The 57,058-nt window shown below is 67.8% G+C and carries 52 protein-coding genes (2 of these 52 cut by a window edge); 17 read left to right on the top strand and 35 right to left on the bottom strand.

The window, feature by feature from the left end; all coding sequences use genetic code 11:
* The 6 genes from hybB to DFQ59_RS12460 form a co-directional block, all read left to right on the top strand.
* Positions 1 to 46, top strand: partial view of a Ni/Fe-hydrogenase cytochrome b subunit gene (gene hybB / locus DFQ59_RS12435; RefSeq protein ID WP_114280041.1) — the 3' end only. 1,094 nt of this gene lie to the left of the window's left edge; 46 of the gene's 1,140 nt are visible here — the last part of the coding sequence; its start codon lies off the left edge, out of view; it ends in the stop codon at positions 44 to 46.
* Positions 47 to 74: 28 nt separating this feature from the next.
* On the top strand, positions 75 to 1,778 hold the full coding sequence (locus tag DFQ59_RS12440) for a nickel-dependent hydrogenase large subunit (protein ID WP_114280042.1): 1,704 nt from the start codon (positions 75 to 77) through the stop codon (positions 1,776 to 1,778).
* Positions 1,775 to 2,302 (top strand): HyaD/HybD family hydrogenase maturation endopeptidase, encoded by a 528-nt coding sequence (locus DFQ59_RS12445; RefSeq protein ID WP_211314927.1) that lies wholly within the window; start codon positions 1,775 to 1,777, stop codon positions 2,300 to 2,302. The genes DFQ59_RS12440 and DFQ59_RS12445 overlap by 4 nt, the downstream gene beginning before the upstream one ends.
* A 93-nt stretch (positions 2,303 to 2,395) precedes the next feature.
* Positions 2,396 to 2,935 carry a [NiFe]-hydrogenase assembly chaperone HybE gene (gene hybE / locus DFQ59_RS12450; protein ID WP_114280043.1) on the top strand — a complete coding sequence of 180 codons (540 nt, stop codon included), beginning with the start codon at positions 2,396 to 2,398 and terminating at the stop codon, positions 2,933 to 2,935.
* Between the two features lie 223 nt (positions 2,936 to 3,158).
* A complete protein-coding gene (locus DFQ59_RS12455) occupies positions 3,159 to 4,613 on the top strand; it encodes a sigma-54-dependent transcriptional regulator (protein WP_114280044.1) in 1,455 nt (484 codons plus the stop codon).
* Between the two features lie 33 nt (positions 4,614 to 4,646).
* Positions 4,647 to 5,993: a sensor histidine kinase gene (locus DFQ59_RS12460; protein WP_114280045.1), complete on the top strand. Its 1,347-nt coding sequence runs from the start codon at positions 4,647 to 4,649 to the stop codon at positions 5,991 to 5,993.
* A gap of 369 nt (positions 5,994 to 6,362) precedes the next feature.
* Here the strand turns inward: DFQ59_RS12460 and purL are convergent, their stop codons facing one another.
* The 4 genes from purL to guaB all read right to left on the bottom strand — a co-directional run bounded on the left by purL (position 6,363) and on the right by guaB (position 14,235).
* The gene (gene purL / locus DFQ59_RS12465; RefSeq protein ID WP_114280046.1) at positions 6,363 to 10,256 is read right to left on the bottom strand and encodes a phosphoribosylformylglycinamidine synthase; all 3,894 of its coding nucleotides are present in this window, start codon (positions 10,254 to 10,256) and stop codon (positions 6,363 to 6,365) included.
* Between the two features lie 176 nt (positions 10,257 to 10,432).
* A complete protein-coding gene (tadA, locus tag DFQ59_RS12470; RefSeq protein ID WP_114280047.1) occupies positions 10,433 to 10,888 on the bottom strand; it encodes a tRNA adenosine(34) deaminase TadA in 456 nt (151 codons plus the stop codon).
* A gap of 283 nt (positions 10,889 to 11,171) precedes the next feature.
* On the bottom strand, positions 11,172 to 12,749 hold the full coding sequence (guaA, locus tag DFQ59_RS12475) for a glutamine-hydrolyzing GMP synthase (protein WP_114280048.1): 1,578 nt from the start codon (positions 12,747 to 12,749) through the stop codon (positions 11,172 to 11,174).
* A 19-nt stretch (positions 12,750 to 12,768) separates the two neighbouring features.
* Positions 12,769 to 14,235, bottom strand: coding sequence for an IMP dehydrogenase (gene guaB / locus DFQ59_RS12480; protein ID WP_114280049.1), 1,467 nt, complete (start codon positions 14,233 to 14,235; stop codon positions 12,769 to 12,771).
* Between the two features lie 262 nt (positions 14,236 to 14,497).
* Here guaB and DFQ59_RS12485 point away from each other — a divergent pair, with 262 nt between their 5' ends.
* On the top strand, positions 14,498 to 15,103 hold the full coding sequence (locus DFQ59_RS12485) for a hypothetical protein (RefSeq protein ID WP_114280050.1): 606 nt from the start codon (positions 14,498 to 14,500) through the stop codon (positions 15,101 to 15,103).
* 173 nt (positions 15,104 to 15,276) lie between these two features.
* Entirely contained in the window at positions 15,277 to 16,644 is a 1,368-nt protein-coding gene (xseA, locus tag DFQ59_RS12490) for an exodeoxyribonuclease VII large subunit (protein WP_114280051.1), read from the top strand.
* Positions 16,645 to 16,873: 229 nt separating this feature from the next.
* Here xseA and ispH read toward each other — a convergent pair whose 3' ends face one another.
* From ispH to murJ, 6 genes are all read right to left on the bottom strand, one after another.
* Positions 16,874 to 17,800, bottom strand: coding sequence for a 4-hydroxy-3-methylbut-2-enyl diphosphate reductase (ispH, locus tag DFQ59_RS12495; RefSeq protein WP_114280052.1), 927 nt, complete (start codon positions 17,798 to 17,800; stop codon positions 16,874 to 16,876).
* A 211-nt stretch (positions 17,801 to 18,011) separates the two neighbouring features.
* Positions 18,012 to 18,461 (bottom strand): FKBP-type peptidyl-prolyl cis-trans isomerase, encoded by a 450-nt coding sequence (locus DFQ59_RS12500; protein WP_114280053.1) that lies wholly within the window; start codon positions 18,459 to 18,461, stop codon positions 18,012 to 18,014.
* Between the two features lie 227 nt (positions 18,462 to 18,688).
* Positions 18,689 to 19,180, bottom strand: a complete 492-nt coding sequence (lspA, locus tag DFQ59_RS12505; RefSeq protein ID WP_114280054.1) for a signal peptidase II — start codon at positions 19,178 to 19,180, stop codon at positions 18,689 to 18,691.
* Positions 19,181 to 19,189: 9 nt separating this feature from the next.
* Positions 19,190 to 22,021 (bottom strand): isoleucine--tRNA ligase, encoded by a 2,832-nt coding sequence (gene ileS / locus DFQ59_RS12510; RefSeq protein ID WP_114280055.1) that lies wholly within the window; start codon positions 22,019 to 22,021, stop codon positions 19,190 to 19,192.
* Positions 22,022 to 22,075: 54 nt separating this feature from the next.
* Complete coding sequence (ribF, locus tag DFQ59_RS12515) at positions 22,076 to 23,014, bottom strand: bifunctional riboflavin kinase/FAD synthetase (RefSeq protein ID WP_114280194.1); 939 nt, start codon at positions 23,012 to 23,014, stop codon at positions 22,076 to 22,078.
* A 197-nt stretch (positions 23,015 to 23,211) separates the two neighbouring features.
* On the bottom strand, positions 23,212 to 24,747 hold the full coding sequence (murJ, locus tag DFQ59_RS12520) for a murein biosynthesis integral membrane protein MurJ (RefSeq protein ID WP_245937270.1): 1,536 nt from the start codon (positions 24,745 to 24,747) through the stop codon (positions 23,212 to 23,214).
* A gap of 314 nt (positions 24,748 to 25,061) precedes the next feature.
* Between murJ and rpsT the strand changes: the two genes are divergently transcribed.
* A complete protein-coding gene (rpsT, locus tag DFQ59_RS12525) occupies positions 25,062 to 25,322 on the top strand; it encodes a 30S ribosomal protein S20 (RefSeq protein WP_114280057.1) in 261 nt (86 codons plus the stop codon).
* Between the two features lie 89 nt (positions 25,323 to 25,411).
* On the opposite strand, the gene proB is transcribed toward rpsT, so the two are convergent.
* From proB to DFQ59_RS12550, 5 genes are all read right to left on the bottom strand, one after another.
* The gene (proB, locus tag DFQ59_RS12530; protein WP_114280058.1) at positions 25,412 to 26,536 is read right to left on the bottom strand and encodes a glutamate 5-kinase; all 1,125 of its coding nucleotides are present in this window, start codon (positions 26,534 to 26,536) and stop codon (positions 25,412 to 25,414) included.
* 4 nt (positions 26,537 to 26,540) lie between these two features.
* The gene (gene cgtA, locus DFQ59_RS12535) at positions 26,541 to 27,623 is read right to left on the bottom strand and encodes an Obg family GTPase CgtA (RefSeq protein WP_114280059.1); all 1,083 of its coding nucleotides are present in this window, start codon (positions 27,621 to 27,623) and stop codon (positions 26,541 to 26,543) included.
* A gap of 205 nt (positions 27,624 to 27,828) precedes the next feature.
* Positions 27,829 to 28,086 carry a 50S ribosomal protein L27 gene (rpmA, locus tag DFQ59_RS12540; protein ID WP_114280060.1) on the bottom strand — a complete coding sequence of 86 codons (258 nt, stop codon included), beginning with the start codon at positions 28,084 to 28,086 and terminating at the stop codon, positions 27,829 to 27,831.
* Positions 28,087 to 28,109: 23 nt separating this feature from the next.
* Positions 28,110 to 28,424, bottom strand: a complete 315-nt coding sequence (gene rplU, locus DFQ59_RS12545) for a 50S ribosomal protein L21 (RefSeq protein ID WP_114280061.1) — start codon at positions 28,422 to 28,424, stop codon at positions 28,110 to 28,112.
* Positions 28,425 to 28,589: 165 nt separating this feature from the next.
* Positions 28,590 to 29,183 (bottom strand): OmpA family protein, encoded by a 594-nt coding sequence (locus DFQ59_RS12550; RefSeq protein WP_114280062.1) that lies wholly within the window; start codon positions 29,181 to 29,183, stop codon positions 28,590 to 28,592.
* Between the two features lie 342 nt (positions 29,184 to 29,525).
* Between DFQ59_RS12550 and DFQ59_RS12555 the strand changes: the two genes are divergently transcribed.
* Complete coding sequence (locus DFQ59_RS12555) at positions 29,526 to 30,230, top strand: response regulator transcription factor (protein ID WP_114280063.1); 705 nt, start codon at positions 29,526 to 29,528, stop codon at positions 30,228 to 30,230.
* A gap of 159 nt (positions 30,231 to 30,389) precedes the next feature.
* Here DFQ59_RS12555 and DFQ59_RS12560 read toward each other — a convergent pair whose 3' ends face one another.
* From DFQ59_RS12560 to DFQ59_RS12600, 9 genes are all read right to left on the bottom strand, one after another.
* Positions 30,390 to 31,118, bottom strand: coding sequence for a tRNA threonylcarbamoyladenosine dehydratase (locus DFQ59_RS12560; protein WP_114280064.1), 729 nt, complete (start codon positions 31,116 to 31,118; stop codon positions 30,390 to 30,392).
* A gap of 244 nt (positions 31,119 to 31,362) precedes the next feature.
* Complete coding sequence (locus tag DFQ59_RS12565; protein ID WP_114280065.1) at positions 31,363 to 32,127, bottom strand: TatD family hydrolase; 765 nt, start codon at positions 32,125 to 32,127, stop codon at positions 31,363 to 31,365.
* A gap of 34 nt (positions 32,128 to 32,161) precedes the next feature.
* Positions 32,162 to 32,635, bottom strand: coding sequence for a ribosomal protein S18-alanine N-acetyltransferase (gene rimI, locus DFQ59_RS12570; protein WP_114280066.1), 474 nt, complete (start codon positions 32,633 to 32,635; stop codon positions 32,162 to 32,164).
* Complete coding sequence (locus tag DFQ59_RS12575) at positions 32,632 to 33,492, bottom strand: uracil-DNA glycosylase (protein ID WP_245937277.1); 861 nt, start codon at positions 33,490 to 33,492, stop codon at positions 32,632 to 32,634. Before DFQ59_RS12575 ends, rimI begins: the two co-directional genes overlap by 4 nt.
* 30 nt (positions 33,493 to 33,522) lie before the next feature.
* Positions 33,523 to 35,073, bottom strand: a complete 1,551-nt coding sequence (locus DFQ59_RS12580; protein WP_114280068.1) for a 2-isopropylmalate synthase — start codon at positions 35,071 to 35,073, stop codon at positions 33,523 to 33,525.
* Between the two features lie 282 nt (positions 35,074 to 35,355).
* Positions 35,356 to 36,129, bottom strand: a complete 774-nt coding sequence (gene pssA / locus DFQ59_RS12585; RefSeq protein WP_114280069.1) for a CDP-diacylglycerol--serine O-phosphatidyltransferase — start codon at positions 36,127 to 36,129, stop codon at positions 35,356 to 35,358.
* Positions 36,130 to 36,266: 137 nt separating this feature from the next.
* Complete coding sequence (gene ilvC / locus DFQ59_RS12590) at positions 36,267 to 37,283, bottom strand: ketol-acid reductoisomerase (RefSeq protein ID WP_114280070.1); 1,017 nt, start codon at positions 37,281 to 37,283, stop codon at positions 36,267 to 36,269.
* 84 nt (positions 37,284 to 37,367) lie between these two features.
* Positions 37,368 to 37,859 (bottom strand): acetolactate synthase small subunit, encoded by a 492-nt coding sequence (gene ilvN / locus DFQ59_RS12595; protein WP_114280071.1) that lies wholly within the window; start codon positions 37,857 to 37,859, stop codon positions 37,368 to 37,370.
* Positions 37,860 to 37,895: 36 nt separating this feature from the next.
* Positions 37,896 to 39,590, bottom strand: coding sequence for an acetolactate synthase 3 large subunit (locus DFQ59_RS12600; protein ID WP_245937271.1), 1,695 nt, complete (start codon positions 39,588 to 39,590; stop codon positions 37,896 to 37,898).
* Between the two features lie 388 nt (positions 39,591 to 39,978).
* Here DFQ59_RS12600 and DFQ59_RS12605 point away from each other — a divergent pair, with 388 nt between their 5' ends.
* On the top strand, positions 39,979 to 40,263 hold the full coding sequence (locus tag DFQ59_RS12605) for a DUF3579 domain-containing protein (RefSeq protein WP_114280073.1): 285 nt from the start codon (positions 39,979 to 39,981) through the stop codon (positions 40,261 to 40,263).
* Between the two features lie 183 nt (positions 40,264 to 40,446).
* Positions 40,447 to 40,917 (top strand): DUF4124 domain-containing protein, encoded by a 471-nt coding sequence (locus tag DFQ59_RS12610; protein ID WP_114280074.1) that lies wholly within the window; start codon positions 40,447 to 40,449, stop codon positions 40,915 to 40,917.
* A 325-nt stretch (positions 40,918 to 41,242) separates the two neighbouring features.
* Here the strand turns inward: DFQ59_RS12610 and DFQ59_RS12615 are convergent, their stop codons facing one another.
* The 9 genes from DFQ59_RS12615 to rluD all read right to left on the bottom strand — a co-directional run bounded on the left by DFQ59_RS12615 (position 41,243) and on the right by rluD (position 50,587).
* Positions 41,243 to 42,022 (bottom strand): dienelactone hydrolase family protein, encoded by a 780-nt coding sequence (locus tag DFQ59_RS12615; protein WP_114280075.1) that lies wholly within the window; start codon positions 42,020 to 42,022, stop codon positions 41,243 to 41,245.
* A 107-nt stretch (positions 42,023 to 42,129) separates the two neighbouring features.
* The gene (locus DFQ59_RS12620) at positions 42,130 to 42,372 is read right to left on the bottom strand and encodes a hypothetical protein (protein ID WP_114280076.1); all 243 of its coding nucleotides are present in this window, start codon (positions 42,370 to 42,372) and stop codon (positions 42,130 to 42,132) included.
* 457 nt (positions 42,373 to 42,829) lie between these two features.
* On the bottom strand, positions 42,830 to 45,424 hold the full coding sequence (gene clpB / locus DFQ59_RS12625) for an ATP-dependent chaperone ClpB (RefSeq protein ID WP_114280077.1): 2,595 nt from the start codon (positions 45,422 to 45,424) through the stop codon (positions 42,830 to 42,832).
* Positions 45,425 to 45,458: 34 nt separating this feature from the next.
* A complete protein-coding gene (locus tag DFQ59_RS12630; RefSeq protein WP_114280078.1) occupies positions 45,459 to 46,172 on the bottom strand; it encodes a lysophospholipid acyltransferase family protein in 714 nt (237 codons plus the stop codon).
* On the bottom strand, positions 46,169 to 47,539 hold the full coding sequence (locus tag DFQ59_RS12635; RefSeq protein WP_211314928.1) for an MFS transporter: 1,371 nt from the start codon (positions 47,537 to 47,539) through the stop codon (positions 46,169 to 46,171). Before DFQ59_RS12635 ends, DFQ59_RS12630 begins: the two co-directional genes overlap by 4 nt.
* A complete protein-coding gene (gene def, locus DFQ59_RS12640) occupies positions 47,536 to 48,036 on the bottom strand; it encodes a peptide deformylase (RefSeq protein WP_114280079.1) in 501 nt (166 codons plus the stop codon). Before def ends, DFQ59_RS12635 begins: the two co-directional genes overlap by 4 nt.
* A 4-nt stretch (positions 48,037 to 48,040) precedes the next feature.
* Complete coding sequence (locus DFQ59_RS12645; RefSeq protein ID WP_114280080.1) at positions 48,041 to 48,565, bottom strand: glycine cleavage system transcriptional repressor; 525 nt, start codon at positions 48,563 to 48,565, stop codon at positions 48,041 to 48,043.
* Positions 48,566 to 48,722: 157 nt separating this feature from the next.
* The gene (gene pgeF, locus DFQ59_RS12650) at positions 48,723 to 49,463 is read right to left on the bottom strand and encodes a peptidoglycan editing factor PgeF (RefSeq protein WP_114280081.1); all 741 of its coding nucleotides are present in this window, start codon (positions 49,461 to 49,463) and stop codon (positions 48,723 to 48,725) included.
* A 146-nt stretch (positions 49,464 to 49,609) separates the two neighbouring features.
* Complete coding sequence (rluD, locus tag DFQ59_RS12655; RefSeq protein ID WP_114280082.1) at positions 49,610 to 50,587, bottom strand: 23S rRNA pseudouridine(1911/1915/1917) synthase RluD; 978 nt, start codon at positions 50,585 to 50,587, stop codon at positions 49,610 to 49,612.
* A gap of 87 nt (positions 50,588 to 50,674) precedes the next feature.
* Between rluD and DFQ59_RS12660 the strand changes: the two genes are divergently transcribed.
* Positions 50,675 to 51,442, top strand: a complete 768-nt coding sequence (locus DFQ59_RS12660; RefSeq protein ID WP_114280083.1) for an outer membrane protein assembly factor BamD — start codon at positions 50,675 to 50,677, stop codon at positions 51,440 to 51,442.
* 202 nt (positions 51,443 to 51,644) lie between these two features.
* Positions 51,645 to 52,169, top strand: coding sequence for a nitroreductase family protein (locus DFQ59_RS12665; protein ID WP_114280084.1), 525 nt, complete (start codon positions 51,645 to 51,647; stop codon positions 52,167 to 52,169).
* A 425-nt stretch (positions 52,170 to 52,594) separates the two neighbouring features.
* On the opposite strand, the gene DFQ59_RS12670 is transcribed toward DFQ59_RS12665, so the two are convergent.
* Together DFQ59_RS12670 and DFQ59_RS12675 are read right to left on the bottom strand one after the other, a co-directional pair.
* Positions 52,595 to 52,933, bottom strand: a complete 339-nt coding sequence (locus tag DFQ59_RS12670; RefSeq protein ID WP_170142152.1) for a P-II family nitrogen regulator — start codon at positions 52,931 to 52,933, stop codon at positions 52,595 to 52,597.
* A gap of 108 nt (positions 52,934 to 53,041) precedes the next feature.
* Positions 53,042 to 54,670 (bottom strand): NAD+ synthase, encoded by a 1,629-nt coding sequence (locus tag DFQ59_RS12675; protein WP_114280086.1) that lies wholly within the window; start codon positions 54,668 to 54,670, stop codon positions 53,042 to 53,044.
* A gap of 334 nt (positions 54,671 to 55,004) precedes the next feature.
* Here DFQ59_RS12675 and DFQ59_RS12680 point away from each other — a divergent pair, with 334 nt between their 5' ends.
* The 3 genes in view from DFQ59_RS12680 to DFQ59_RS12690 are tightly spaced (at most 31 nt apart) and all read left to right on the top strand, a layout consistent with a single transcriptional unit that may run on beyond the window.
* Positions 55,005 to 55,250 carry a PP0621 family protein gene (locus DFQ59_RS12680; protein ID WP_147275250.1) on the top strand — a complete coding sequence of 82 codons (246 nt, stop codon included), beginning with the start codon at positions 55,005 to 55,007 and terminating at the stop codon, positions 55,248 to 55,250.
* 31 nt (positions 55,251 to 55,281) lie between these two features.
* The gene (locus DFQ59_RS12685; RefSeq protein WP_114280088.1) at positions 55,282 to 56,916 is read left to right on the top strand and encodes a sensor histidine kinase; all 1,635 of its coding nucleotides are present in this window, start codon (positions 55,282 to 55,284) and stop codon (positions 56,914 to 56,916) included.
* Positions 56,917 to 56,927: 11 nt separating this feature from the next.
* Positions 56,928 to 57,058, top strand: partial view of a sigma-54-dependent transcriptional regulator gene (locus tag DFQ59_RS12690; RefSeq protein ID WP_114280089.1) — the start only. Its footprint extends 1,201 nt past the window's final position; only the first 131 of its 1,332 coding nucleotides appear in the window; the start codon lies at positions 56,928 to 56,930; its stop codon lies off the right edge, out of view.

Consider the following 57,058-nt stretch of genomic DNA (forward strand, 5'->3'; position numbering starts at 1 on the left):
CCTGGTATTCGTGAAGAAGCTTCCCGTGCTGGCCAAACACGCGTGATGGCAGCCGACTGAACATTGGGGGAACCATGACCAACCGCATCATCGTCGATCCTGTCACCCGCATCGAAGGCCACCTCCGCATCGACTGCGAGATCAATGAGGGCAAGGTCTCCAAGGCCTGGGCCTCGGGCCAGATGTGGCGCGGCATCGAGCTCATCCTGCAGGGCCGCGACCCGCGCGACGCCTGGGTTTTCGCCCAGCGCATCTGCGGCGTGTGCACCACGGTGCACGCCATCACCTCGGTGCGCGCGGTGGAGAACGCGCTGGACCTGGAGGTGCCGCTCAACGCCCAGTACATCCGCAACATGATCATGGCGGCCCATGCGCTGCATGATCACATCGTCCACTTCTACCACCTCTCGGCGCTGGACTGGGTGGACATCGTCTCGGCGCTGGATGCCGACCCGAAGCAGGCGGCCCAGCTGGCCCAGAGCCTCTCGGACTGGCATCTCAACAGCGAACAGGAGATGCGCGCCGTCCAGGACCGGCTCAAGACCTTCGTCAGCTCCGGCCAGCTCGGCATCTTCGCCAACGGCTACTGGGGCCACCCGGCCATGAAGCTGCCGCCGGAGGTCAACCTGCTGGCCGCGGCCCACTACCTGCAGGCGCTCGAGTACCAGCGCAAGGCCAACAAGATCGTCACCATCCTCGGTTCCAAGACGCCCCACATCCAGAACCTGGCCGTGGGCGGCGTGGCCAACGCCATCAACCTCGACAGCCCCTCCACCCTGGGGATGGAGCGGCTCGCCTACATCAAGACGCTCATCGACGAGATCGGCGCCTTCGTCCGCAACGCCTACCTGGTGGACGTGGCGGCCATCGGCGCCCTCTACGCCGACTGGACCCAGTACGGCGCCGGCATCACCAACTACCTGTCGGTGCCGGACATGCCCCTGGACACCAAGGGCACGAAGTTCGCGCTGCCCGGCGGCTATGTCCACGGCGGCGACCTCGCCAGCTTCAAGGCCATCACCAGCTACACCGACAGCTACTTCGAGCAGGGGGTGAAGGAGAGCGTCAAGCACGCCTGGTACGAGGGCGGGAAAGGCGCCCTGCACCCTTACGACGGCGAGACCATCCCCCAGTACACCGACTTCCAGGACGAGGGCAAGTACTCCTGGGTGAAGGCGCCCACCTTCTACGACGAGCGCGCCCAGGTGGGCCCGCTGGCCAACGTCCTCGCCATGGCGGCCGCCGGGCACGGCTCCACCACGCACTGGCTCGACTACGCGCTGAACCTGGTCGGGACCGTCGCCGGCAGCGAGATCCCCGTTTCGGCGCTGCACTCCACCATCGGCCGCCATGCCGCCCGCGCGGTGCGCGCCGCGGTGCTCTACGACGCCCTCAACGAGCAGTGGCAGCTGCTCATGGACAACATCGCCAGCGGCGACCTGGACACCTTCAACCGCCCGGTCTTCCCCAAGGGCGAGATCCGCGGCTTCGGATTCCACGAGGCGCCGCGCGGCGTGCTCTCCCACTGGGTCGTGATCGAGGACGGCAGGATCAAGAACTACCAGGCCGTGGTGCCCACCACCTGGAACGCCGGCCCCCGGGACGAGAACGACGCCATCGGACCCTACGAGGCCTCCCTCATGGACAACCCGGTTGCCGACCCCGAGAAACCGCTGGAGGTGCTGCGCACCGTGCACTCCTTCGATCCCTGCCTGGCCTGCGCCGTGCACCTGGTGGACACGGAGAACAACGAGCTGATCAAGGTGCGGGCCCTGTGACCGGCATCCCGGACCGCAATCCGGCACCGCGAATCCTGGTGCTGGGACTGGGCAACATCCTGCTCAGTGACGAGGGGGTGGGCGCACGGCTGGCCGCGCGCCTGGCCCGGGATTTCAGCTTCGACGGCAACGTGGAGGTGATCGACGGCGGCACGTCGGGCATGGAGCTGCTGGAGCCCATCGCCGAGTGTGATGTGCTCATCGTGGTGGACGCGGTCAAGACCGGGAAGGCCCCGGGCACCCTGGTGAGGTTGACGGGGAACGCGGTGCCCGCCTTCTTCATGAACAAGGTTTCGCCCCACCAGGTAGCCCTGTCCGACGTGCTCGCCTCGCTGCGCCTGACCGGGGAGTATCCCGGGGAGGTCATCATCCACGGGATCGAGCCCGAATCCCTGGCCACCGGCCTCGAACTCACCCACACCGTGGGCGCGCGCCGCGACGAGCTGCTCGCCAACGTGCTGGAGGACCTCGAGCGCCTGGGCCACCGGCCCCGCCGGTTCACGCCGCACAGCTCGGCGGCGTGAACCGCCTACAGCGCCAGGCGGCCCGGCGTTGAACCGACAGGCCCCGCCGGGCGCGACGCGGCAGGCACCGGGGCGGTAGAATCGGGGGGCGCCATGACGGCGCCCCCCTTCGTTTCCGTGGCCATGAACCAGAACGCACCCTTTGCCAATCCGGAACAGCTGAGCATGGAGCTGGAGGCGCGCTTCCGGCTCATCGGAGAGACGCGCATGCGCGATCTGCCCATCTACCGGCCGGACCTGGCCGTGGAAACCATCGGCTTCCGGGCCTTCGGACCCTGGTGGGCAGGGGTGCTCGTCACCCCCTGGTTCATGAACCTGGTCCTGTTCCCCCGCCTTCCCGGGGCCCCCGCGCTGCCACCCGAGGGTAGCGATCTCCAGATCGATCTGGCCGGCCGCAGCGAACGCTTCCTCAGCTCGCGGGACGAAGAGCTCGGTGCGTACCTCGCCCTGTCGCTGGCCTCTCCCATGTCCGGCTTCCCCGATCAGGAGGCCGCCCGGGCGAGCGCCCGCACCGCCGTGGCCGCCCTGCTCGAAACCCACGCCGGGGCGCCGGGACAGGCAGCGGCGCAATCAGCGGATCCCCGCCCCGCCACCGACCGGCGCGGATTTTTCAGGAAACTGCTCGGCGGGTAGCCCGGCCGCGGCGCGGGGCTGGATCCATCCGGCCGGGAGGAGGGTCCGGCACAAGCGTGCGGATGAGTCCGCACCTGTGCTGCCGGTTGACCCCTGCCAACTCCTTTGACGCAGGTCATGGCGGCCATTTCCGGCCATAGGCATTCTCTGTCCGTGCCATAAAATCCACATATGGCTCTTGGCGTGCGCCAACCCCGTCCGCGTCCAGGAGAGATCAGTACCGATGAAAAGCCGCCCGTGCGTGCTCATCGTCGATGATGAAGTGCGCTCGCAGGAAGCCATCCGCCGTGTTCTCAGGGAGGAGTTCGACACCCTCACCGCCGCCAGTGCCGCCGATGCCGAGGCCCTGCTCAACAACGAGCTGATCCACGTCATCCTGTGCGACCAGCGCATGCCGGGGGAATCCGGGGTGGACTTCCTCAAGCGGGTCCGGGATTGCTGGCCGGATCCCGTCCGGCTGATCATCTCCGGCTACTCCGACTCCGAGAACATCATTGCCGGCGTGAACGAGGCCGGCATCTACCAGTACCTGACCAAGCCCTGGGAACCCGACCGGCTGCTGGAGGTGGTGCGCGGCGCGGCCGAGCTGTTCCGCCTGCAGCAGGACAACCAGAACGTGAGCGTGGAGCTCAAGCGGGCCGCCCCCGCCCTGCAGCAGACCATCGCCGAGAAACGCCGGATCCTGCAGCACCACTACGCCTTCGAGAGCCTCATCCACGCGCCCGACAGCCCGCTGGCGCGCCTGTGCAGCCTGGCGATGCGCATCGCCGAGTACGACATCCCGGTGCTCATCACCGGAGAATCCGGAACCGGCAAGGATCTGCTGGCCCGGGCCATTCACTACAGCAGCCCGCGCCGCGAGGGCTCCTTCGTGGCCGAGAACTGCGGCGCCCTGCCGGATCAACTGCTGGAGAGCGAGCTGTTCGGCTGCAAGAAGGGCGCCTTCACCGGCGCCTACGAGGATCGCATCGGGCTGTTCGAGCAGGCCGACGACGGCAGCATCTTCCTGGACGAGATTGGCGAGACCTCGCTGACCTTCCAGGTCAAGCTGCTGCGGGTTCTGCAGGAGGGGGAGATACGGCCGCTTGGCAATACCCGGCGGCGGCGGGTGGACGTGCGCGTCATCGCGGCCACCAACTGCGACCTGGAGGCCGCTGTCGCCGCCCGGCGTTTCCGTCCCGATCTCTACTACCGCCTTGGCGCCTTTCCCCTGCACCTCCCCCCCCTGCGCAGCCGGCCGATGGACATCCCGCTCCTGGCCGCCCATCTCCTGGAGCGGACCGCGGCTTCCTTCCACAAGCGCATCACCGGCTTCAGCGAGACGGTCCTGGCACGGTTCAAGTCCTACGCCTGGCCCGGCAACGTGCGGGAGATGCAGAACGAGATCCAGCGCATGGTGGCCCTGGCCGACGGTCCGGTACTGGGCCCCGATCTCCTCTCGCCCCGCCTCGGCAGCGCCGGGGTCGCCAACGCCATGGACACTCCGCAGCCGTCGGGCCAGGCGCCCACCGACGGCATGACGCTGAAGGAGCAGGTGGAGAGCTTCGAGGAGCGGATCATCCGCGACACCCTTCGCCGTCACGGCTGGAACATCAGCCGCGCCGCCCGGGCGCTCGGTCTCTCACGGGTCGGACTGCGCGGCAAGCTGCAGCGTTACGGGCTCGAGCGGGTGAACTGAGCCCGCGCACCGGGCACCTCAGGAGGGGTTTGAATGAGCTCCGACCAGGACAGGCGTGAGGCAGTGCTGGCGGCACTGTTCGATCCCGACGCCCCGCCCGTGGATACCGGCTGGCTGCGCGAGATATTCCGGGTGGAGGGGGTCCAGGCGGAGCTCATCGAGCGCGAGATCGAGCTTGAGCGCCAGAATCACAGCCTGCGCGAGGCGCAGCAATTTATCGAGAGCGTACTTGCCTCCATCTCCGAGGTCCTGGTCGTCTGCGCTCCCGACGGCCGGGTACAACAGGTCAACCACGCCTTCACCCGCCTCACGGGACGCACCGGCGCCGAGGTCATCGGGCTGAGCATGACGGAACTCCTGGACCCCGGATCACGCCACCTGACGACCCACTGGCCGGCGCTGCCCGAGCGCCCCTCGGCCTGTGAGAGAGAGGTGCGCCTGCTCGACCACACCGGCCGCGCCAGTGAGCCGGTGGTCCTCAACTGTGCCCTGCGCCGCGATCCCCGCGGCGACGCGGTGGGACTGGTGCTGGTCGGGCGCCCGGTGGGCGAGCTGCGCCGCGCCTACCGGCGACTGAACCGTGCCCACCACGAACTGCAGCAGGCCCAGCAGCGCATCCTGCAATCGGAGAAGATGGCCTCCCTCGGCCGGCTGGTGGCGGGCGTGGCCCACGAGCTGAACAACCCGGTGAGCTTCGTCTACGGCAACGCCCATATCCTGCGCCGCTACACCCACGCCCTGGGGGATTATCTGGGACTCGTCCACCGCGGCGTGGACCCACAGGTACTGGATCGCCAGCGCCGGGCCCTGGACATCGATGACATCCTGGATGACCTTCCCTCGCTGGTGGACGGCATGGTGGAGGGAGCCGCGCGGATTGGCGAGATCATCCGCAGCCTGCGCCATCTCTCACTGCGCGGCGGACAGGAGCCGGAGCCGGTGAACCTGGCCGCGATCGCCACCACCGCCGCGCACTGGGTGGTGAAGGGACTGCAACAGCGGCCGGAGGTGGAGCTGGAGCTGCCCGAGCGGCTGGTGGTGTTCGGCAATGCCGGCCAGCTGCACCAGGTGCTGGTCAACCTGGTGCAGAACGCAGTGGATGCGACCGCGGGGCATCCCCGTCCCGTGATCCGGATCGACGCCACCAGCGGATCAGGCCACGCCTGGCTGCGGGTCCGCGACAATGGCCCGGGCCTGGCCGAGCGCGACCTGCCCCACATCTTCGAGCCCTTCTACACCACCAAGGACCCGGGACAGGGCACCGGGCTCGGGCTCTGGATCTGCTACGAAATCGTGGAACACCACGGCGGCACGCTGGAGGCGACGAACGGCCCCGACGGCGGGGCGCTGTTCACCCTCACCCTGCCGCTGTCGGGGTGACGGGGACAAGGGATAAGGGATAAGGGATAAGGGATAAGGATGGTAGGTGCGGATTCATCCGCACATCCGCACATCCGCACATCCGCACATCCGTGTTCCGTGTTCCGTGTTCCGTGTTCCGTGTTCCGTGTTCCGTGTTCCGTGTTCCGTGTTCCGCCAAGAGCGTCCCCGGAAATCCAGAATCCGCGCAACCCCTTCGCCCTTCACGCACTAACGCACTAACGCACTAACGCATTCACGCACTAACGCATTCACGCATTCACGCATTCACGCATTCACGCATTCAACCACGCGGACCTTCGCCATCCCCCGGCGTCGCCGCGTACGGGCCCGAGACCCATGGCGTTCATCCCCGAGCCGCCGCCCGGCTCAGTCGACCCAGACCCTGGCATTGCGGAACATGCGCAGCCAGGGGCCGTCCTCGCCCCAGTCGTCCGGATGCCAGGAGTTGGTGACGCTGCGGAATACCCGCTCCGGGTGGGGCATCATGATGGTGAAACGGCCGTCGGCGGTGGTCATGCCGGTAACGCCCTCGGGGGAGCCGTTGGGGTTGGCGGGATAGCGCTCCGTCGCCCGGCCCCGGTTGTCCACGTAGCGCAGCGCCACCAGCCCCGATTCCCGGGCCTGCGCCAGGTCGGCGGCGGCGCGGAACTCGGCCCGGCCCTCGCCGTGGGCCACGGCGATGGGGAGTCGTGAACCGGCCATGCCCGCCAGGAACAGGGAGGGGGAATCGATCACCTCCACGAGGCTGGTGCGCGCCTCGAACTGCTCGGAGGCGTTGCGCACGAAGTGGGGCCAGAGCTCCGTGCCGGGTATCAGCTCGTGCAGGTTGGAGAGCATCTGGCAGCCGTTGCACACCCCCAGCGCGAAGGTGTCCGTACGCTGGAAGAAGGCGGCGAATACCTCCCGGGCCCGCGGATTGAAGAGGATGGACTTGGCCCAGCCCTCGCCGGCACCGAGCACGTCGCCGTAGGAGAAGCCGCCGCAGGCGACCGCCCCCTTGAAGGCGGAGAGATCCAGCCGCCCCTCGAGGATATCGCTCATGTGGACGTCGACGGCATCGAAGCCGGCCCGGTCGAAGGCCGCCGCCATCTCCAGCTGCCCGTTGACCCCCTGTTCGCGCAGGATGGCCACCGGGGGGCGCACACCCGTGGCGATGTAGGGGCCGGCCACGTCCAGATCGGGATCGAAGGCGGGTGTCGCGCCGAGACCCGGATCCGCCTCATCGAGCAGGGCATCGTAGGCCTGCAGGGCGCACTCCGGATTGTCGCGCAGCCGCTGCATCCGGTAACTGGTCTCGGACCAGGCCCGGTGCAGGTCCACTCGCCGCTCGGAGATCACTTCCCGGTGGCCGTGGGTGAAGACGACCCGGTCATCCTCGCGCAGGGCGCCGATGACATGGGTGTACTGGGTCAGGCCCGCGCGGCGCAGCCACTCCAGCACCGTGTCCGTATCGCAGTGGCGCACCTGCAGTACCGCGCCCAGTTCCTCGTTGAACAGTGCCGCGGCGAGATCCTCCCCGAGCGGGTCCAGGGCCACCTGCACACCGGTATGGCCGGCGAAGGCCATCTCGCACACGGTGGCGAACAGGCCGCCGTCGCTCCGGTCGTGATAGGCGATCAGCAGCCGCTCGGCGTTCAGCCCCTGGATCGCCTCGAACAAGGCCTTCAGCGCCTGGGGGTGATCCAGGTCGGGCGCGTGGTGCCCCGCCTGGCGGTAGACCTGGGCCAGGGCGGAGCCGCCGAGGCGGTTGGCGCCGCGCCCCAGGTCCACGAGGATGAGGTCGGTGTCGCCGCGATCGGTGCGCAGCTGGGGGGTGAGGGTATGGCGCACGTCCGCCACCGGGGCGAAGGCGGTGACGATGAGCGACAGGGGCGCCACCATCCGCCGCTCCTCGCCGCCCTGCTCCCAGACGGTCTGCATGGACATGGAGTCCTTGCCCACCGGAATGGCGATACCGAGTTCCGGACACAGATCGAGCCCGACGCTGCGCACCATCTCGTAGAGTCCGGCATCCTCGCCCGGGAATCCGGCCGCCGCCATCCAATTGGCGGACAGCCTGACATCGGCGATGGCGCCGATGCTCGCCGCGGCGATGTTGGTCAGGGCCTCGCCCACGGCCATGCGCGCCGAGGCCGCCGGGTGCACCGTGGCGATGGGGGTGCGCTCTCCCATCGCCATGGCCTCCCCGGTGTAGGCGTCGTAGCTGGTGGTTGTCACCGCCGCGTCCGCCACCGGCACCTGCCACGGCCCGACCATCTGGTCGCGGACCACCTGGCCGGTGATGGACCGGTCGCCGATGGTGATGAGGAAAGTCTTGTCGGCCACGGCGGGCAGACGCAGCACCCGGTAGGCCGCCTCCTTCAGATCCAGGCCCGCGGTCTGGAACTCCGGCTTGTGGAACGGGTGGTGGTGCACGTCGCGCAGCATCTTCGGGGGCTTGCCGAACAGCACGCCGAGGGGCAGGTCGATGGGCGTGTTGTCGAAGTGGCCGTCGCCCAGCACCAGCGCCTGCTCCGCGGTCGCCTCGCCGATGACGGCATAGGGACAGCGCTCGCGCTCGCACAGGGCCTGGAACCGCTCCAGGTGCTCGGGGTGCACGGCCAGGACGTAGCGCTCCTGGGCCTCGTTGCACCAGATCTCCATGGGTGACATGCCCTGGTCGTCGTTGGGAACCGCCCGCAGCTCGAAGCGCCCGCCGCGGCCGCTGTCGTTGACCAGCTCCGGGAGGGCATTGGAGAGCCCGCCGGCGCCCACGTCGTGGATCGAAAGGATCGGGTTGTCATCGCCCAGGGCGCAACAGCGGTCGATCACCTCCTGGGCCCGGCGCTCCATCTCCGGGTTGCTGCGCTGGACCGAGGCGAAGTCGAGGTCCTCCTGGCTCTCTCCCGAGGCCATGGAGGAGGCCGCTCCGCCGCCCAGCCCGATGAGCATGGCCGGGCCGCCCAGGACAACGATGGGCGCGCCGGCGGGGATCTCCCCCTTGGCCACGTGACCGGCGCGGATGTTGCCGTAGCCGCCCGCGATCATGATGGGCTTGTGGTAGCCGCGCAGCACCTCCCCGCCCGGCCCCGGCACCCGCTCCTCGTAGGTGCGGAAATAGCCACACAGGTTGGGCCGGCCGAACTCGTTGTTGAACGAGGCGCCCCCGATGGGCCCTTCCAGCATGATGTCCAGTGCCGGCACGATGCGCCCGGGACGGCCGAAATCCTCCTCCCAGGGCTGCTCGAAACCGGGGATGCGCAGGTTGGAGACCGAAAACCCGGTCAATCCCGCCTTGGGCTTGGAGCCGCGCCCGGTGGCGCCCTCGTCGCGGATCTCGCCGCCGGAGCCGGTCGCCGCCCCCGGGAAGGGCGAGATGGCGGTGGGATGGTTGTGGGTCTCCACCTTCATGAGGATGTGCACATCCTCCCCGTGGGCGGCATAGCGTCCCGTTTCCGGATCGGGGAAGAAGCGCCCGGCGCGGCGCCCCTCGATGACCGCGGCATTGTCCTTGTAGGCGGACAGGATGCCCTGGGGACTGCAGCGGTGGGTGTTGCGGATCATGGCGAACAGGCCCTGCTCCCGGGGCTGGCCGTCGATGATCCAGTCGGCGTTGAAGATCTTGTGGCGGCAGTGCTCCGAGTTGGCCTGGGCGAACATCATCAGCTCCACGTCGCTCGGGTTGCGTCCGAGCTCGCGGAAGCTCTCCACCAGGTAGTCGATCTCGTCCTCCGCCAGCGCCAGGCCGAGCGCCCGGTTGGCCGCCACCAGCGCCTCGCGCCCACCCTCGAGCACATCCACGCAGGTGAGCGGGGCGGGTTCGGTGTGGCGGAACAGCACCTCGGCCTCGTCCAGGGACTCGAGCACCACTTCGGTCATGCGGTCGTGGATCAGCGCATGCACGCGCGCGGCCGCGCCGCTCTCCAGGGTGCCGGCCAGGTCCAGGTAGTAGGCGATGCCGCGCTCGATGCGGCGGATGTCCTTCAGGCCGCAGTTGCGGGCGATGTCGGTGGCCTTGGTGGACCAGGGAGAGAGGGTTCCCGGCCGGGGCACCACCAGGAACAGCCGGCCTTCCGGCTCGCCGGCCTCGGCGCGCGGTCCGTAGGTGAGCAGGCGGTCGAGCACCTCGCGCTCCGCCCCCGCCAGTGTCCGGTCGCAGTCGGCGAAGTGGATGTAGCGGGTCGTGACGGCACGGACCGCGGGGACCTGTTCACGCAAGGCGTCCAACAACCTCTCCAGGCGGAAGGGAGAGAGCGCGGGACTTCCGGGGAGCAGCAGCATGGGATTCTCTGGGACCTGACGATGATGGCAACGGGAAGGGTGAAATGATACCGCCCTTGAAGCTGACAAAGCCACATTACGGGTCGGGGAGCGCAACCGCCGGGCCGGGCCGGACAGCCATCACCGCGACGGGCCGGGGGGCACGCCGCCCCGCATCCCGCCCGGTTGCCCGGTCCTCACCTGCGGGCACGGAAAAAGGCCCGCAGCTGTTCGCCACAGTCCATGGCCAGCACCCCCCCGGCGACCTCCACCCGGTGGTTGAGCGCCGGGGATTCCAGCACCTCGAAGACCGTGCCCGCGGCCCCGGCGCGGGGATCGGCGGCACCGAACACCAGGCGCCGGATGCGGGCGTGGACCATCGCACCGGCGCACATGAGACAGGGCTCCAGGGTCACGTAGAGCGCGGCGCCGGTGAGGCGATAGTTGCCCACCCGGGCAGCGGCGTCACGCAGCGCCACGATCTCGGCGTGGGCGGTGGGATCATGGCTGCGGATCGGGCGGTTCCAGCCCTCGCCGATCACCTCGCCGTCGAGCACCACCAGCGCCCCCACGGGCACCTCGCCCGCGGCCTCCGCCTCCCGCGCCAGCGCCAGCGCCCGGCGCATCCAGTGCTCGTCGTCGTACCCGGTCACTTGTGCATGATTAGACAGGATTGACAGGATTTTTCAGGATTTACAGGACTAAAGACGGTTATCCGCAGATTACGCAGATTACACAGATAGTTCCGGTAGCAATAGAGAGCCATGGGGCAAGGACACAGGCAGCGCCAGTCCCGGGCGCCTGCAGACTGGCGAATGGGTTCACGCCAGCACGCCGAGGTTTACCTGCCGACTCTTCGAAGTTTAATCTGCGTAATCTGCGTAATCTGCGGTTAAAAAGCCTTTCGCCTGTTGTCCCCCACCCGGGCTCCGGGCCTCACTCCCACTCGATGGTGCCCGGGGGCTTGCCGGTGACGTCGTAGACCACGCGCGAGATGCGCGGGACCTCGTTGACGATGCGCCGCGAGACGTGGTCGAGGAATTCGTAGGGGAGATGGGCCCAGCGGGCGGTCATGAAGTCGATGGTCTCCACTGCGCGCATGGCGACCACGTAGTCGTAGCGGCGCCCGTCGCCGGTCACCCCCACCGACTTCACCGGCAGGAAAACGCAGAAGGCCTGGGAAACCTTGTCGTAGAGGTCGTGGCGGCGCAGCTCCTCGATGAAGATGTGATCCGCCAGCCGCAGGGTGTCGGCGTACGCCTTCTCCACCTCGCCCAGGATCCGCACCCCCAGCCCCGGGCCCGGGAACGGGTGGCGGTAGACCATGTCGTAGGGCAGGCCGAGCTCCACGCCGATCTTGCGCACCTCGTCCTTGAACAGCTCGCGCAGCGGCTCCACCAGCCCCAGCTTCATGTGCTCGGGCAGCCCGCCCACGTTGTGGTGGGACTTGATCACCTTGGCCTTGCCGGTCTTGGAGCCGGCCGACTCGATGACGTCGGGGTAGATGGTGCCCTGGGCCAGCCACTTCACGTTGGCGAGCTTTTCGCTCTCGGCCTCGAACACCTCGATGAAGGTGTTGCCGATGATCTTGCGCTTCCGCTCCGGGTCGCTGACCCCGGCCAGCTTGCCCAGGAACAGATCCTCGGCGTCGACCCGGATCACCTTCACGCCCATGTGCTCGGCGAAGGTGGCCATCACCTGGTCGCCCTCCTGGTGGCGCAGCAGGCCGTTGTCCACGAACACGCAGGTGAGCTGGTCGCCGATGGCCCGGTGCAGCAGCGCCGCCACCACCGAGGAGTCCACCCCGCCGGAGAGCCCCAGCAGCACCTCGTCGCCGCCCACCTGCTCGCGCACCGAGGCGACGGTGTCCTCGATGATGTTGTCCGGCGTCCACAGGGCCTCGCAGCCGCAGATGTCGTGGATGAAGCGGGAGAGAATCCGCGCCCCCTGGCGGGTGTGGGTCACCTCGGGATGGAACTGCACCCCGTAGTAGCCGCGCTCGTCGTCGGCCATGCCGGCCAGCGGCGCGTTGTCGGTCTCGGCGATCACCCTGAAGCCGGGCGGCATCTCGATGACCCGGTCACCGTGGCTCATCCACACGTCCAGCAGGCCGTAGCCCTCGGGCGTGGTGTGGTCCTCGATATCCTTCAGCAGCCGCGAGTGGCCGCGGGCGCGCACCTGGGCGTAGCCGTACTCGTGGTGGCTGGAGGTCTCCACCCGCCCGCCGAGCTGGTGGGCCATGGTCTGCATGCCGTAGCAGATGCCGAGCACCGGCACGCCCAGTCCGAACACCGCCTCCGGCGCCCGCGGCGTCTCCTCGGCGGTGACCGACTCCGGCCCGCCGGAGAGGATCACGCCCCGGGGAGCGAACTCGCGGATGGCCGCGTCGTCCATGTCCCAGGGGTGGATCTCGCAGTAGACCCCCGCCTCGCGCACCCGCCGGGCAATCAGCTGGGTGTACTGGGAACCGAAGTCGAGGATCAGGATCCGGTGCTGGTGGATGTCGGTGCTCATGCGCGGGTTCCGGGTCGGGTCAGTCGATACGGTAATTGGGTGCTTCCTTGGTGATGGTCACGTCATGGACGTGGCTCTCACGGACCCCGGCGTTGGTGATGCGCACGAAACCGGGCTTGGTACGCATCTCGGTGATGTTGTTGCAGCCGGTGTAGCCCATGCTGGCGCGCAGCCCGCCGGTAAGCTGGTGGACGATGGCCAGCACCGTGCCCTTGTAGGGCACCCGGCCCTCGATGCCCTCTGGCACCAGCTTCTCGATGCCCGCGGAGGCATCCTGGAAGTAACGGTCGCTGGAGCCCTGGGTCTGGGCCATCGCCCCCAGGGAGCCCATGCCGCGGTAGGACTTGTAGGAGCGGCCCTGGAACAGCTCCACCTCGCCCGGCGCCTCGTCGGTGCCGGCGAACAGGCCGCCGAGCATCACCGAGTAGCCGCCCGCGGCGATGGCCTTGGCGAAATCGCCGGAGTAACGGATGCCGCCGTCGGCGATGAGCGGCACACCGGTGCCCTCGAGCGCCTCGGCCACGTTGGCCACGGCGGTGATCTGGGGCACGCCCACGCCGGCCACCACGCGGGTGGTGCAGATGGAGCCGGGGCCGATGCCCACCTTCACCGCGTCGGCGCCGGCGGCCACCAGGTCGCGGGCCGCCTCGCCGGTGGCGATGTTGCCGCCGATGACCTGCAGGTCGGGAAACTGCTGCTTGATCCAGGTCACGCGGTTCAGCACGCCCTGGGAATGGCCGTGGGCGGTGTCCACCACCAGTACGTCGACGCCGGCCTCCACCAGCGCCCGCACCCGGTCCTCGGTGTCGCCGCCGGTGCCCACAGCCGCGCCGACGCGGAGACTGCCCTGATCGTCCTTGCAGGCGTAGGGCTTGTCGGTGGCCTTCTGGATGTCCTTGACGGTAATCATGCCGCGCAGCTGGAAGTTGCCGTTGATCACCAGCACCTTCTCGATGCGGTGCTTGTGCAGCAGCGTCATCACCTCCTCGCGGCTGGCGCCCTCGCGTACCGTGATCAGGCGCTCCTTCGGAGTCATGATGGTGGAGACCGGGGCATCCAGCCGGTTCTCGAAGCGCAGATCGCGGTGGGTGACGATGCCCACCAGGTCTTCGCCGTCCACCACCGGCACGCCGGAAATCTGGTAGGAGCGGGTCAGCTCCAGGACCTCGCGGATGCTGGTGTCGGGCGGCACGGTGATGGGATCGATGATCACCCCGCTTTCATACTTCTTGACCAGCCGCACCTGGCGTGCCTGCTCGTCGATGGTCATGTTCTTGTGGATGATGCCGATACCGCCCTCCTGGGCCATGGCGATGGCCATGCGATGCTCGGTCACCGTGTCCATGGCGGCGGAGATGAGCGGCAGATTCAGGCGGATACCACGGGTCAGCTGCGTGGACAGGTCCACTTCCTTGGGCATCACCGTGGAGTGGGCCGGCGCCAGCAGTACGTCGTCGAAGGTAAGTGCTTCCTGGAGAATGCGCATGGAGGGATACCGTCTGGAGGGTGAAAAAATCAAGCTGTGAATTATAAGCCTTGCTGATGAGCCGGTAAACCGCCGGACACGTCCCGGTGACCGCCGTCGGTTGACATACCCGCGGGGACTCGTTAAATACGAGAGCATCTGCCAAGATGCAGACGTGGCGTGCCCAACGCGCCGAATTGCCGGCATTGCCTCCCACCAGCAACCGCCGGCCCAGAAAAACATATAACGATAACAATACGCCCGACACCAGATAGGAGGAGTCATGCAGATCAAAGCCCTGTTCGGGAGCCTGTTCCTGAGCGTCGCCCTCGTGAGCGGCTGCAGTTCCGCCGGCGGCAAGGCACAGGCCGCGGCCCCGGCCGCCAAGCCCGATGCCAGCTATACCCAATCCGACTTCGACCAGGCCCTGGCCGCCGCCGAGGAAGCCCGCGCCAAGGCCGACTCCGTGGGTGGGGAGTGGCGCGACACCCGCCTCATCCTCAAGGAGGCTCAGGAACTCGCGGCCAAGGGCGAGTTCGCCCAGGCCACCAAGCTGGCCGGCACCGCCCGCATGCAGTCCGAGCTCGGCTATCAGCAGGCCGTGTCCCAGGCCGACGCCGGGCCGCGCTTCGGACCCACCGGCAGCGAGACCATGACCCTGAAGAGCGAGTTCGACCGGGCCATGGCCGCCGCCCGCGCGGGCCAGAAGAAGGCCCAGTCGGTGGACAGCGAGTGGCGTGACACCGGCGCCATGATGAAGGAGGCCGAACAGCTGGCGGGCGAGGGCAAGTACGAGGAAGCCATCGCCCTGGCCAAGCAGGCCGCCCAGCAGAGCGCCATGGCCTACTATCAGGGCAGCTCGCAGCAGAACGCCGGCCCCCGCTTCTGAGCCTGGCGGCAGCTCGCAACTGACCGACGGCCCGGCATGTCCGGGCCGTCTCTTTTCCGGGGTACCGCTCCGCGGCCGGGTGCCGGCGCGACCCGACCCCTCGTCTGGCGCGGCCAGCCGATCGCGGCGATCCCGAATGCGCAGTCGCTCACGCTTCGGTAGACTCACACTCCATGATCCCCACCGAATCCAGCCCGCCCGAGCGCATCGTCTACAGTGTCAGCCGGCTCCTGCAGGAGGTCAGACAGCACCTCGAGACCGGCTTTCCGCTCCTGTGGCTCGAGGGCGAAATCTCCAACTTCGCCCGCCCCGCCTCCGGTCACTTCTACTTCACCCTCAAGGACGAAGCGGCGCAGGTGCGCTGCGCCATGTTCCGCAACCGCAACCAGCTGCTGCGGTTCCAGCCCCGCAACGGGCTGCGCATCCTGGTCCGGGCGCGGGTCAGCCTCTACGAGGCCCGGGGCGAGTTCCAGCTCATCATCGAGCACATGGAGGAGGCCGGTGCCGGCGCCCTGCGCCAGGCCTTCGAGGCGCTCAAGGCCAGGCTGGCCGCCGAGGGGCTGTTCGACGCCGCGGACCGACGCCCGTTGCCGTCTCTGCCGCGCCGGCTTGGTGTCATCACCTCGCCCACCGGCGCGGCGATCCGCGACATCCTGAGCGTGCTGGCCCGCCGCTTCCCCGCCCTGCCGGTACTCATCTACCCGGTCCCGGTGCAGGGCGAGGCGGCGGCGCCCGCCATCGTGGAGACACTGCGCCTGGCCGGCGAACGGCAGGAGTGCGATGTGCTCATCCTGGCCCGGGGCGGCGGCTCCCTGGAGGATCTGCAACCCTTCAACGAGGAGAGCGTCGCCCGGGCGATCCGCGCCTGCCCCATCCCCGTGGTTTCCGGGGTGGGGCACGAGGTGGACATCACCATTGCCGATTTCGCCGCCGACCGCAGGGCGCCGACCCCCTCGGCCGCCGCCGAGCTGGTGGTTCCCGACCGGGCCGAGTGGCTCGCCCGCCTGGCGGCGACGGAACGGCGCCTGGGCCGGGTCGCCCATGCCGCGCTGGTCCGGCGCCGGGAGCGGGTGGAGTGGCTGCGCCAGCGGCTGCGGCACCCGGGACAGCGGCTCATCGCCCTGGCGCAGCGGCTGGATGAACTGGAACAGAGAATGGGCCGCGCCCAGGGCCACCTCCTCCAGCGCCGGTCCGCCCGCCTGGCCGAGCTCTCCGCCCACCTGCGCCGGCACGCGCCCCTGCACCGCCTGCACCAGCTCCAGCAGCAGCGCAGCAACCTAATCCTGCGCCTGGAACACGCCTACGCCAACGCCCTCGCCCGGCGCCGGGAGCAACTCGCCGCCCTCGCCCGTGGCCTGCACACCATCAGCCCGCTGGCCACCCTGGAGCGCGGCTACGCCATCGCCACCCGCGCCGACACCGGCGAGATCCTCCGCGATGCCCGCCAGGCGCCGCCGGGCACCATCGTGGAAACCCGCCTGGCTCGTGGCCGGCTGCGGAGCCGGGTGGAGGCTTCGTTGGAAGGGGAAAAAGAAGAATAGACAGGATTTACAGGATTGACGGGATGTTCGTATCAGGTTTTATGTTTTTGGTATTAAGGGGGCCCGGGTGTTGGGGAGCCTGTGCAGACACTCTCCCCGCGAGGTTGACTGGGGCGGAAGCACTCACTTCGTGGCGGCTCTGTTTTTAAGCCAATCTGCGTAATCTGCGGACAAACAGATATCCTTTTTTATCCTGTCAATCCTGTAAATCCTGTCTATTCAAACCAAGCTACTGCAGCGCCTTGGGCAGCGGGAAGACGACGCTCTCGCGGCGGCCGGGGTCTTCCTCCACGGTCTCGGCACCCCAGTGGCGGAGGTGTTCGATGACCCCCTCCACCAGGACCTCCGGGGCGGAGGCGCCGGCGGTGACACCCACCGCCTCGCACCCCTCCAGCCACTCGCGGCGGATCTCCCCGGCGTTGTCCACCAGATAGGCGGGGGTGCCGCGGTTTTCGGCCAGCTCGCGCAGGCGGTTGGAGTTGGAGCTGTTGGGCGAGCCCACCACCAGGATGACGTCACAGCGCCCGGCCAGTTCCTTCACCGCATCCTGGCGGTTCTGGGTGGCGTAGCAGATGTCGTCGTTCTTCGGACCCCGGATGCGGGGAAAACGGGCGCGCAGGGCATCGATGACCCGGGCGGCATCGTCCATCGAGAGGGTGGTCTGGGTGACGAAGGCGAGGTCCTCGGGGTTGCGCACTTCCAGCCGCTCCACGTCCCCGGGCGTCTCCACCAGGTACATGCCGCCGGGGCGATCGTACTGGCCCAGGGTGCCCTCCACCTCCGGGTGGCCGGCATGACCGATGAGCACGCACTCCCGGCCGGCCACGGCGTGGCGCGCCACCTCCAGGTGCACCTTGGTCACCAGCGGGCAGGTGGCATCGAAGACCCGCAGGCCCCGTCCCTTCGCCTCCTCCTGCACGGTCTGGGGCACGCCATGGGCGCTGAAGATGACGATGGCATCCCCCGGCACTTCCTCGAGCTCGTCCACGAACACCGCCCCCCGGCTGCGCAGGCCATCCACCACGAAGCGGTTGTGCACCACCTCGTGGCGCACATAGATGGGCGGCCCGAACACCTCCAGGGCCCGCTCGACAATGGCGATGGCCCGGTCGACACCGGCGCAGAAGCCGCGGGGATTGGCGAGGATGACTTTCATGCGTGAGTGCGTGAGTGCGTGAGTGCGTGAGTGCGTGAGTGCGTGAGTGCGTGAGTGCGGGCGATGATGCCGTTTCCGGTCACCCATCACCAGGAACGGGCGTGGGACTGGTTTCACTGATCCCGGGAGGCCGCCCTATCCCCGTCCCTTCTTCCCTGCCCCCCCGATGATACCCGACAAATTCGCTCACCTACAGGCCCCTGGTATCCCCTCACTCCGGGCAGGCAACCTCCAGCACTTCCACCTCGAAGCGGAGCTGGTGGCCCGCCAGGGGGTGGCTGAAGTCCACCACGATCTGGTCCCCCTCCACCGACTGCACCACGCCGGCCAGCTCTTCGCCGGAGGGGGTGGTGAAGCCGACCACGAGGCCGGGCTCGGGGTCCATCTCCCCCGGAAACCCGGACCGCGCCAGGGTGTGCAGGTTGTCCGGATCGGGATAGCCGTAGCCCTCGCCCGGGCCGATCTCGAACGCCCGGGTCTCCCCCGACCGCAAGCCCTCGAGCGTCCGCTCGATACCTTCCACCAGGGTTCCGTCGCCCACTGTGAACTCCAGCGGCTCGCCGCCGAAGCTGCTCTCCACCAGTGTGCCGTCCTCCAGGTGGATGGCGAAGTGCATCACCACCCGGCACCCGGAACGGATACCTTCGCCCTTCTCGGTCATCTCGACTCCTGATTTTCTAATAGACAGGATTTACAGGAAAAAAAGAAAAATACCTGTTTGTCCGCAGATTACGCCGATTACGCAGATTGGTTGAATACAGAGCCGCCGCGAAGTGAATGCCTCCGTCTCCGCCAACCTCGTGGGGAGTGCGTCTGCACAGACTCCCCCAACACCCGCCTCCTTAATACCCAATACCTAAACCTGATAAAAACATCCTGTTAATCCCGTCAATCCTGTCTATTCGTCTTTTCGTCTGCCGCCCGGCGGCCGCCGAAGAGCCCTTCCCACACCAGCAGGGCCGCCCCCACGGTGATGGCGCTGTCGGCGAGGTTGAAGGCCGGCCAGTGCCAGTCGGCCACGTAGATGTCGATGAAGTCCACCACGTAGCCGTAGACGAGGCGGTCCCAGAGGTTGCCGATGGCGCCGCCGATGACCAGCGCCAGGCCCGCGGCGCTGAGCACCTCGGCGCGGGTCAGCCGCCGCAGCCAGAAGGTCAGCGCGACGCTCAGCGCCAGGGCCAGCAGGCTCAGCCCCCAGCGCTGCCAGCCGCCGGCATTGCTGAGGAAGCTGAACGCTGCGCCGGTGTTGAACATCAGGGTGAGGTTGAAGCCCGGCACCAGCGGCACCGCCTCGTAGGGCGCCAGGCGTTCGAGGGCGAGCCACTTGCTCGCCTGGTCCAGGGCGACGAGCAGCGTCGAGAGCCAGAGCCAGCGCAGCACCTTGGCGCCTCAGGCGAAGCGGCGCTGTTCGCCGGCGCCGGCCACGTTCTCCACGCAGCGGCCGCACAGCTCCGGGTGGTCCGCGTTCGTCCCCACGTCGGCGCGGCGGTGCCAGCAGCGTACGCACTTCTCGTGCCCGCTGCGCCGGGCGAGAATCCAGAGACCCTCGACCTCGCCCGCGGCCACCGCTTCACCGGCACGCTGCGCTGCCGGCTGCACCCGGGCCTCCGAGGTGATGAGCACGAAGCGCAGCTCCTCGCCCAGCTGTTCCAGCTCGCCGGCCAGCGACCCATCGGCATACAGCGTCACCTCGGCGTCCAGCCCGGAGCCGATGGCGCCCTCGTTGCGCAGCCGCTCCAGCTCCTTGTTCACCGCGTCGCGGATCCCCTCCATCCGCTCCCAGAAGTCGCGCCCCAGCACGGTCGCCTCCTCCAGCGGATAGAGCCCTTCGTACCAGGTGGCCAGGAACACCGACTCCTCGCGCGCGCCGGGGATGTGCTGCCAGATCTCCTCGGCGGTGAAGCTGAGGATCGGCGCCAGCCAGCGCACCAGCGCCTCGATGATGTGGTACATGGCCGTCTGCGCCGAGCGCCGCGCGCGGCTGTCGGCCTGGGTGGTGTACTGGCGGTCCTTGATGATGTCGAGATAGAAGGCGCCCAGGTCCACCGCGCAGAAGTTGTGCACCTTCTGGTAGATGACGTGGAACTGGTAGTCGCGGTAGGCCTGCTCCACTTCCTGCTGCAGGCGCCAGGCGCGGTCCACGGCCCAGCGGTCCAGGGCCAGCAGCGCCTCCGGCGGCAGGGTGTCGCGGGCCGGCTCGAAGCCCTTCAGGTTGGCCAGCAGGAAGCGGGCGGTGTTGCGCAGACGCCGGTAGGCGTCGGACATGCGCTTGAGGATCTCGTCGGAGACGCTCATCTCGCCGGCGTAGTCGGTGGAGGCCACCCACAGCCGCAGCACGTCGGCGCCGAGGGTGTCCACCACCTTCTGGGGCGCGATCACGTTGCCCAGGGACTTGGACATCTTGCGGCCCTTGGCGTCCACGGTGAAGCCGTGGGTGAGAACGCCGCGATAGGGCGCCACGCCGCGCATGGCGATGGAGGCCAGCAGCGAGGACTGGAACCAGCCGCGGTGCTGGTCGGAGCCCTCCAGGTAGAGGTCGGCGGGGAAGCCGAGCTCGGGGCGGCGGTCGAGCACGCTGGCATGGGTGGTGCCGGAGTCGAACCAGACATCGAGAATGTCGGTCACTTTTTCGTAATCGGCCGCCGCCTCGCCCAGCAGCTCGGCCGGCTCCAGCTCGAACCAGGCGTCCACGCCCCTCTCCTCCACCCGCGCGGCCACCGCCTCGATGAGCCGCGGCGTGTCGGGATGCAGCTCTCCGGTCACGCGATGGACGAACAGCGCCAGGGGCACGCCCCAGTTGCGCTGGCGGGAGATGCACCAGTCGGGGCGGTTGGCCACCATGCCCTCGATGCGCGCCTGGCCCCAGGCCGGAGTGAAATGGACGTCGCGGATGGCGGCCAGCGCCTGCTCGCGCAGCGCCTCCCGCTCCATGCCGATGAACCACTGGGGAGTGGCGCGGAAGATGATGGGGGTCTTGTGGCGCCAGCAGTGGGGATAGCTGTGGCGGATGGCCTCCACGTGCACCAGGGCGCCGCGGGCCTTGAGCACCTCCACCACGTGGTCGTTGGCCTTCAGCACGTGCTCGCCGGCGAACAGCTCGGTGCCGGGCAGGAAGCAGCCGTCGGGCCCCACCGGGTGGTCCACCTTGAGGCCGTACTTCTGCCCCACCACATAGTCCTCCTGGCCGTGGCCGGGGGCGGTGTGCACCGCGCCGGTCCCCGCCTCCAGGGTCACGTGGTCGCCGAGGATGACCGGCACCTCGCGATCGTAGAAGGGGTGCCGGAGCTTCAGGTGCTCCAGGTCGGCGCCCTTGCAGTAGGCCACCACCCGGTAGCGCTCGATGCCGTAGCGGGCCATGGCGTCCTTCACCATGGCCTCGGCCAGCACCAGCCGCTCGGCACCCTGCCCGCCCTCGGCCTGCACCACCGCGTAGTCGAGGCCGGCGTTGAGCGCCACCGCCTCGTTGGCGGGCAGGGTCCAGGGGGTGGTGGTCCAGATGACCACCGACACCGGCCCGGTGCCTTCGTGCTCCGGCACCGTGTGGCAGCGGGAGAAGAGCGCCGCCTCGTCCAGCACCCGGAAGCGGACATCGATGGCGGGCGAGGTCTTGTCCTCGTACTCCACCTCCGCCTCGGCCAGCGCCGAGCCGCAGTCGGTGCACCAGTGCACCGGCTTGTAGCCCTTGACCACGTGGCCGCGCCCGATGATCCGCCCGAGCGAGCGGATGATGTCCGCCTCGGTGCGGAAATCCATGGTCAGGTAGGGCGCCTTCCAGTCGCCCAGGATCCCCAGGCGCACGAAGTCGCGGCGCTGGCCGTCCACCTGGCCGGCGGCGAACTCGCGGCAGGCCTTGCGGAAGGTGGTGGCGTCCACCTGCTGCCCCACCTTGCCCAGGGTCTGCTCCACCTTGTGCTCGATGGGCAGGCCGTGGCAGTCCCAGCCGGGCACGTAGGGCGAATCGAGCCCCTCCAGGGTACGGGACTTGACGATGATGTCCTTGATGACCTTGTTGACGGCGTGGCCGATGTGGATGTCGCCGTTGGCGTAGGGCGGGCCGTCGTGGAGGATGAACTTCCCGCGCCCGGCGAACGCCTCGCGCTGGCGCGCGTAGAGATCCATCGCCTCCCAGCGGGCCAGCGTCTCCGGCTCCCGCTTGGGCAGATTGCCGCGCATGGGAAAGTCGGTATGGGGGAGGTTCAGCGTCTGCTTGTAATCGGCCACGGCACTCTCACACTGTCCAGTCATTGGGAGGGAACGGGCGTTCCGCCCCCGCATTCATCGCCCGTAACGCTCCCTGAAGAAGGCCCGCGCCTGGTCGGCATCGCGCAGGATCTGCCCCTTCAGGGCCTCGAAGGATTCGAACCGGCGCTCCTCGCGCAGGCGGTGGACGAAATCCACCTGCACGTAGCGCCCGTAGATGTCGCCGCTGAAGTCGAACAGGTGCACCTCCAGCAGGCTGCGGGTCCCGTCCACGGTGGGGCGGGAACCCACGTTCGCCACCCCCGCCACCGGCTCCTCGTCGAGCCCGAACATCTCCACGGCGTAGACGCCCAGCACCGGGGTCTTCTGCCGGTGCAGGTGGATGTTGGCGGTGGGAAAGCCGATGGAGCGGCCGCGCTTGTCGCCATGGGCCACCCGGCCGCACATCCGGTAGGGCCGGCCCAGCAACTTCTCCGCGGCCGCCAGGTCGCCCGCCGCCAGGGCCTCGCGGATGCGGGTGCTGCTCACCCGATCCCCGTCGACCCCGAAGGTGTGCATGTTCACCACCTGGAAACCGCGCTCGTGCCCGGCCGCCTCGAGCATGGCGAAATTGCCGCGACGCCCCGCCCCGAAGTGGAAATCGTCCCCCACCACCAGGTAGCGCACACCCAGCGCGTCCACCAGCAACTCCCGGATGAACGCCTCCGCGGGCATCGCCGCCAGCTCCGCATCGAAGCGCAGGGTGAGCACCCGGTCCACGGCGAATCGCCGCAGGGCCTGGATCTTCTCGCGGAACCGGGTCAGCCGCGCCGGCGCCTGGCCGGGACGGAAGTACTCCAGCGGATAGGGCTCGAAGGTGATGACCATCGACGGCAGCGCCAGCTCCCCGGCCCGCTCCGCCAGCCGCCCCAGGACCGCCTGGTGGCCGAGATGGACGCCATCGAAGTTGCCGATGGTGGCCACGCAGCCCTGGTGCACGGGGCGGAGATTGTGGATGCCGCGGATGAGTTCCATGACCTCGAACCGGATCTGTTCAGCACTGCCCGCCACCGGCATCCCGGAACGGCGCTCAAAAGGGGAAAGTATAAGGGAGTTGCCTTCCCTGTCACAGGTCCTGCGGGTGATGGGTGATGCGTGAGTGCGTGAGTGCGTGAGTGCGTGAGTTCCCTGTTCCCTGTTCCCGAAAGCACCTCCAGGCGTGAAGCAGTGCACTAGGGCGGTGCCCGGAGGTGCCGGGGGCGCAGCCCCGCGGCCCAGGCCGCGCCGAGATAGACAATGACGCCGGCGGCCACCAGCAGCGCCAGCCGGCCCACCCGTTGCAGGCCGCCCCAGGCCAGCCAGGTTTCCGCGGGCGGCGTGAACGCGGCGGACACCGCCGCGAGCGCCACGCAGCCGGCTCCCACCCGCGCCAGCAACAGCGGCCAGCCGGGTTCGGGGCGGTAGACGCCCTGCCGGACCAGGCTCCAGCCCAGCAGAGCGGCGTTGACGAGGGCGGCGATCGAGGTGGCCAGAGCCAGCCCCACGTGCGCCAGCGGCTGTACCAGCAGCAGGCTCAGGAGGAGATTGACCACCAGCGCCGCCACGGCGCAGCGTACGGGTGCGCGCTGTTCCCGGCGGGCGTAATGGCCCGGCGCGAGCACCTTCACGGCGACGAAGCCCACCAGTCCCGCGGCATAGGCCATCAGGCTGCCGGCGGCCATGCGCATGTCGTTCCCGCCGAAGGCCCCGTACTGGAACAGCGTGGTGATCAGCGGCGTGGCCAGCAGAACCAGCCCCAGGGCGGCCGGCGTCCCGATGAAGACCGTCCAGCGCAGCCCCCAGTCGAGCAGACCGGAAAACCGCCGCCCACCGTCGAGGTGGTCGCGCGCCAGCTGCGGCAGAAGGACCGTGGCCAGTGCCAGCCCGAGCACCCCGAGCGGGAACTCCATCAGCCGGTCGGAGTAGTAGAGCCAGGAAACGCTGCCGGTGACGAGGAAGGAGGCGATGAAGGTATCCAGGAGCAGGTTCAGCTGGGTCACGGAAACGCCGATCACCGCCGGCCCCAGGCCGCGGAGGATCCGGCGCACCTCCGGGTCCGCGCGCCGCGGCCGGGGCCGGGGCAACAGCCGCAGCCGGGCCAGGAACGGCAGCTGGAAGGCCAGCTGCAGCCCCCCGCCGAGGAGCACGCCCCAGGCCAGGGCGGTGACCGGCGCATCCAGGCGGGGCGCGAGCCAGAACGCCGCGGCGATGATCGAGAGGTTCAGCAAGGCCGGGGTGAAGGCCGGAACCCAGTAGTTGCCGCAGGTGTTCAGCACCCCACCGGCGCAGGCCGTGAGCGCGATGAACAGCAGGTAGGGAAAGGCGACCCGCAGCATCTCCACCGCCAGGTCCAGCCGCCCCCCCGTGTGGGCGAATCCCGGCGCGAACACCAGGATCAGCAGCGGCGCGGCCACCACCGCGAGGGCGGTGATTCCGAACAGCCACAGGGCCAGCGTTCCCGCCACACGCCCGGCCAGGTCCCGGACCGCGGCGTGGCCGCCATGCTCCCGGGTGGCCGAGAGAACCGGTACGAAGGCGTGGGCAAAGGCGCCCTCGACGAACAGGCGCCGCAACAGGTTGGGAATCTTGAAGGCGACGATGAACGCATCGGCGCCCATCCCGGCACCGAACAGCCGGGCGATGACCATGTCGCGGAGGAATCCCAGCACCCGGGACAGCAGGGTGATGCCACCCACAGAGGCGGTGGTTCGAATCAGGGCGCGGCTCACACCGCTATCGCCAGCTGGTAGGGCGCTCTCAACACACCTGTGTCCTGCCGTGGATAGGTCCGGTCGGTGCGGCTCCCGCCGCGCCGGAATCAAGGGCCGCGGCAGGGATCGGGGAACGTTCCCGCCGGGATCGCAGGAGCCCAAACGGTCATGCCCCTTCTCCTGCAGCCCAAAATCTGGCATCTTACAGCCCTCGGCCCGGAGCTGTCAGCAGCCCGGGGTTCGGTATTGGAATTCAGGGCGTTGACAAACTGTCGTCCAGACGGCATAGTAACGCGCCTTATAGTGAACCCAGACAGTTCAGGAGTAGGACCTTGGCCAACTCGCCTCAAGCCAAAAAACGTGCCCGCCAGGCGGACAAGCGCCGTCTGCTTAATGCCAGCCAGCGCAGCGCCATGCGCACCAGCATCAAGAAGGTGCTGAAGGCCATCTCCGCCGGCGACAAGACCGGAGCCGAGGAGGCCTACAAGACGGCAGTGCCCATGCTCGACCGCATGGCCGGCCGCGGCCTGATTCACAAGAACAAGGCCGCCCGCCACAAGAGCCGCCTGACCAAGCACATCAGGGCCCTCTGAGTCGGCGCCAGCCGACCGGAGCACAAAAAAACCGGCGCTTCGCCGGTTTTTTTGTGCCTTTCCGCCTTCGCCACGGGACCATCCCCGGCTCAGCTCATGACCAGGTTGTCCCGGTGGATCAGCTCGGGCTCGTCCACGTAGCCGAGAATGGACTCGATGGCGTCGCTGGGTCTGCCCATGATGCGGCGCGACTCCGCGGCACTGTAGTTCACCAGGCCGCGGGCGATCTCGCGCCCGTCCGGGGCGACGCAGGCCACCATTTCGCCGCGGACGAAATCCCCCTCGACCGCCGTGACGCCGACGGCCAACAGGCTGCGGCCCGAGGTCTGCAGCACCCGCACGGCCCCCTCGTCGAGCACCAGCCGGCCCCGCATGCGCAGATGGCTGGCAATCCAGCGCTTGCGCGCGGCCATGGGCTCCTCCGCCGGCAGCAGCAGGGTGCCCACCTCCTCCGCCGCCCCCACCCGCTGCAGCACATCGGGCTCGCGGCCGCCCACGATGACCGTCGCGGCGCCGGAACGGGCCGCCAGCCGCGCCGCCTTCAGCTTCGTCTGCATTCCGCCCCGGCCCAGCTCCCCGGCACTGCCGCCCGCCATGGCGTCGAGCGCCGGATCGCCCGCCCGGCCCTGCCGCACCAGGGTCGCGTCGGCGAATCTGCGCGGATCCCGGTCGAACAGGCCCGACTGGTCGGTCAGGATGACCAGCAGCTCGGCCTCGATCAGGTTGGCCACCAGCGCGGCGAGGGTATCGTTGTCACCGAACCGGATCTCGTCGTTGGCAACCGTGTCGTTCTCGTTGACGACCGGCACCACGCCCAGGTCGATCAGCGTCCACAGGGTGCTGCGGGCGTTCAAATAGCGCTCGCGATCGGAGAGGTCCTCGCGGGTGAGAAGCACCTGTGCCGTATGCAGCCCATGGCGCTGGAAGCAGCTCTCGTAGGTCTGCACCAGGCCCATCTGCCCCACCGCCGCCGCCGCCTGCAGCTCGTGCAGGGCCTTTGGTCGCTGGCGCAGTCCGAGCCGCTGCATGCCGGCGGCCACGGCTCCGGAGGAGACCAGCACCACCTCGATGCCGTCCGCGCGCAGGGCGGCGATCTGCTCCACCCAGCCGGCGATCGCCTCGCGGTCCAGGCGCCGGCCATTGTCGGTCAGGAGCGCACTGCCGATCTTCACCACCCAGCGGCGCGCGGTCTTGAGTGCGAAACGGCTTTTCATGAACTCAGTCGTCCTCGGCGGAGTCCGGCTCTTCCCCGGGGGCGCCCCGCTCCCGGGTCACGCCCTCGTCCTGCTGGAGTTTCAGCTCCTCCAGGCGGCTCATCACCTGCTGCACCAGCAGGCGCGTCCCCTCGCCGACGGCCGCCGAGATGAAAAACACGGGGCCACTCCAGCCGATGGACTCCACCAGCGCCCGGCAGCGGGACTCGCGCTCATCCGCCGGCAGGAGATCGATCTTGTTCAACACCAGCCAGCGCTCCCGCCCGGCCAGTTCGGGGCTGAACTTCTCCAGTTCGGCGACGATGCCCCGCACCGCGGCGACCGGATCGGACCCGTCGGGCGGGAGCACATCCACCAGGTGCAGCAACAGGCGCGTGCGGGAGAGGTGCTTGAGGAAACGGACACCCAGCCCGGCCCCCTCGGCGGCACCCTCGATCAAGCCGGGAATATCGGCCATCACGAAGCTGCGCTGGGCGTCCACGCGGACCACGCCGAGGTTGGGATAGAGGGTGGTGAAGGGGTAGTCAGCCACCTTCGGGCGCGCGGCGGACACGGCACTGATCAGGGTGGACTTGCCCGCGTTGGGCAGTCCGAGCAGCCCCACGTCGGCCAGCAGCTTCAGCTCCAGGCGCAGGTTGCGCACCTCGCCCGGGCTACCCGGCGTGGTCTGGCGGGGAGCCCGGTTGGTACTGCTCTTGAAGCGGGTGTTGCCGAGACCGTGGTAGCCGCCCTGGGCGACCAGCAGCCGCTGTTCCGCGGCCACCAGGTCCCCGATCAACTCGCCGGTGTCCACGTCGAAGACCTGGGTACCCACCGGAACCGGAATGATGCGGTCCTCTCCGCTGCGCCCGGTGCAGTTGGCGCCGCGGCCCGGCTCCCCGCTCTGGGCCCGCCAGGCACGCACGTAGCGGAAATCCACCAGGGTGTTGATGTTGGCGTCGGCGAGCAGGTAGACGCTGCCGCCGTCACCGCCGTCGCCACCGTCGGGCCCGCCCTTGGGAATGTATTTCTCACGACGAAAGCTCAGGCAGCCGTTGCCGCCCTTGCCCGCCTCCACCCGGATGGTGGCCTCGTCGACGAACTTCATTCCCGCATCCCCAGTCGTAGCCCAGTGTAGTGCGTCGCAATCGGGGCCCAGGCAGCGAATCGCCGCAGGGTCCGCCGCCGGGCGCCCGCGGCACGGGAGCGGCAGCCCCCTTGCAGGCGAGCGCAATAGCGCAGGCAAGGGTGAATCGACCACAAAAAACCCCGTCATGGACGGGGCTTTTTCAGGCCGACCTGTCAGATGGACCTCAGTCGGCCACCACGCTCACGAACTTGCGCTGGCGCGGCCCCTTCACTTCGAACACCACGCGACCGGGGGCGGTGGCGAACAGGGTGTGGTCGCGGCCGCAGCCCACGTTGTTTCCCGGGTGGAAATGGGTGCCGCGCTGGCGGACGATGATGCTGCCGGCCTCCACGGCCTGGCCGCCGTAACGCTTCACGCCAAGACGCTTGGACTCGGAGTCGCGGCCGTTGCGGCTGCTGCCGCCTGCCTTTTTATGAGCCATGGGGTATTCCTCGCTCTATTCTCTTAACCGGCGTTGATCCCGGTAATCTCAACCTCGGTGAACCACTGGCGGTGGCCCATCTGCTTCCGATAGTGCTTGCGACGACGGAATTTCACGATGTGCACCTTGTCCGCACGACCGTGCGCCTTGACCGTGGCGCTCACCTTGCCGCCATCGAGGTAGGGCGCACCGATATTCACTGTCTCGCCGTCGGCCACCATCAGCACCTTGTCGAAGTCCAAGCTGGCGCCCGCCTCGGCGTCGAGCTTCTCGACCCGCAGGGTATCGCCTTCGCTCACCCGGTACTGCTTCCCGCCGCTCATGATAACCGCGTACATAACCTGAAGTTCTCCATCAACGCCCGCACGGATCGGTACGGGACATCAGCAAACCTGCCGGAAAAACGGCAATTCTATGCAAACTCGGCCCCGCTGGCAAGCCTCCGCAGCAAACGCAGACGGCGCCCCGGAGGGCGCCGTCCACTGCTCGTCTGCCGCGTGTCGTTACTTGGTGATGACCTGCACCTCGACGCGGCGGTTCTGGGCGCGGCCTTCCTTGGTGCGGTTGTCAGCCACCGGCTGGCTTTCGCCCATGCCCTTCACGTTCATCAGGGAGCGGGACACACCCTTGCCGGCCAGATAGTCGGCCACGGCACCGGCGCGACGCTCGGAGAGCTTCTGGTTGTAGGCCTCGCTGCCGATGCTGTCGGTGTGGCCGGTCACGTTGACCTGGCGCACGTACTCGGCGTTGTCGTTGATGGAACGGGCACCGCGATCCAGGGCCTCGATGGCGCCGGGTTTCAGGTCGGCCTTGTCGAAGTCGAAGAAGGCGTCACCCACGACGATGGTGGGAATCACCGGGGCAGGCTTCGGCTCCGGAGCGGGAGCCGGGGCCTCGGCCATGGGGGCGGGGCCACCGCACTCCACGGGCAGGCTCTCCACGCCACCGTAGCTGTCCACCCAGCACTCACCATAGGGATTCATCCAGATGGTCTTGCTGCTGTCGAGGACGGGCGCCGCAGCAGCTCCGCCCACCAGGGCCATCATCGCCAGTCCGGCGGCAGTGGTCACCACCTTGCTCATATTTTTCTTGATCATCACTGTATAGCCTCCTTTCTAGGCGGGCAGCGGTAAAACATGGTTGATGTAGTTTACTTCAGGTCTCAGCACTGTCTCAAACGCCAATGCTTTACGTTATGCATCAGCAACATTACAACAGTTGTGTCACCGAGGCATCACCTTTGCGAAAAGGATACACCAATGCAGGAGTGATCTCGGTTAATTTTTGTGTACGTTACCTATAGCGCAGCTTATCGTCGCCGTCCATCTCCGGCCACCCGGGCGAGGCCCGGACCCGCTCCCCCGGTTGTTGGGGAAACCGGTTTTTTTGTGACAAAATCTGATACATTCAAGATAGTAAAGCGAAGGGAGCACCCGAACTTGAGGATTGCACTGCTTGAGGATGACGAGGATCAGTCGCGGCTGATCGAACTCTGGCTCACCGAGGCAGGCCATACCGTCCACGGCTGCACCACCGGGGCGGACTTTCAACGCTCTGTCCGCAACAGCAGCTTCGATCTGCTGATCATCGACTGGCTGCTGCCGGACACCAGCGGCATAGAGGTTCTGGACTGGGTCAGGGAGTACGTGGACCGCCAGGTGCCGGTGCTGTTCGTCACCGTTCGCGACAGTGAAGAGGACATCGTCCGCGCACTCTCCCACGGCGCCGACGACTACATGATCAAGCCGGTGCGGCGAATGGAACTGCTGGCCCGGATCAGCGCGCTCGGGCGGCGCACCCAGCCCCAGCCCGATTTGCACGACCTGACATTCGGGGTCTACCACCTCAATGTCACCGAGCGCACGGTCAACTATCAGGACGCGGAAGTACAGCTGACCCCCAAGGAGTTCGAACTCGCCCTGTTCCTGTTCCGCAATGCGGGGCGGCTCCTCTCCCGCGGCCACATACTCGAGAGTGTGTGGGGACGGCGTCCGGACCTGAACACCCGAACGGTGGATACCCATATCAGCCGGCTGCGCCGCAAGCTCAACCTGGAACCGGAAAACGGCTGCCGGCTCACCGCGGTCTATCATCACGGCTACCGCCTGGAGTTCCTCAACGAGAACCAGGAAGAGACCGCCTAGCAGCCTGTCGGACTTGAGCGATCGTAGCGAGCCGAGTGGGAAAGCGAGGACAGATCGGGCCGATTTTGAGGCGCATAGTGGGTCTATGTAACGAAAAATCGGTCCCATATGGACCGCTCTCCCGCCGGCGCCCCATGGACCCGACACGCCGAGGCGCCGTCAGCTCAGATCCAGCAGCTTGCGCACCGCCAGCCCGGCCAGGGTCAGCCCGAAGAGGGCCGGCAGATAGCTGATGGTACCGTTCACCGCCCGGTCACGCCCTTGCCCGGTAGGCTCCGGCGGCAGGGGCGGCAGGGGGGATTCCACCGAGTACACCGCCCTGACGCCCGGCCCCACCCCGCGTCGACGCAGGCGCTTGCGCAGATGGCGGGCAAGGGGGCAGATCTCGGTTTCGTAGAGGTCTCCGACCCGGATGCGGGTCGGGTCGAGTCGCCCGCCGGCGCCCATGCTCGATGCCACCGGGATGCCGCTCTTCCAGGCCACCTCCACCAGGGCGGTCTTGCAGTTGAGACTGTCGATGGCATCGATGACGAAATCGAATCCCGGCGCCAGGAGCCCCGGCATGTCATCGGGACGGATGAAAGCATCCACCAGGGTCAGGTCGCAGGCCGGATTGATGTCCCGTACCCGCGCCCCGAGCACCTCCACTTTCTTCTCCCCCACCGTGGAGCCCAGCGCCGGCAGCTGCCGGTTCAGGTTGGAGGCGGCCACCCGGTCATGGTCCACCAGCGTCAGGTTTCCCACCCCGGCCCGCGCCAGCGCCTCGACGCAGTAGGAGCCCACCCCCCCGAGCCCCGCCAGCAGCACCCGCGCCGAACGCAGCCGCGCCACCCCCTCGTCACCCACCAGGATATGGGTCCGCTCGAACAATCCCTGATAGTCGGTCATTTTTTTCTGGAATAGACAGGATTTACAGGATGTACAGGATTATTCCGGGAATGCCCCTGTTGCCGGGATGCAAGACATACCCCACCCCGGAGCGCATGCAGAACCGCCGTGAGTCCGACCGGGCGCATGCTCACTCGCCGGACTCAAGAGCAGGTCCTTCATCTTCATGGTCCCCATAATCCGAGCGATGCATCCTATTTACCTTAAATCCTGTCAATCCTGTAAATCCTGTCTATTCAATAAATCAGATCCCGAACAGCGCCCGGGCGTTGGCGGTGGTGTAGGCGGCCACCTCCTCCGGGTCCTCGCCGCGGACTTCCGCCACGACACGCAGGATCTCCGGGAGGTTGAGCGGGGTGTTGCGCTCGCCGTGGTGGCCGGCGGGGGGCATGTCGGGAGCGTCGGTCTCCAGTACGATGGCCTCCCGGGGCAGCGCCCTGAGCACGTCCCGCAGCTTGCGGGCCCGGGCATGGGTCACGGCCCCGCCGAAGCCGAGCCGGAGGCCGAGATCCACATAGCGCCGGGCCTGGACCAGGCTGCCGCTGAAGGCGTGGGCCACGCCGCCGGGCGGATGGCCACGCCGGCGCAGGATGCTGTAGACCGCGTCATGGGCCTTGCGCACGTGCAGAATGACCGGCAGTGCGGCGTCACGGGCGATGTCGAGCTGGGCCTCGAACAGGCGCTTCTGCCCCTCCGGTTCCGTGGCCCCCGGGTAGTGATCGATCCCGATCTCGCCGATGGCCACCAGGGGCTCCCGCGCCACCCGCTCCGCCAGCGCATCCAGGTGCTCCGGGCGGTGCTCGCCGATGAACCAGGGATGCAGCCCCAGCGCTGGGTGGAGCCGCCCCGAGGTCTTCGCAACCGCCAGCAGGACGTCCCAGCCCGAGGCCGTCACCCCCGGCAGCACCAGGGCCCGGATGCCCCGCTCGGCACAGCCGGCCAGCACCGACTCCCGGTCGGGATCGAACGCCGACGCATCCAGGTGGCAGTGGGTATCAATCAGGTCCATTTGGATGGCGAAGTCACGCCCGCGGCCGGGCCGTTCACAGGTAGACCAGGCTCTTGGCCAGCATCAGGGCGTCCTCGCGGCCATCCCGTGACGGGTAGTAGGCACGGCGGACACTGTACTGATTGAAGCCGAGCTGTTCATACAGCCTGAGCGCGGCGAGGTTGGAGGGGCGGACTTCCAGCAGGGCGATATCGGCGCCGTGCGCACGGGCCGTGCGCAGCATCTGCTCCAGGAGCATGCGCCCGATGCCCCGCCCCTGCCAGTCGGGGTCCACGCACAGGTTGAGAATATGGCTCTCGCCGGCGGCCACCGACATGATCCCGTAACCCGTCAGGGCGGAATCCGCCTCGGCCAGCCAGCAGCTGTAGCCGACCTGGAGGCAGTCACGGAAGATGCCCTCGGTCCAGGGAAACTCGTAGGAGCGGACCTCCACGCCGATGACCGCCTCGACATCCTCCTGGGTCATCGGCCTGAGGCTCACACCCGCCGGTCTGGGAACGGCGCTCATCTCTCCTCCTCCCGGATGCCGGCGCGATCCGGCTCGTCGCGGTACCGGGTTTCATTGTAGACATCCACGGCCAGGCACAGATCCTGCCACGACTTGCGCTTCTCCTGCGGCGAGCGCAGCAGGTAGGCCGGATGGTAGGTCACGACGAGCGGGATGCCGTCCCCGTCAAGCCGGTGCACCCGGCCCCGCAGACGCCCGACGGGATCATGGCTGTGCAGCAGGGTCTGGGCGGCCACCCGACCCACCACCAGGACGATCTTCGGCTGCATCAGCTCGATCTGGCGCCGCAGGAAGGGGAGACAGGCCGCTGCCTCCTCGGGCTTCGGATCGCGGTTGTTGGGCGGGCGGCACTTGAGGATGTTGGCGATATAGGCCCGGCTGCGATCGAGGCCGATGGCGGCCAGCATCGCGTCGAGCAGCTTGCCCGCCCGACCCACGAACGGTTCCCCCAGCCGGTCCTCGTCGGCACCCGGGGCCTCGCCGATGATCAGCCAGTCGGCGCTCCGGTTGCCCACGCCGAACACCGTCCGGCTGCGGTTGGCCACCAGTTCGGGGCACGCCTGGCAGTCGGCCACGCAGCCGGCAAGCGCCTCCCAGCCCAGGGTCGCGATCCGGTCGGGAATCCCCCTGCCCGTTTCCGGAGCCGTGGCGGAGACGGTTTCGGGCAGCGGAACCGCCGCCGGGCCGGGGCCTGCCACCGCTCCCGGTCCGGCGGTCTCCGCCGTGACCTCGGGCGCGGCGGACTGCGGCGCAGCACCGCCGGCCCCCGGGATGGCGGCGGCGGTGTCCGCCCGCCGTACCCAGGCGGTGATCCCCATGGCGTCCAGGTAACGCAGCCGGCGGTTGCTCACGGATATCGCCATGGCCGGTCCGGGGGTGGCGCCCCTTCAGACATCCCCGAGCTGGGGGTGCGCGCGGGCCGTCGGCTCCAGGATCTTGTTCAGGGCGTTGACGTAGGACTTGGCGGAGGCGATGACGATGTCCGTGTCGGCGCCCAGTCCGTTGACGATCCGGCCGCCCTTCTCCAGCCGGACCGTCACCTCGCCCTGGGAGTCGGTGCCGCTGGTGATGGCGTTCACCGAGTAGAGTTGCAGCGTCGTCTGGCTGTTGACCACCGATTCAATGGCCTTGAAGGCGGCATCGACCGGTCCGCCACCGGGCGCCGTGGTCCGCACCTCCGTCCCGTCGACGGTCAGGGTGACCGTGGCCTCGGGAGTCTCCCCGGTCTCGGAACAGACCCGCAGGGAGACCAGCTTGACCCGCTCATTGCCGCTCTCGAGGCTGGCCTCGGTGACCAGCGCCTGCAGGTCCTCGTCATAGATCTCGTGCTTCTTGTCGGCGAGGTCCTTGAACCGGGCGAAGGCGCTGTTGAGATCCTCCTCGGATTCGAAGTGGACCCCGAGGTCCTCGAGCCGACTGCGGAAGGCGTTGCGTCCCGAGTGCTTGCCCAGGACGATGCGGTTGGCGCTCCAGCCCACATCCTCGGCGCGCATGATCTCGTAGGTCTCGCGGCTCTTGAGCACGCCGTCCTGGTGGATGCCCGACTCGTGGGCGAAGGCGTTGGCGCCCACGATGGCCTTGTTGGGCTGCACCGGGAAGCCGGTGATGCCCGCCACCAGCCGCGAGCAGGTCATGATCTGGGTGGTGTCCAGGTCGGTGTCGCAGGGGAAGACATCGCGCCGGGTACGCACCGCCATGACCACCTCCTCCAGGGAGGCGTTGCCCGCCCGTTCGCCCAGGCCGTTCAGCGTGCACTCCACCTGGCGGGCGCCGTTGAGCACCGCGGCCAGCGAGTTGGAGACCGCCAGGCCCAGATCGTTGTGGCAGTGCACCGAGAAGACCGCCCGATCGGCATTGGGAATGCGCTCCATCAGCTGCCGGATGGTCTCCCCGAACTGGTGGGGCATGGCGTAGCCCACCGTGTCCGGCACGTTGACGGTGGTGGCGCCGGCCTCGATGACCGCCTCGAAGATGCGGCACAGGAAATCGAGCTCGGAGCGCCCGGCATCCTCGGCCGAGAACTCCACGTTGTCGGTCCACTGGCGCGCCCGCTTCACCGCCCAGACCGCCTGTTCCAGCACCTGGTCCGGGTTCATGCGCAGCTTGCGCTCCATGTGGATGGGCGAAGTGGCTATGAAGGTATGGATGCGTCCGGACTCCGCCTCGCGCAGCGCCTCCCCGGCCCGGTCGATATCCTTCTCCAGGGCGCGGGCCAGGCCGCAGACGGTGCTCTCGCGAACGGCTCTGGCAACGGCCTGCACCGCCTCGAAATCACCCGGGCTGGCCATGGGGAAGCCGGCCTCGATCACATCCACGCGCAGGCGCTCCAGCGCCTTGGCGATACGAATCTTCTCCTCCCTGGTCATGGAGGCGCCGGGGCTCTGTTCGCCGTCGCGCAGCGTGGTGTCGAAGATGATGAGTTTGTCTGGCTGGGTCATGAATTCCACTCCTCGTAGCGCACTCCAGTTTACAGCCCTTCAACCCGACAAAGCCACATTGAGCGCCCGGGGAAGCCGGCCCCGGGACATGGCCGGGGCGCACGGCAGGCGGAGCCACGCCCCGCGGTTGCAGCGCCGGACAAGGCCCTTGGGCCCTTGCCTGCGCACTGCGCCTTGTCCCGACGTTTTCGGGGGGCTCTGCAAACACTTTTCAGATGTGAAACACCACCCAGGGCGGGAGAGCTTCCCGGGTGGTCGCGGGGAGTCGGCCGGGACGGAGGCTCAGTGCCCGCCGCTGTCGCGATCCCGGGCCCGGACGGCACGGCGGCGGCGGACATCCCGCAGGGTCAGTATCGGTCCGGAAAGGGCGTAGAGGAGGAATCCGGCGAACAGCACACGGGAGGGCGAAGTGGCCACGAGCATGAACAGGAGCACCACGACGAGGATGCGGAAGAACGGGACCTTGCCGCGGAAATCCAGATCCTTGAAGCTGTGGTAGCGCAGGTTGCTGACCATCAGCAGCCCGGCCAGGGCGGTCAGCACCAGGGCGGGAACGGCCACCAGGTCCGGCCCCAGCCCGTACTCGGTGCCCACCCAGACCATGCCCGCCACGATGGCTGCGGCGGACGGGCTCGGGAGCCCCTGGAAATAGCGCTTGTCGGCACTGCCGACCTGGGTGTTGAAGCGGGCCAGCCGCAGGGCCGCGCTGGCGGTATAGAGGAATGCGGCCAGCCAGCCCAGCTTGCCCAGCGAGGAGAGGGCCCACTCGTAGGCCACCAGCGCCGGGGCCACGCCGAACGCCACCATGTCGGAGAGGCTGTCGTACTCGGCGCCGAACGCGCTCTGGGTGTTGGTCATGCGTGCCACCCGGCCGTCCAGCCCGTCCAGCACCATGGCCACGAACACGGCCACGGCCGCCGCCTCGAAACGGCCGTTCATGGCCGCCACCACGGCATAGAAGCCGGCGAACAGCGCCGCGGTGGTGAACAGGTTGGGAAGCAGGTAGATGCCCCGGGGACGGGGCTTCGGGTCCGGGTTTTCGGGCTTGTCGCTCATGGCCCGATTATACGTCAAGATCCCGGGGGCATATCCAGCACGACACGGAAAAGCCGGCCCCGCAGGGGCCGGCTTTCCGTTCACCGTTCGCTTGCGGGCCAGGAACCGGGGCGAACCCGGCCCACCGGCCGCTCGGATCAGTTCTTGGAGCGATCCACCAGCTTGTTGGCGCCGATCCAGGGCATCATGGAGCGCAGCCGCTCGCCCACCTGCTCGATGGGATGGGCGGCGTTGAGGCGCCGGCGCGCGGTCATCTCGGGATAGCCGGTGCGGCCCTCGAGGATGAAGTTCTTCGCGTAGTTGCCGTTCTGGATGTTCTCCAGCGCCTCCTTCATGGCCCAGCGGCTCTCCTCGTTGATCACCTTGGGTCCGGTGACGTACTCGCCGTACTCGGCGTTATTGGAGATGGAGTAGTTCATGTTGGCGATGCCGCCCTCGTACATGAGGTCGACGATCAGCTTCAGCTCGTGCAGGCACTCGAAGTAGGCCATCTCGGGCGCGTAGCCAGCCTCCACCAGGGTCTCGAAACCGGCCTTCACCAGTTCCACGGCACCGCCGCAGAGCACGGACTGCTCGCCGAAGAGGTCGGTCTCGGTCTCGTCCTTGAAGGTGGTCTCGATGACGCCGGTGCGGCCGCCGCCGATGGCCGAGGCGTAGGACAGCGCAATCTCCTTGGCGCGGCCGGAGGCGTCCTGGTGCACGGCGATGAGGTCCGGGATGCCGCCGCCCTTGACGTACTCGGAGCGCACGGTGTGACCCGGCGCCTTGGGCGCGATCATGATCACGTCCAGGTCGGCACGGGGGACGATCTGGTTGTAGTGGATGTTGAACCCGTGGGCGAAGGCCAGCACACCGCCCTGCTTGAGGTTGGGCCCGATGTCGTTGGCATAGATGTCCGCCTGGTTCTCGTCCGGGGCCAGGACCATGACCAGGTCGGCCCACTTGCAGGCCTCGTCCACGGCCTTGACGGCGAGGCCGGCGGCCTCGGCCTTGGCCGCGGAGCCGGAACCGGGCCGCAGGCCCACCACCACCTCGACGCCGGAGTCCTTCAGGTTGTTCGCATGGGCATGGCCCTGGGAGCCGTAACCGACGATAGCCACCTTCATGCCCTGTATGATGGACAGGTCGGCGTCTTTGTCGTAGTAGATTTGCATGTTCTTCAGTCCTCCCCCTGAGGGTCTGTATCAGTCAAGCGTCGACGGGCGCAGCGCCCGCATTGGATTGAATTGGGTGTGGGATCAGGCGCGCAGGCCCTTCTCGCCGCGGGCGATGCCGAGCACGCCGGAGCGCACGACCTCGAGGATGACCAGCTCCCCCACGGCCTGCAGGAACGCATCCAGCTTGCCGCTGTTGCCGGTGAGCTCCACGGTGTAGGTGGTGGCGGTCACCTCGATGATGCGGCCGCGGAAGATGTCCACCAGGCGCTTCAGCTCCTCCCGGCCGGCGCCGGTGGCGCGCAGCTTGATGAGCATCATCTCGCGCTCCATGTGCGGACCCTCGGTGAGATCGAGCAGCTTCACCACGTCCACCAGCTTGTTCAGCTGCTTGGTGATCTGTTCGATGATCTCCTCCGATCCGCTGGTGACCAGGGTCATGCGCGAGACCGTGGGGTCCTCGGTGGGCGCCACGGTGAGCGATTCGATGTTGTAGCCCCGGGCGGAGAACAGTCCCGCCACCCGCGACAGCGCACCGGCCTCGTTTTCCATCAGTATCGAAATGATGTGCCGCATAATTTCAGTATGCCCGTCCGTCTGTGGCGTCCCGGTTCAGACCAGGATCATCTCGTTGAGCCCGGCCCCGGCGGGGATCATGGGATAGACGTTCTCGGTGGGGTCCACCAGGAAGTCCATGAACACCAGCCGGTCCTTGAGGGCGATGGCCTCGCGCAGCGCCGGTTCCACGTCCTCCGGGCGGCTGATCTGCATGCCCACGTGGCCGTAGGCCTCCGCCAGCTTGACGAAGTCCGGCAGCGACTCCATGTAGGACTGGGCGTAGCGCCCCTGGTAGAAGAACTCCTGCCACTGCCGGACCATGCCCAGAAAGCCGTTGTTCAGGTTGATGATCTTCAACGGCAGCGCGTACTGGCGGCAGGTGGAGAGCTCCTGGATGTTCATCTGGATGCTGCCCTCGCCGGTGATGCAGCAGACCGTCGCGTCGGGATGGGCGAACTGCACGCCCATGGCCGCGGGCAGGCCGAACCCCATGGTGCCGAGACCGCCGGAGTTGATCCAGCGCCGCGGCTTGTCGAACTTGTAGAACTGGGCGGCGAACATCTGGTGCTGGCCCACGTCGGAGGTGACGAAGGCGTCGCCCCCGGTGACCTGGTAGAGGGTATCCACCACCAGCTGGGGCTTGATGCGCTCGCTGGCGGGGTCGTACTTGAGGCAGTCGAGCGAGCGCCACTCGCCGATCTGGTCCCACCAGGCCTTGAGCGCCTCGGCGTCGGACTTGCCGCCCGATTCGCGCAGCAGCCGCAGCGCCTGGCGCAGGACCGGTTCCACCTGACCCACGATGGGGATGTCCACCTTCACGTTCTTGGCGATGGAGGCCGGATCCACGTCCACGTGGATGATGCGCGCCGTGGGGCAGAACTTCTCGATGTTGCCGGTGACCCGGTCGTCGAAGCGGGCGCCGATGGCCACCAGCACGTCGCAATGGTGCATCGCCATGTTCGCCTCGTAGGTCCCGTGCATGCCCAGCATGCCCAGGAACTGCGGGTCGGTGGCGGGATAGCCGCCCAGCCCCATCAGGGTGTTGGTGATGGGGAAGCCCAGTTCCCGGGTCAGCTCGGTGAGCACCTCGGCGGCCCCGCCCAGCACCACGCCGCCACCGCTGTAGATCATGGGGCGCTTGGCCTCGAGCATGAGGTCCACGGCCTTCTTGATCTGGCCGGTATGCCCCTTCACCACGGGATTGTAGGAGCGCATCTTCACCGACTTGGGAAAGACGTACTCGGTCCGCGCGGCGGTGACATCCTTGGGAATATCCACCACCACCGGGCCCGGCCGGCCGCTGGCGGCGATGTAGAAGGCCTTCTTCAGGGTCTCGGCCAGATCGGCCACGTCCTTGACCAGGAAGTTGTGCTTCACGCAGGGACGGGTGATGCCGAGCGTATCCACCTCCTGGAAGGCGTCGTTGCCGATGAGGTGAGTGGGAACCTGGCCGGTGAGCACCACCATCGGAATGGAATCCAGGTAGGCGGTCGCGATGCCGGTCACGGCATTGGTGGCGCCCGGGCCGGAAGTGACCAGGGCGACGCCCACCTTGCCGGTCGAGCGGGCATAGGCATCGGCGGCATGGGTGGCCGCCTGCTCGTGACGTACCAGGATGTGCTTTACGGCGTCCTGCGTGTACAGCGCGTCATAGATGTGCAGAACAGCGCCCCCGGGATAACCGAAGATGATGTCCACACCCTCGTCCTCGAGGAACTGCACCACTATCTGGGCACCGGTCAGCTCCACAGCGTCACTCCCCTTACGAGAAAAAATGCCCGTGAATACGGGCAGTTGCATCCTAATCTGAACTACGGCACGAGTGTTTGCGGAAACAGATACCGGAGTCCGGAAACCACAAAGCCGGGGTCCGGCCCGGCCTTGTCCCACTCCGGGCCGGCGTTTGAACCCGGTTTCGTCGGAGGCGTGCGGCAGTGCGAAAATTCAAAAACTACTGTTATCCGCCGCACAGGTCAAGACATAACCTCTCACCAATATGGGAAAACACTTGGTGATCCGAAGGTTACTGCCAGGCACCCGGATTGCGCAGGAGCCGTGTTGCGACACGCCAACTGATAAGGTAGATTTATGCGCGCATCTGATTCTCTTCTGTTGCGTTGCGACATCCGGAGCCCCAATGACCAAGACGACCACCCCCACCATCGTCATCGAGGGCCTCACGGTCGATGGCCGCAAGTTCCGCCCCAGCGACTGGGCCGAGCGCATCAGCGGCAACCTCTCCACCTTCGACAATCGCCGCATCCACTACTCTCCCCTGGTCCGCCCGGCGGTCAAGAACGGCGTCAAGTGCGTACTGCTGGATCCCTCGCTGCAGCAGGCCGCACCCGCGCTCTATGCGGAGATGATGGAGTTCGCCCGGGCCAACAACCTGCGCCTCTGCCACGAGATCGACGAGGGTTAGCGTACCGCGTCCCGTGCGCACCGGCCGCAACCGCACCCTCCCCGTTTTCGCCTCCAGCGACTTCCCCGAATGTGACCGGCACGGCATTTCCGCGGTCCGGGCACCCGCCGGCCGGGACTCCCGCTTAACCCGGTGGGGGTTTCGGTCTATATTCAGGCAAGGAAACCGGGGAGACTGCATGCCATGGAAAAAATCCGCCTGAAGGCGTTCCTGCACACCTTCGTGCTGGCGCTGCTGCTGGCGCCCGTACTCGCCACCGCGGCCACCACCTACACCTGGGTGGACGATCAGGGGGTCACCCACTTCTCCCAGTTTCCACCGGAACACGGCGAGGTGCGGGTCATCAATCCCTACGTCCCCCGCCCCGTCACCCCGCCCGCGGAAGCGAAGTCCCCCGATGCCATGAGCGCCGAGCCCGCTGAACCGCCCAGGCCAGCCGAGTCCTCCGCCGAGGAACAGGCGGTCAAGCAACAGCTGGAGACGGTGCGGGCCGACAACTGCCGCAAGGCCCGGGCCAATCTCAACACCCTCACCACCGGTGGGCGGCTGCGCTATACCGACGCCGAGGGCAACGTGCGGTTCCTGACCGACGAGGAGCGCCAGGCCCGCATCGAGGAGGCCCAGGGTCAGATCGAGGAGTATTGCACCGAGTAACCGCCCCGGCTCCCGGAACCACCCGGATCACCACGAAAAATCTTCACCACGAAGACACGGAGGTCACGAAGAAAGACAGAAAGACAGAAAAGAAATAATTAACCGCAGATCGGCGCTGATTTTCGTTGATTAGACGGTACAGGCCAATGCAACCTGTAGCCGGGCGGGTCGCCAGTCATGGGCGGCGTACGCTCCCGGTGAAGCGCCCCCCGCCTATCCAGGGCCTACGCAAAATCAACGTCAATCAACGCCAATCTGCGGTTAACCGTTTTTCTTCTTTCAGTCGCCTTCGTGTTCTTCGTGCCTTCGTGGTGGATCCCTCGCCCTACAGCTCCCGGTCCAGGAACGCCCGCGTGACCTCCCAGGCCGCCACGGCAGCCTCGCCGTCATAGCGCTGCCCCGAGGGATTGGCGAAGGCGTGATTGGCGTCGTAGCTGTGCACCTCCAGGCGCTTCCCGGCCGCCTGCATCGCCTGCTCGAAGGCCGCCACCTTGTCCGGGCTGATGGACTGATCCTGGGTGGCGAAGATGCCCAGCACCGGACCGCGCAGCTTTTCCAGCACGTCCGGATCGGCCACCAGCGGCCCGTAGTAGATGACGGTGGCATCCACCACCTCCGGCGCCGCCAGGCTCGCCTGCAGCGACTGCCCGCCGCCGAAGCACCAGCCGATGGTCGCCAGCTTCCGCCCGGGGGCGGCCAGTGACTCCAGCGCGGCGGTCATCTTGGCATTGGCCTCCTGCTGGTTCACCGCCTTCATCAGCGAACGGGCCGTGTCGGGATCGGTGGCCACGCCGCCGCCGTAGAGATCGACGGCATAGGCGCGATAGCCGAGGCGCGCGAAGCGATCGGCCCAGGCACGGATGTGGTCGTTCAGGCCCCACCACTCGTGGATGAGCAGGATACCCCGGTCGGCATCCTCCGGACCGGTGGCATAGACGCCGAACTCAACGCCGTCGGCGGTCTTCAGCGTCGTGTCACCGCCCAGCAGCTGATCGGGCGAGCGGGGATTCAGCTCGTGGTCCTCGTCGCGCAGCATGTCCGCCGCTCCCGCGGCGCCGGAAGACCCGAGCAGCAGGCACAGCAGTCCGGCAAGCACACTCTTCATGGCAGCTCCTCCGTTTATTGTTGAGTCACGGAGTCAAGTATATGCCTCCCTTGACGCAATGAAAGAGCGAACCGGTGCCATGTCAGCAAACGCCGGCACGGGCAGCCCTAGCCGTCCAGCCAGCGCACCAGGTAATAGAGCCGGAAGCCCTCGGAGGAGCGGGAAGGGCCGAGCACCTGGGCCGCATGGAGATCGCGGGCGGGGTCCGCCGCGGCCACGGCCTCCTGCTCGGTGGCGAAGAGCTGCACGCAATTCTCCGGGAAGCGCTTGCGGGCCCGGCGCGGCGTATAGACCACCGCCGGATGCTCGCGCACCAGCCGGGTCTCGGCGTCGGGACGGATTTCGGGCATTAGCGTGAGTGCGTGAGTGCGTGAGTGCGTGAGTGCGTGAGTGCGTGAGTGCGTGAGTGCGTGAGTGCGTGAGTGCGTGAGTGCGTGAGTGCGTGAAACCCGAGTATCACGGCCGGTCACCAGCCTGTAAACCCTCACCACCCAAACCTTCACCACGAAGGCACGAAGAACACGAAGACGACTGAAAGAAGAAAAACGGTTAACCGCAGATTGGCGTAGATTGACGTTGATTTTGTGTAGGCCCTGGATAGGCGGGAGGGGCGGGTTCACCGGGAGCGTATGCCTCCCATGACTTGCGACCCGCCCGGCTACTGTTTGCATTGGCCTGTACCACCAAATCAACGAAAATCAACGCCAATCTGCGGTTGATCTTAAGTTGCCTTTTCTTCGTGTTCTTCTTCGTGTTCTTCGTGCCTTCGTGGTGAAATCAACGTGCCTTCGTGGTGAAGTCAAACACTCAGGCCGCGCGGGCTTCGCCCTTGCGGAACTCGAGCCCCTCCCCGCCGGCGTCCACCTCGATGGTGTCGCCGGGGCCGAAGCGCCCGGAGAGGATGGCCTGGGCGAGCGGGTTCTCCACCTGCTGCTGGATCGCCCGCTTCAGCGGACGGGCGCCATAGACCGGGTCGTAGCCCGCCTCCGCCAGCCGGTCCAGAGCCCCCTCGGTGAGGACGATGTCCATGTCGCGCTCGCGCAGGCGGCGGCGCAGGTACTCGCTCTGGATGCGGGCGATGTTGCGGATCTGCGCCTGGCCCAGGGGGTGGAACACCACCGTCTCGTCGAGGCGGTTGATGAACTCGGGCCGGAAATACTGGCCCACCACCTCCATCACCGCCGCCTTCATCTCCTGGTAGTGCTCCTCGCCGGCCAGCTTCTGCACCAGGTCCGAGCCGAGGTTCGAGGTCATCACCACCACCGTGTTGCGGAAGTCGACGGTACGGCCGTGACCGTCGGTCAGCCGGCCGTCGTCGAGCACCTGGAGCAGGACGTTGAAGACATCCGGGTGGGCCTTCTCCACCTCGTCCAGCAGGATCACCGAGTAGGGCCGGCGGCGCACCGTCTCGGTGAGGTGGCCGCCCTCCTCGTAACCCACGTAGCCGGGCGGAGCGCCGATGAGTCGGGCCACCGAGTGCTTCTCCATGAACTCCGACATGTCGATGCGCACCATCGCCTCCTCGGTGTCGAAGAGGAACTCGGCCAGCGCCTTGCACAGCTCGGTCTTGCCCACGCCGGTGGGCCCGAGGAACAGGAACGAGCCGATGGGCCGGTTGGGGTCCGAGAGCCCGGCGCGGGAACGGCGGATGGCGTCGGCAACCGACCGGATGGCCTCGTCCTGGCCCACCACCCGGCGGTGCAGCGCCGCCTCCATCTGCAGCAGCTTGTCCCGCTCGCCCTCCAGCATCTTGGCGACCGGGATCCCGGTCCAGCGCGCCACCACCTCGGCGATCTCCTCCTCGCCCACGCGGTTGCGCAGCAGCTTGAACTCCTGCTGCTCGGCCGCCGCCGCCTGGGCCAGCTGCTTCTCCAGCTCCGGCACCCGGCCGTACTGCAGCTCGGCCATGCGCTGGAGATCACCGGCGCGGCGCGCCGTTTCCAGCTCCAGCTGCACCCGGTCGAGCTCCTCCTTGATGTGGGCGGTGCCCTGCAGGGCCGCCTTCTCGCCCTTCCACACCTCCTCCAGGTCGGAGAACTCGCGCTCGAGCCGCTCGATCTCGCCCTCGATCTGCCCCAGGCGCTTCCGGGAGGCCTCGTCGGACTCCTTGGCCAGCGCCTCGCGCTCGATCTTGTACTGGATGAGCTTGCGCTCCAGCCGGTCCATCTCCTCGGGCTTGGAGTCGATTTCGATGCGGATGCGCGAGGCGGCCTCGTCCACCAGGTCGATGGCCTTGTCGGGCAGGTTGCGGTCGGTGATGTAGCGGTTGGAGAGCTGGGCCGCGGCGACGATGGCAGGATCGGTGATCTCCACGCCGTGGTGCACCTCGTAGCGCTGTTTCAGGCCGCGCAGGATGGCGATGGTGTCCTCCACGTTGGGCTCGTTCACCAGCACCTTCTGGAACCGCCGCTCCAGGGCCGCGTCCTTCTCCACGTACTCGCGGTACTCGTCCAGCGTGGTGGCGCCCACGCAGTGGAGCTCACCGCGGGCCAGCGCGGGCTTGAGCATGTTGCCGGCGTCCATGGCGCCCTCCGCCTTGCCGGCGCCCACCATGGTGTGCAGCTCGTCGATGAACAGGATGATCTGGCCTTCCTGCTTCTTGAGGTCGCTGAGCACCGCCTTGAGGCGCTCCTCGAACTCGCCGCGGAACTTGGCCCCGGCGATGAGCGAGCCCATGTCCAGGGCCAGGATGCGCTTGTGCTTCAGCCCCTCGGGAACCTCGCCGTTGATGATGCGCTGGGCCAGCCCCTCCACGATGGCGGTCTTGCCCACGCCCGGTTCGCCGATGAGCACCGGGTTGTTCTTGGTGCGCCGCTGCAGCACCTGGATGGTGCGGCGGATCTCGTCGTCACGGCCGATGACCGGATCGAGCTTGCCCTGCTCGGCCCGCTCGGTCAGGTCGATGGTGTAGCGCTCCAGGGCCTGGCGCTGGTCCTCGGCATTGGGGTCCTGCACGTTCTGCCCCCCGCGCAGGCCGTCGATGGCCTTCTCCAGCGAACCCTTGGCGGCGCCCGCCTTGCGCAGCGCCTCGCCCGCGACGCCCCGGTCCTCGAGGGCGGCGAGCACGAACAGTTCCGAGGAGATGTACTGGTCCTTGCGCTCCTGGGCCAGCTTGTCGGTCAGGTTGAGCAGCCGGCCCAGGTCGTTGGAGACATGCACCTCGCCGGAGGAGGCGCCCTGCACCTGGGGCAGCCGCTCCAGGGCGCTGCCCAGTTCGGCGCGCAGCTGGTTGACGTTCACGTCCGCCTGGGTGAGCAGGTGGCGCACCGTGCCGCCCTCCTGGTCGAGGAGCGCCACCAGCAGGTGCGCCGGCTCGATGTACTGGTGATCGCGCCCCACCGCCAGCGACTGGGCGTCGGCGAGCGCCATCTGGAACTTGGTGGTCAGCTTGTCCATCCGCATGACTGAAAACCCCTGCAGAAATATAGATTAAGGGTTAAATGGGGTCTTGCCGCGGGGATTCAACCCGGGCGGCGTCGAGGATCCGCGCCAGCTGATCCAGGCTGTCCCGCTTGCCCGTGACGTGGGCCTGTATGGGAGGGTGGGCGGTGACCCGTGCCCGGCTGCGGGGCACCACGGCCAGGACGGTCTTGCCCTGCCCGCGCACCCCGTCGATGCGCAACGGATAGATGGGGGTGTCGGTCAGCTCGGAGAGCCAGGCCGCCCCGGGCCGCAGCCGGCGCGGCGGATCCGAGTCCAGGTGGATGCGCCCGTGGGGAAAGAGCGCCACCACGTGGCCCCGTTCCAGGGCCCGCGCCGCCGCCCGCAGGGCCCGCTCCGGCCGCCCCGATCGGTCCACGGGAATGCAGCCGATGGCCCGGAACAGCCAGGTGAGCCCGTAGCGATGGTACTCCTCGGTGGCGATCATGAAGTGCAGCGGCCGCCGGCAGGCGGCGATCATCAGCAGGGGATCGAGGCCGGAGACATGGTTGGCCACCACGATGGCCCCGCCCGATTCCGGCAGGTCGACGGCATCGGCCTGCAGCCGGTGCCAGTGCCTGCAGAAAAGCCGGTTGAGGCCATCCAGCCAGTTGAGCCCGCGGTGGCCCCAGTCGGCGACCGCGGCAGACCGCACCGCCCGATCCAGGCGCCACAGGACCAGCGCCAGCAACAGCGCCGCGGCGGCCCAGGGCAGGACCGGTATGGTCACTCCGCCTCCCGCGCCGCGCGCAGCCCGCGCTGCTCGTTGACCGTCAGCAACAGCGCCAGCCCCACGATGAAGAAGGCCAGGGTGGAAAGCAGCGCGAGGCGGTGATCGCCGCCGGTGCCGTAGCTGATGAGGCCGTAGCTGACCGGGCCGACGATGGCGGCCAGCTTCACCGCCAGGCCCCAGAGGCCGAAGAACTCCGCCGATCGGCCGGCGGGCGAGAAACGCCCCACCAGGGCCCGGCCGGCGGACTGGCTGGCGCCCATGGCCAGCCCCACCAGGTTGGCCACCACCCAGAAGGCGGTCTTGGTCCCGCCCAGGTAGGCGAGCCCCATGGCGAGGATCCAGATCACCAGCGTCAGCGCCAGGGTGGGAATGGAGCCCATGAGATCCTGCATGCGCCCGAAGGCGAGCGCGCCGAGCGCCGCGGTCGCGTTCACCACCAGGATCATCACCAGCACCTCGTTGGTGCCGAAACCCAGCACCTGCTGGGCATAGACCGCCGCCAGCACCACCACGGTCTGGATGCCCGCGTGGTAGACGGTCAGCGTCACCAGGAAGCGGAACAGGTCGGTGAAGCGGCGCACATGGCGCAGGGTGTCGGCAACCCGCCCCCAGCCGGCCCGGATCCAGCAGCGCCAGCCGGCCGGGCAGTCGGGGTCGAGGGGGGTCGGCAGCGCCCGCTCCCGCAGCACCAGGAAGGTGGGCAGCGCGGCCAGGGCGAAGGCCACCGCCACCAGCAGCATCACCACCGGCACGTAGTCCACGGCGGTCTGGCCCCGGCCGCCGGCCCAGGTCACGTAGGCCAGGCACAGCCCCAGCACCAGCAGCCCGCCGAAGTAGCCGAGCGCCCAGCCGTAGGCCGACACCCGGCCCATCCGCTCCGGGGTGGCGATCTCGGGCAGGAAGGCGGCGATGAAGTTCTCGCCGGAGGCGAACATGAAGCTGGAGAGCACCAGCAGGGTCATCGCCAGCGCCACGTCGCCCGGCCCGACCAGGGCGAGACCGGCGGTGAAGATCACGCAGCCCAGGGTGGAGGCGAGGAGAAATCGTTTCTTGGCCGCGCTGTGATCGGCGATGGCCCCGACCAGCGGCGCGCTCACCAGCACCAGGGCGTTGGAGATGCCCACCGCCAGGGTCCACAGCAGGGTGGCCAGCCCCTCGCCCTGCCCGGCCGCCACCACGCCCACGAAGTAGGCGTTGAACACCGCGGTGAGCACGACCGTGGTATAGCCGGAATTGGCGAAGTCGAACATGGCCCAGGCCCAGACCTCGCGGCGCGAGGCCCGGCCCGGGAGGGGGTGGGGCATGAGCGGCGAGGAGAGACCGGCGCCCGCCTCCGCCTCGCCACGGGGGCCGTCGGCGTTCACTGGTAGACCTTGCGCCGGAACAGGTCGTTGCGCCGGCTCACCAGGCGGTCCAGGAACAGCAGTCCGTCCAGGTGATCCATCTCGTGCTGGACGGCACGGGCCTCGTAGCCCTCCATCGCGTACTCGTGACGCTCGCCGAACGGGTCCTGCGCCACCAGGGTGATGCGCTCGGCACGGATCACGTTGCCCGTATAGTCGGGCACCGACAGGCAGCCCTCGCGGCCCACCGCGTAGCCGTCCCACTCGGCAATCTCGGGATTCACCAGCACCAGGCGGCCGTGACTCTTCGTCTTCCTGCGCCCGGAAACATCCACGATTACCGCGCGGATGAAGCGGCCCACCTGGGGCGAGGCGATGCCCACCGCGCCGGGCCCAGCCAGGCGGGTCTCCTCCAGGTCGTCGAGAAAGGCCCGCAGCGCGTCGTCGAACACCTCCACCGGCTCCGACACCTGTTTCAGCCGCTCGTCGGGATAGGTCAGGATCTCCAGTACCGCCATCGGCCTACCCCACCAGGGTATCGATGGGGGCGAGCTTCACCTCGACGCCCTGTTCACTGGCCAGCAGTTCGAGGGCCGATTCCAGCGCCTCCACCGACTCCATGGCCACGCCCTCGATGAACAGGATGTAGATGGGGTTCTCCTCCGTGCCGCCCACGTCCGAGGCGAGGTCGGTGATGTTCAGACCCGCCTGGGCCAGGGCGCCGGTGACCGCGGCGACGATGCCCGCCCGATCGGCGCCGTAGACGGTGATGCGCACATCCGGCTCCACGTGGTGATGCAGTTCCCCGTCGATGCGGTCCACATGCAGGCGCAGGCCGAGGGAGTCGGAAACCGGTCGCACCAGCCCTTCCAGGCCATGGGTGGTACCCTCGAACTGGACCATCAGCATGATGGTGAAGTTGCCGCCCAGACGCACCATGGATGCCTCACCCAGGTTGCAGCCCCCCTCGTACAGGGCCGAGGTCACCCGCGCCACGATACCCGGTGCGTCCTTGCCCACCAGGGTCAGCATGTACCACTGCGTCATTCGGTCTCCTCCCTCGAAAATCCATGCCACCCGCCACGATGGCGGATTGTTGCCCTGCAAGATCGGGATGATACCCGATTCCAGGCCCATACCCATCCGGCCCGGGAAGGAACCGGTGCCCGCGTGGCTCCGTGGTGATCGCCCCAGATCGGCGCCGTCAGTCCGCGATCCAGACCAGGCTGGCCATGCGGCCGGTGACGCCGTCCCGGCGATAGGAGAAGAAACGGTCCACGGCGGTGAAGGTGCACCAGTGCCCGCCGTACACCGCGGTGACACCGGCTGCCGCCAGGCGCAGCCGGGCGAGGGTGTAGAGATCCGCCAGCCAGCGACCCGCGGGCGAGGGGCGAAAGGCGGCGTCGGCACCGGGCGTGTTCTCGAGAAACGCCCGGCGCACCTCCCCGCCCACCTCGTAGGCGGACGGCCCTATGGCCGGGCCCAGCCAGGCGAGCAGTCGGCCCGGTTCGGTCTGCAGGGCGGTGACAGCCGCCTCCAGCACGCCGGCCGCCAGCCCGCGCCAGCCGGCGTGGACGGCCGCCACCCGGCTGCCATCGAGGTCGCAGAACAGGACCGGAAGGCAGTCGGCGGTCAGCACGGCACAGGCCCGGCCCGGCCCCCGGGCCACCGCCGCGTCGGCTTCGCAGCCGGCGACGGCCGTCCCCGACTCCGCCACCGCGCAGCCGTGCACCTGGTTCAGCCACAGGGGTTCGGCGGGGAGCGCCAGGGCGGCGGCGAGGCGCGCGCGGTTGGCGGCCACCGCGGCCGGGGCATCGCCCACGTGGTCACCGAGGTTCAGGCTGGCGTAGGGTCCGCCGCTCACCCCGCCGGTACGGAGGGTGCAGGCTGCCCGTACCCGGGCGGGCGCGGGCCAGTCGGGGAGGATGAGGTCGTCGGGGGACATGGCGTTCCGTGTTCCGTGTTCCGTGTTCCGTGTTCCGTGTTCCGTGTTCCGTGTTCCGTGAGTGCGTGAGTGTGTGAGTGTGTGAGTGTGTGAGTGCGATGGTGCCCTTCACCCTTCACCCTTCACCCTTCACCCTTCACCCGACTTCAAACATCCCAGGGCTCGACCTCGAGGTGCCGGGCGTCCTCCCGCAGGACCTCGATGAGCCGGACCATGTCGTCCGGGAGGGGGGCCTCCCAGCTGACCGCCTCCCCCGTGGCGGGATGCACGAGGCTCAGCCGCCAGGCATGCAGGGCCTGGCGGCGGAATGCGCGCAGCGCCTCCACCAGCGGTTCGGTGGCGCCGGGGGGGAGCTGGAGCCGTCCGCCATAGACGGGGTCCCCCAGGAGCGGATGGCGGATATGGGCCATGTGCACCCGGATCTGGTGGGTGCGGCCGGTCTCCAGCCGGACCCGGATGCGGGTGTGGCCGCGGAAACGCTCCGCCACCCGGTAGTGGGTCACGGCCGGCTTGCCGTTCAGCACCACCGCCATGCGCTTGCGCTGGACCGGGTGCCGTCCGATGGGAGCATCCACCTTCCCGCCGCCGGTGAGCACGCCGACGCAGACCGCCTCGTACTCCCGCCCCATGGTGCGGGCCTGCAGCTGCTCCACCAGCCGGGTGTGGGCCCCCAGAGTGCGGGCCACCACCAGCAGTCCGCTGGTCTCCTTGTCCAGCCGGTGCACCAGCCCGGCGCGGGGCACCCGGGCCAGCTCCGGAGCATGATGCAGCAGGGCATTGACCAGGGTGGAGTCCGGATTTCCGGCCGCGGGGTGCACGACCAGCCCCGCCGGCTTGTTGATGACCAGCAGCTCGTCGTCCTCGTGGACAATGTCCAGGTGAATCGGCTGGCCTTCCCAATTATCATTGGCCTCCAGCTCGGCCCGGATCCGGACCTGCTCGCCGCCCTCCACCCGGTCCCGTGGGCGAAGGTGGCGGCCGTCGACCTCCACGCAGCCGTCCCGGATCCAGGCCTGCAGCCGTGAGCGCGAGTAGTCGGGAAACAGCCCCGCGAGGGCCTGATCCAGCCGGGAGCCGGCCATCTCTTCGGGGATGGCGGCGGATAGAGAAAGGGACTTGCGCATATCGAAACGGGAAGGGGCCGATTCGGTGTCAGTACCTGCACCGCGGCCTCGCTTTTCCTCCCTATGCAAATGGGATAATCTACCACAATGCGAATCACCACCCTGCTACTGCTGCTCACCCTGCTGCTGACCGGCGGCTGTTCCCTGCTCCCGGACAAGATCGACGAGACCAAGGACTGGTCGGCGGATCGGCTCTACAGCGAGGCCAAGTCCGCGCTCGACGAGGGCGACTACGAGAACGCCATCCGGTTCTACGAACTGCTCGAGGCCCGCTTCCCCTTCGGCCGCTACGCCCAGCAGGCGCAGCTGGAGATCATCTACGCCTACTACAAGTACGACGAGTCGGCATCGGCCGTCGCGGCGGCGGACCGTTTCATCAAGCTTCACCCCCGCCACCCCAATGTGGACTACGCCTACTACATGAAGGGTCTGGCGAACTTCAACATGGGCCGGGGGCTGATCGAGCGCTACCTGCCGCGGGACGAATCCCAGCGCGATCCCGGGGCGGCCCGCCAGTCATTCCAGGACTTCTCCGACCTGGTCCTGCGTTTCCCGGACAGCAAGTACGCCGCCGATGCCCGCCAGCGCATGCTGTTCCTGCGCAACAACCTCGCCCAGTACGAGCTCAACGTGGCCGACTACTACATGCGCCGGGGCGCCTATGTCGCGGCCGCCAACCGGGCCCGCTACGTGGTGGAGAACTATCCGCGCACCCCGGCCACGCCGGACGCGCTGGCCATGCTGGCCCGCGCCTACCGGGCCATGGACATGGACGACCTCGCCGCGGACGCCCTGCGGGTACTGAAGCTCAACTACCCCGAGCACCCGGCCCTGCGGGCAGCGGCGGCGAGGTGACGGAAACGCGTCACGGGTGATCCATCGTCCCCGCGGCAACTGATTTGCCATGAAGTGCCGCATCGCCGGCACGGCAGTCCCGCCGGAGCCGGGCCGAACGCCGGGTTGCGGGTGGTTCGGCAGACGCCTGAGCGTGAAGGAAACGCCCGCCCCCTGCGGAACCGGTGGGCGGGCTGTGCATTCGATCCGGGAGCCAATCGACATGTGGGACTTTTTTGAAACGGTCCGCCACCGACATTCCGTACGCCGATACCAGAGCGACGTCGCAGTGGAACCGGAGAAGCTGCACGCCATCCTGGAGACCGCCTGCGCGGCCCCTTCCGCCGGCGACCTGCAGGCCTACCGCATCGCGGTGGTCACCGGCCAGGCGCAGCGCGAGGCCCTGCGCAACGCCGCCGGCGGCCAGGCATTCATCGCCGAGGCGCCCGCCTGCCTGGTCTTCTCCGCGGTTCCCTCCCGTTCGGCCAGGGAATACGGCGAACGCGGAGCCAGCCTGTTCGCCATTCAGGACGCCACCATTGCCGCGGCCTATGCCCAGTTGGCCGTCGTGGCCGCGGGGATGGCTTCCGCCTGGGTCGGCAGCTTCGACGAGGCGGCGGTGCGGGCTGTCATCGGGGAGACCGAAGATGTGCGGCCGGTGGCCCTGATGAGCGTGGGCTACCCCGCCGAGCTGCCGGAACCCACGCCGCGCCGTCCGCTCAAGGACGTCGTCACCCACATCGAATGAACCGGTGCGCACCGTTGCCATCTGGAAGAGACGGTTCACCAAAAAACAATTCACCACGAAGGCACGAAGGACACGGAGAAAGGCGGGAAGAGTGACCTGGCTTGTTGGAGGGACGCCTGGTTCAAGCGACCTGCCCCTCGACAACATCCAGAACAATCCTGTCCATCCTGTGAATCCTGTCTGTTCAGGTTCCCTACAAACCATTCACCACGAAGGCACGAAGGACACGGAGAAAGGCGGGAGGACTTGAACTGTTGGAGGGACGCCTGGTTCAGGCGACCTGCCCCTCGACAACATCCAGAACAATCCGGTCCATCCTGTGAATCCTGTCTGTTCAGGTTCCTTCTGTTTTGCTTCGTGTCCTTCGTGCCTTCGTGGTAGATCCTTTTGTTTTCATGGAATAAAGGCTGGAGTGGTGCAGTACACTAGATGGCGTCGTTGTCCTCTTCGCCGGTGCGGATGCGGACGACCCGCTCCACGGAAGTGACGAAGATCTTGCCGTCGCCGATCTTGCCCGTGCGGGCGGCAGCCGTCACCGCCTCGATGCAGCGCTCCACCTGGTCGTCGGCCAGCACCACCTCCACCTTCACCTTGGGAAGGAAATCCACCACGTACTCGGCGCCCCGGTAGAGCTCGGTGTGGCCCTTCTGCCGCCCGAAACCCTTCACCTCCACCACCGTCATCCCGGTGATGCCGATATCGGCCAGCGCCTCGCGTACGTCATCGAGTTTGAACGGCTTGATGATCGCTTCGACTTTTTTCATTTTCATTCCCCTCGTCGTTCAGATAGTTTGATCCTGAAGGCATGGGCGATGCGCACGGCGCACCCCACCGTGCAGGCCTTCTTTCAACTGCACTGCGCCTGCACCGGCTCAGTGCCGCCGACCGTACCCCGAGGTGATGGGATAGCGGCGGTCGCGACCGAACGCCTTGCGCGAGATGCGCACCCCCGGCGGCGCCTGCCGGCGCTTGTACTCGTTGCTGTCCACCATCCGGACGACCCGGCGCACCGTGTCCGCGTCGTGGCCGGAATCGATGATCTCGGCCACCGAACGATCCCTCTCCACGTACTGTTCCAGGATGTCGTCGAGCACGTCGTAGGGCGGCAGCGAGTCGGCATCCACCTGGTCGGGCGCCAGTTCCGCAGAGGGCGGACGGTCGATGACCCGTTGCGGGATCACCGGTGCCGTCCGGTTGCGGTATTCCGCCAGCCGGAACACGAGCGTCTTGGGCACGTCCTTGAGCAGATCGAATCCACCGGCCATGTCACCGTACAGGGTGGCGTAGCCGACTGCCAGTTCGCTCTTGTTGCCCGTGGTCAGCACCATCTTGCCCTTCTTGTTGGAGATGGCCATCAGGATGACACCGCGGCAGCGCGCCTGGATATTCTCCTCGGTGGTATCCCGGGCCAACCCGGCGAACTCCCGCTCCAGGCTGGAGAGAAAGGCGGTGAACAGCGGCTCGATGGGAATGACGTGATACTCCACCCCCAGGGCCTCGGCCTCGGCCCGCGCATCCGCCACGCTCATGTCGGCGGTGTAGCGCGAGGGCATCATCACCGCTTCCACCCGCTCACGCCCGAGGGCGTCCACGGCAATGGCCAGGGTCAGGGCCGAATCGATACCCCCGGACAGGCCGATGACCACGCCGGGAAAACCGTTCTTGTCCACGTAATCGCGCACCCCCAGCACCAGGGCCCGATAGATGGCGGCCTCGTCGTCCAGGGGTTCCGACCAGGCTCCATTGGCCGGCTCCAGATGCGCCCCGACCGTGATATCCACCGGCACCAGGGCCTCCTCGAACAGGGGCGCCCGCACGCGCACCCCGCCATCGGCCGCCATCGCCAGGGAGCCGCCGTCGAACACCAGTTCGTCCTGGCCGCCGACCAGGTTGACGTAAACGATGGGCATGCCGCCTTCCCGGACCCGCTCCCGCAGCACCGTTTCCCGCTCCAGGAGCTTGCCCCGGTGGAAGGGTGAGGCGTTGAGGTTGAGCATGAGCCGCGCGCCGGCGGCACGGGCCTGCAGCATGGGCTCCGCCATCCAGATATCCTCACAGATGGTGATGGCGACCGGTATGCCGCGAATGTCCACCACGCAGGGCCCGTTGCCGGTGGTGAAGTAGCGTTTCTCGTCGAAAACGCTGTAGTTGGGCAGGTGCTGCTTGTGGTAGACCACCTGCATCCGGCCCTCGCGCAGCAGTGCGGCGGCATTGTAATAGCCGCCCAGGGCCTGGTGCGGGAACCCCGCGATCATGTCGATGCCCTGCACCTCCCGGGCCAGCCGGGCCAGCGCTTCGCCCACCCGCGTATAGAGTTCGGGGCGCAGCAACAGGTCCTCGGGTGGATAGCCGGTGAGACTCAGCTCGGGAAACACCACCACGTGTCCGCCCAGTTCGTCACGGGCCCGGACCGCCGCCGCCGCCATCCGCTCCAGATTGCCGGTGATGTCGCCCACCAGCAGATTCAACTGAGCCATCACCACGCGGAGGGGCTCGGTCATCGACGGATTCTCCTTGGTCACACTCACGACGTCCCGGCCGCAGAGGAAAGATTGCCTATTTTCCGGTAAACACCGGGGCGAAGCAAAGCATGCCTGGCAAAGTTGGTCGCTTTTCACCCTGAAGGCGGCGCAGCCAATGAGCCCGACGCCCTGCCCGGCCGGATTCCGCCAACCGGGCGAGACATCGAACCTGGGCGGGCATTTGGCCGGATGAATCCGGCCCTACGACGCATTCACGCATTCACGCATTCACGCACTCACGCACTCACGCATTCACGCACTCCCTCGATACTCGACCATGCACAGGCGCCCGGGGCGAATTACACTTGTGTTCATGAACCTGTTCCGACTCATTGCCCTGGCGATCATCGTCTGGCTGGCCTGGCACTTCCTGCGCCGCTGGCGTGAGGGCTCCCGGCTGCCCGCGCGACGCCCGCCGGCGGCGGTCCCGACGGAGCGCATGCTCCGCTGCGCCCACTGCGGCGTCTTTGTCCCCGCCGCCGAGGCGCTGATGCGCGACGGCCAGCCGTACTGCTGCGCCCGGCACAGGGACGCGGAAGCCGGGGGGACCGGCGCATGAGCCGAACCGGGCTCGCGGGAGGGAGCCGCTGATGGGGTGGTTCGGGAACGGCATCGGCAACACGATCCTGAGCCGGCCGGGACTCGGCCAGACCTGGAAACCCCTGCAGATCCTGAATCTCTATCGCCTGCTGCTGGCGCTGATCCTCAGCGTACTGTTCTTCAGCGGCATGGGACCCAATTTCCTGGGCAGCCATCAGCCTTGGCTGTTCGGCTGGCTGAGCGGCGCCTACGTCCTGTTCGCCCTGGCGACCGTGATCACCATCCGCCGCCAGCGGCCCGGCTTCCGGGAACAGACCACGCTGCAGGTGCTGATGGACATCGCGGTCATCACCCTGCTCATGCACGCCAGCGGCGGCGTGACCACCGGCATGGGCATGCTGCTGGTGGTGAACGTGGCCGGCGGCAGCCTCCTCCTGCCGGGGCGCCACGCGTTCCTGTTCGCGGCCATGGCCAGCCTGGCGATCCTCGCCGAGCAGTTCTACGCCGACCTGTTCAGGATCTTCTCCACCACCGCCTACACCCAGTCCGGCATTCTCGGCGCCATGCTGTTCGCCGGTGCCTTCCTCGCCGACGGCCTGTCGCGCAGGGCCAGGGCGAGCGAGGCCCTTGCCGCCCAGCGCGGCGTGGATCTGGCCAGCCTCGAGCGGCTCAACGAGCACATCATCCAGCACATGCAGTCGGGCATCATCGTCGTCGACCCCGAGCTGCGCATCCGGCTGATGAACAATGCGGCCTGGTACCTTCTCGGCCTGCCCGCCTCGGTGGAAGGGCAGCGCCTGGGGCAGGTTTCGGCGCAGCTGGACGTCCAGCTGCGCCGCTGGCTGCTCGACCACGAGTACCAGCCCGTCTCGTTCCGGGTTGCGCCCACGGCCGCGGAGCTCATGCCCCGCTTCACCGCGCTGGGAAGCGGCGGCGGCTCAGGAAACCTGGTATTCCTCGAGGACATGGCGCGCACTTCCCAGCAGGCCCAGCAGCTGAAACTCGCCTCCCTGGGCCGGCTGACCGCCAGCATCGCCCACGAGGTGCGCAATCCCCTGGGCGCCATCAGCCACGCCGCCCAGTTGCTGGGAGAGACCCCCGACCTGCAGGCGGGCGACCAGCGGCTCATCGAGATCATCGGCGCCCATACCCGGCGGGTGAACGAAATCGTGGAAAGCATACTGCAGCTCTCCCGCCGGGAGGCATCCCATCCCGAGGTGCTGGATCTGAAGAGTTGGCTGGCCGCCTTCAGCGAGGAGTTCTCGCTCCAGCACGCACTCGGCCCCGGCCACCTGTTCCTGTCCATCCGGCCACCGGAAACCCGGGTGCTGATAGACGCCACCCAGTTCCGGCAGATACTCACCAACCTGTGCGAGAACAGCCTGCGCTACGGCCGCCCGCCGGATGGCCACTACCAGCTCGTCCTCCAGGGCGGCATCACCCGCGAGACCAAGGGCCCCTATCTCGACATCATCGACAACGGGCCGGGTATCGACCCGGAAGTCGCATTCCAGATATTCGAGCCCTTCTTCACCACCGACCGTACCGGCGGAACGGGGCTGGGGCTCTACATCGCCCGGGAGCTGGCGGAAGCCAACCGGGCCCGGCTCGACTACATTCCCGTACCCACCGGCGGCTGCTGTTTTCGTATCCTGTTCGCGGATCCGCGCATCCAGACACTGTAGGCTGACAGGTCATGGAACATTACAAGGCCCTCATCGTCGACGACGAACCCGATATCCGGGAGTTGCTGGAAATGACCCTGGGGCGCATGGGGATCGACACGACCACCGCGGCCGACCTGGGGGAGGCCTTCGGCCGGTTGCG

This window comes from Thioalbus denitrificans (assembly GCF_003337735.1).
GTDB lineage: Bacteria > Pseudomonadota > Gammaproteobacteria > DSM-26407 > DSM-26407 > Thioalbus > Thioalbus denitrificans.

Coding starts and splice junctions, on each gene's coding strand:
- hybE (WP_114280043.1), top strand. CDS start 2,396: ATGACGGCGCCCCCCTTCGTTTCCGTGGCCATGAACCAGAACGCACCC.
- purL (WP_114280046.1), bottom strand. CDS start 10,256: ATGCTGCTGCTCCCCGGAAGTCCCGCGCTCTCTCCCTTCCGCCTGGAG.
- DFQ59_RS12680 (WP_147275250.1), top strand. CDS start 55,005: ATGAACCTGTTCCGACTCATTGCCCTGGCGATCATCGTCTGGCTGGCC.
- DFQ59_RS12620 (WP_114280076.1), bottom strand. CDS start 42,372: ATGCCCGAAATCCGTCCCGACGCCGAGACCCGGCTGGTGCGCGAGCAT.
- DFQ59_RS12460 (WP_114280045.1), top strand. CDS start 4,647: ATGAGCTCCGACCAGGACAGGCGTGAGGCAGTGCTGGCGGCACTGTTC.
- DFQ59_RS12455 (WP_114280044.1), top strand. CDS start 3,159: ATGAAAAGCCGCCCGTGCGTGCTCATCGTCGATGATGAAGTGCGCTCG.
- ribF (WP_114280194.1), bottom strand. CDS start 23,014: ATGGAACTCATCCGCGGCATCCACAATCTCCGCCCCGTGCACCAGGGC.
- DFQ59_RS12550 (WP_114280062.1), bottom strand. CDS start 29,183: ATGATCAAGAAAAATATGAGCAAGGTGGTGACCACTGCCGCCGGACTG.
- proB (WP_114280058.1), bottom strand. CDS start 26,536: ATGAAAAGCCGTTTCGCACTCAAGACCGCGCGCCGCTGGGTGGTGAAG.
- DFQ59_RS12440 (WP_114280042.1), top strand. CDS start 75: ATGACCAACCGCATCATCGTCGATCCTGTCACCCGCATCGAAGGCCAC.
- DFQ59_RS12685 (WP_114280088.1), top strand. CDS start 55,282: ATGGGGTGGTTCGGGAACGGCATCGGCAACACGATCCTGAGCCGGCCG.
- DFQ59_RS12675 (WP_114280086.1), bottom strand. CDS start 54,670: ATGACCGAGCCCCTCCGCGTGGTGATGGCTCAGTTGAATCTGCTGGTG.
- def (WP_114280079.1), bottom strand. CDS start 48,036: ATGGCGGTACTGGAGATCCTGACCTATCCCGACGAGCGGCTGAAACAG.
- DFQ59_RS12665 (WP_114280084.1), top strand. CDS start 51,645: ATGTGGGACTTTTTTGAAACGGTCCGCCACCGACATTCCGTACGCCGA.
- DFQ59_RS12670 (WP_170142152.1), bottom strand. CDS start 52,933: ATGAAAAAAGTCGAAGCGATCATCAAGCCGTTCAAACTCGATGACGTA.
- xseA (WP_114280051.1), top strand. CDS start 15,277: ATGATCCCCACCGAATCCAGCCCGCCCGAGCGCATCGTCTACAGTGTC.
- ispH (WP_114280052.1), bottom strand. CDS start 17,800: ATGAAAGTCATCCTCGCCAATCCCCGCGGCTTCTGCGCCGGTGTCGAC.
- pgeF (WP_114280081.1), bottom strand. CDS start 49,463: ATGTCCCCCGACGACCTCATCCTCCCCGACTGGCCCGCGCCCGCCCGG.
- DFQ59_RS12610 (WP_114280074.1), top strand. CDS start 40,447: ATGGAAAAAATCCGCCTGAAGGCGTTCCTGCACACCTTCGTGCTGGCG.
- DFQ59_RS12485 (WP_114280050.1), top strand. CDS start 14,498: ATGCAGATCAAAGCCCTGTTCGGGAGCCTGTTCCTGAGCGTCGCCCTC.
- rimI (WP_114280066.1), bottom strand. CDS start 32,635: ATGAGCGCCGTTCCCAGACCGGCGGGTGTGAGCCTCAGGCCGATGACC.
- pssA (WP_114280069.1), bottom strand. CDS start 36,129: ATGAGCGACAAGCCCGAAAACCCGGACCCGAAGCCCCGTCCCCGGGGC.
- DFQ59_RS12500 (WP_114280053.1), bottom strand. CDS start 18,461: ATGACCGAGAAGGGCGAAGGTATCCGTTCCGGGTGCCGGGTGGTGATG.
- cgtA (WP_114280059.1), bottom strand. CDS start 27,623: ATGAAGTTCGTCGACGAGGCCACCATCCGGGTGGAGGCGGGCAAGGGC.
- DFQ59_RS12645 (WP_114280080.1), bottom strand. CDS start 48,565: ATGACGCAGTGGTACATGCTGACCCTGGTGGGCAAGGACGCACCGGGT.
- rluD (WP_114280082.1), bottom strand. CDS start 50,587: ATGCGCAAGTCCCTTTCTCTATCCGCCGCCATCCCCGAAGAGATGGCC.
- clpB (WP_114280077.1), bottom strand. CDS start 45,424: ATGCGGATGGACAAGCTGACCACCAAGTTCCAGATGGCGCTCGCCGAC.
- guaB (WP_114280049.1), bottom strand. CDS start 14,235: ATGCGCATTCTCCAGGAAGCACTTACCTTCGACGACGTACTGCTGGCG.
- DFQ59_RS12580 (WP_114280068.1), bottom strand. CDS start 35,073: ATGACCCAGCCAGACAAACTCATCATCTTCGACACCACGCTGCGCGAC.
- ilvN (WP_114280071.1), bottom strand. CDS start 37,859: ATGCGGCACATCATTTCGATACTGATGGAAAACGAGGCCGGTGCGCTG.
- rpmA (WP_114280060.1), bottom strand. CDS start 28,086: ATGGCTCATAAAAAGGCAGGCGGCAGCAGCCGCAACGGCCGCGACTCC.
- rplU (WP_114280061.1), bottom strand. CDS start 28,424: ATGTACGCGGTTATCATGAGCGGCGGGAAGCAGTACCGGGTGAGCGAA.
- DFQ59_RS12605 (WP_114280073.1), top strand. CDS start 39,979: ATGACCAAGACGACCACCCCCACCATCGTCATCGAGGGCCTCACGGTC.
- DFQ59_RS12660 (WP_114280083.1), top strand. CDS start 50,675: ATGCGAATCACCACCCTGCTACTGCTGCTCACCCTGCTGCTGACCGGC.
- DFQ59_RS12565 (WP_114280065.1), bottom strand. CDS start 32,127: ATGGACCTGATTGATACCCACTGCCACCTGGATGCGTCGGCGTTCGAT.
- guaA (WP_114280048.1), bottom strand. CDS start 12,749: ATGAGCACCGACATCCACCAGCACCGGATCCTGATCCTCGACTTCGGT.
- DFQ59_RS12560 (WP_114280064.1), bottom strand. CDS start 31,118: ATGACCGACTATCAGGGATTGTTCGAGCGGACCCATATCCTGGTGGGT.
- DFQ59_RS12615 (WP_114280075.1), bottom strand. CDS start 42,022: ATGAAGAGTGTGCTTGCCGGACTGCTGTGCCTGCTGCTCGGGTCTTCC.
- ilvC (WP_114280070.1), bottom strand. CDS start 37,283: ATGCAAATCTACTACGACAAAGACGCCGACCTGTCCATCATACAGGGC.